This window comes from Mycobacterium sp. P2_H7 (assembly GCF_056403275.1).
Genome location: NZ_JBFUFU010000014.1, coordinates 112463 through 169703, shown reverse-complemented (window position 1 = coordinate 169703; position 57241 = coordinate 112463). Strand labels below are relative to the sequence as shown.

General features: G+C 67.4%; 50 protein-coding genes, 1 pseudogene and 1 riboswitch (2 of these 52 cut by a window edge). Of the genes and pseudogenes, 24 read left to right on the top strand and 27 right to left on the bottom strand.

Features of this window, described 5'->3' with window-relative positions; all coding sequences use genetic code 11:
* A protein-coding gene (locus AC1DY7_RS22235; protein ID WP_477495885.1) for an Ig-like domain-containing protein crosses the window boundary here: on the top strand, nt 1–4997 show its 3' portion. The gene continues 1237 nt to the left of window position 1, outside the view; only the last 4997 of its 6234 coding nucleotides appear in the window; its start codon lies beyond the left edge, outside the window; it ends in the stop codon at nt 4995–4997.
* 61 nt (nt 4998–5058) lie between these two features.
* On the opposite strand, the gene AC1DY7_RS22230 is transcribed toward AC1DY7_RS22235, so the two are convergent.
* The 3 genes from AC1DY7_RS22230 to AC1DY7_RS22220 form a co-directional block, all read right to left on the bottom strand.
* The gene (locus AC1DY7_RS22230; RefSeq protein WP_477495884.1) at nt 5059–6147 is read right to left on the bottom strand and encodes an adenosine deaminase; all 1089 of its coding nucleotides are present in this window, start codon (nt 6145–6147) and stop codon (nt 5059–5061) included.
* A 66-nt stretch (nt 6148–6213) separates the two neighbouring features.
* Nucleotides 6214–7488 carry a thymidine phosphorylase gene (locus AC1DY7_RS22225; protein ID WP_477495883.1) on the bottom strand — a complete coding sequence of 425 codons (1275 nt, stop codon included), beginning with the start codon at nt 7486–7488 and terminating at the stop codon, nt 6214–6216.
* Nucleotides 7489–7558: 70 nt separating this feature from the next.
* Nucleotides 7559–7957: a cytidine deaminase gene (locus AC1DY7_RS22220; RefSeq protein ID WP_477495882.1), complete on the bottom strand. Its 399-nt coding sequence runs from the start codon at nt 7955–7957 to the stop codon at nt 7559–7561.
* 232 nt (nt 7958–8189) lie between these two features.
* On the opposite strand from AC1DY7_RS22220, the gene sdhC reads away from it, so the two are divergent.
* The 6 genes and pseudogenes from sdhC to AC1DY7_RS22190 form a co-directional block, all read left to right on the top strand.
* On the top strand, nt 8190–8615 hold the full coding sequence (gene sdhC, locus AC1DY7_RS22215) for a succinate dehydrogenase, cytochrome b556 subunit (RefSeq protein ID WP_477495881.1): 426 nt from the start codon (nt 8190–8192) through the stop codon (nt 8613–8615).
* A complete protein-coding gene (locus AC1DY7_RS22210; RefSeq protein WP_477495880.1) occupies nt 8612–9094 on the top strand; it encodes a succinate dehydrogenase hydrophobic membrane anchor subunit in 483 nt (160 codons plus the stop codon). The genes sdhC and AC1DY7_RS22210 overlap by 4 nt, the downstream gene beginning before the upstream one ends.
* 27 nt (nt 9095–9121) lie before the next feature.
* Nucleotides 9122–10876, top strand: coding sequence for a succinate dehydrogenase flavoprotein subunit (gene sdhA / locus AC1DY7_RS22205; RefSeq protein ID WP_477495879.1), 1755 nt, complete (start codon nt 9122–9124; stop codon nt 10874–10876).
* Complete coding sequence (locus AC1DY7_RS22200) at nt 10876–11655, top strand: succinate dehydrogenase iron-sulfur subunit (RefSeq protein WP_477495878.1); 780 nt, start codon at nt 10876–10878, stop codon at nt 11653–11655. Before sdhA ends, AC1DY7_RS22200 begins: the two co-directional genes overlap by 1 nt.
* A 101-nt stretch (nt 11656–11756) precedes the next feature.
* Entirely contained in the window at nt 11757–12368 is a 612-nt protein-coding gene (locus tag AC1DY7_RS22195; RefSeq protein ID WP_477495877.1) for a helix-turn-helix domain-containing protein, read from the top strand.
* A pseudogene (locus AC1DY7_RS22190) lies at nt 12293–12973 on the top strand (carboxymuconolactone decarboxylase family protein); the annotation flags it as partial. The gene AC1DY7_RS22195 and the pseudogene AC1DY7_RS22190, both read left to right, overlap by 76 nt.
* A 5-nt stretch (nt 12974–12978) precedes the next feature.
* Here AC1DY7_RS22190 and AC1DY7_RS22185 read toward each other — a convergent pair.
* Nucleotides 12979–13872: a sigma-70 family RNA polymerase sigma factor gene (locus tag AC1DY7_RS22185; RefSeq protein WP_477495876.1), complete on the bottom strand. Its 894-nt coding sequence runs from the start codon at nt 13870–13872 to the stop codon at nt 12979–12981.
* Between the two features lie 203 nt (nt 13873–14075).
* Here AC1DY7_RS22185 and AC1DY7_RS22180 point away from each other — a divergent pair, with 203 nt between their 5' ends.
* The gene (locus tag AC1DY7_RS22180) at nt 14076–15374 is read left to right on the top strand and encodes an NAD-dependent succinate-semialdehyde dehydrogenase (protein WP_477495875.1); all 1299 of its coding nucleotides are present in this window, start codon (nt 14076–14078) and stop codon (nt 15372–15374) included.
* Between the two features lie 18 nt (nt 15375–15392).
* On the opposite strand, the gene AC1DY7_RS22175 is transcribed toward AC1DY7_RS22180, so the two are convergent.
* Nucleotides 15393–16886 carry a gamma-aminobutyraldehyde dehydrogenase gene (locus AC1DY7_RS22175; RefSeq protein WP_477495874.1) on the bottom strand — a complete coding sequence of 498 codons (1494 nt, stop codon included), beginning with the start codon at nt 16884–16886 and terminating at the stop codon, nt 15393–15395.
* A 106-nt stretch (nt 16887–16992) separates the two neighbouring features.
* Between AC1DY7_RS22175 and AC1DY7_RS22170 the strand changes: the two genes are divergently transcribed.
* The 4 genes from AC1DY7_RS22170 to AC1DY7_RS22155 all read left to right on the top strand — a co-directional run bounded on the left by AC1DY7_RS22170 (nt 16993) and on the right by AC1DY7_RS22155 (nt 21331).
* Complete coding sequence (locus AC1DY7_RS22170; protein ID WP_477495873.1) at nt 16993–17523, top strand: Lrp/AsnC family transcriptional regulator; 531 nt, start codon at nt 16993–16995, stop codon at nt 17521–17523.
* Entirely contained in the window at nt 17520–18905 is a 1386-nt protein-coding gene (locus AC1DY7_RS22165; RefSeq protein WP_477495872.1) for an aspartate aminotransferase family protein, read from the top strand. The genes AC1DY7_RS22170 and AC1DY7_RS22165 overlap by 4 nt, the downstream gene beginning before the upstream one ends.
* A 69-nt stretch (nt 18906–18974) precedes the next feature.
* Nucleotides 18975–20030, top strand: coding sequence for an SMP-30/gluconolactonase/LRE family protein (locus AC1DY7_RS22160; protein WP_477495871.1), 1056 nt, complete (start codon nt 18975–18977; stop codon nt 20028–20030).
* Between the two features lie 68 nt (nt 20031–20098).
* Nucleotides 20099–21331 carry a D-alanyl-D-alanine carboxypeptidase family protein gene (locus AC1DY7_RS22155; protein WP_477495870.1) on the top strand — a complete coding sequence of 411 codons (1233 nt, stop codon included), beginning with the start codon at nt 20099–20101 and terminating at the stop codon, nt 21329–21331.
* Here the strand turns inward: AC1DY7_RS22155 and AC1DY7_RS22150 are convergent.
* From AC1DY7_RS22150 to AC1DY7_RS22135, 4 genes are read right to left on the bottom strand one after another with little or no spacing between them, the layout of a single operon-like run.
* Entirely contained in the window at nt 21322–22146 is an 825-nt protein-coding gene (locus tag AC1DY7_RS22150; RefSeq protein WP_477495869.1) for a nitronate monooxygenase, read from the bottom strand. The genes AC1DY7_RS22155 and AC1DY7_RS22150 overlap by 10 nt on opposite strands.
* Entirely contained in the window at nt 22146–23168 is a 1023-nt protein-coding gene (yhjD, locus tag AC1DY7_RS22145) for an inner membrane protein YhjD (protein ID WP_477495868.1), read from the bottom strand. The genes AC1DY7_RS22150 and yhjD overlap by 1 nt, the downstream gene beginning before the upstream one ends.
* A 20-nt stretch (nt 23169–23188) precedes the next feature.
* Nucleotides 23189–24205, bottom strand: a complete 1017-nt coding sequence (trpS, locus tag AC1DY7_RS22140; protein WP_477495867.1) for a tryptophan--tRNA ligase — start codon at nt 24203–24205, stop codon at nt 23189–23191.
* Between the two features lie 24 nt (nt 24206–24229).
* Nucleotides 24230–24655 (bottom strand): MarR family winged helix-turn-helix transcriptional regulator, encoded by a 426-nt coding sequence (locus AC1DY7_RS22135; RefSeq protein WP_477495866.1) that lies wholly within the window; start codon nt 24653–24655, stop codon nt 24230–24232.
* A 51-nt stretch (nt 24656–24706) separates the two neighbouring features.
* Here AC1DY7_RS22135 and AC1DY7_RS22130 point away from each other — a divergent pair, with 51 nt between their 5' ends.
* Nucleotides 24707–25333 carry a TIGR03086 family metal-binding protein gene (locus AC1DY7_RS22130; RefSeq protein WP_477495865.1) on the top strand — a complete coding sequence of 209 codons (627 nt, stop codon included), beginning with the start codon at nt 24707–24709 and terminating at the stop codon, nt 25331–25333.
* Here AC1DY7_RS22130 and AC1DY7_RS22125 read toward each other — a convergent pair.
* Nucleotides 25303–26100 carry an exodeoxyribonuclease III gene (locus AC1DY7_RS22125; protein ID WP_477495864.1) on the bottom strand — a complete coding sequence of 266 codons (798 nt, stop codon included), beginning with the start codon at nt 26098–26100 and terminating at the stop codon, nt 25303–25305. The genes AC1DY7_RS22130 and AC1DY7_RS22125 overlap by 31 nt on opposite strands.
* Nucleotides 26101–26200: 100 nt before the next feature.
* Here AC1DY7_RS22125 and AC1DY7_RS22120 point away from each other — a divergent pair, with 100 nt between their 5' ends.
* Nucleotides 26201–27040, top strand: coding sequence for an alpha/beta fold hydrolase (locus AC1DY7_RS22120; protein WP_477495863.1), 840 nt, complete (start codon nt 26201–26203; stop codon nt 27038–27040).
* A gap of 81 nt (nt 27041–27121) precedes the next feature.
* On the opposite strand, the gene AC1DY7_RS22115 is transcribed toward AC1DY7_RS22120, so the two are convergent.
* Nucleotides 27122–29341, bottom strand: a complete 2220-nt coding sequence (locus AC1DY7_RS22115; protein ID WP_477495862.1) for an NADP-dependent isocitrate dehydrogenase — start codon at nt 29339–29341, stop codon at nt 27122–27124.
* Between the two features lie 329 nt (nt 29342–29670).
* A riboswitch (SAM riboswitch) is annotated at nt 29671–29787 on the top strand.
* 42 nt (nt 29788–29829) lie between these two features.
* On the opposite strand from AC1DY7_RS22115, the gene AC1DY7_RS22110 reads away from it, so the two are divergent.
* From AC1DY7_RS22110 to AC1DY7_RS22100, 3 genes are read left to right on the top strand one after another with little or no spacing between them, the layout of a single operon-like run.
* Nucleotides 29830–31173: a bifunctional o-acetylhomoserine/o-acetylserine sulfhydrylase gene (locus tag AC1DY7_RS22110; protein WP_477495861.1), complete on the top strand. Its 1344-nt coding sequence runs from the start codon at nt 29830–29832 to the stop codon at nt 31171–31173.
* Complete coding sequence (metX, locus tag AC1DY7_RS22105) at nt 31170–32282, top strand: homoserine O-acetyltransferase MetX (RefSeq protein WP_477495860.1); 1113 nt, start codon at nt 31170–31172, stop codon at nt 32280–32282. The genes AC1DY7_RS22110 and metX overlap by 4 nt, the downstream gene beginning before the upstream one ends.
* The gene (locus tag AC1DY7_RS22100) at nt 32279–33010 is read left to right on the top strand and encodes a class I SAM-dependent methyltransferase (protein ID WP_477495859.1); all 732 of its coding nucleotides are present in this window, start codon (nt 32279–32281) and stop codon (nt 33008–33010) included. The genes metX and AC1DY7_RS22100 overlap by 4 nt, the downstream gene beginning before the upstream one ends.
* On the opposite strand, the gene AC1DY7_RS22095 is transcribed toward AC1DY7_RS22100, so the two are convergent.
* The 4 genes from AC1DY7_RS22095 to AC1DY7_RS22080 form a co-directional block, all read right to left on the bottom strand.
* Nucleotides 32974–34506: an FAD-dependent monooxygenase gene (locus AC1DY7_RS22095; RefSeq protein WP_477495858.1), complete on the bottom strand. Its 1533-nt coding sequence runs from the start codon at nt 34504–34506 to the stop codon at nt 32974–32976. The two genes, AC1DY7_RS22100 and AC1DY7_RS22095, sit on opposite strands and share 37 nt — an antisense overlap.
* Complete coding sequence (locus tag AC1DY7_RS22090) at nt 34499–35107, bottom strand: TetR/AcrR family transcriptional regulator (protein WP_477495857.1); 609 nt, start codon at nt 35105–35107, stop codon at nt 34499–34501. Before AC1DY7_RS22090 ends, AC1DY7_RS22095 begins: the two co-directional genes overlap by 8 nt.
* A gap of 57 nt (nt 35108–35164) precedes the next feature.
* Complete coding sequence (locus tag AC1DY7_RS22085; protein ID WP_477495856.1) at nt 35165–35458, bottom strand: DUF3017 domain-containing protein; 294 nt, start codon at nt 35456–35458, stop codon at nt 35165–35167.
* A gap of 92 nt (nt 35459–35550) precedes the next feature.
* Complete coding sequence (locus AC1DY7_RS22080) at nt 35551–36396, bottom strand: bifunctional methylenetetrahydrofolate dehydrogenase/methenyltetrahydrofolate cyclohydrolase (RefSeq protein ID WP_477495855.1); 846 nt, start codon at nt 36394–36396, stop codon at nt 35551–35553.
* A gap of 38 nt (nt 36397–36434) precedes the next feature.
* Between AC1DY7_RS22080 and AC1DY7_RS22075 the strand changes: the two genes are divergently transcribed.
* Together AC1DY7_RS22075 and AC1DY7_RS22070 are read left to right on the top strand one after the other, a co-directional pair.
* Nucleotides 36435–37637: an NADH:flavin oxidoreductase gene (locus AC1DY7_RS22075; protein WP_477495854.1), complete on the top strand. Its 1203-nt coding sequence runs from the start codon at nt 36435–36437 to the stop codon at nt 37635–37637.
* A gap of 77 nt (nt 37638–37714) precedes the next feature.
* Nucleotides 37715–40315 carry an FHA domain-containing protein gene (locus AC1DY7_RS22070; protein WP_477495853.1) on the top strand — a complete coding sequence of 867 codons (2601 nt, stop codon included), beginning with the start codon at nt 37715–37717 and terminating at the stop codon, nt 40313–40315.
* A gap of 55 nt (nt 40316–40370) precedes the next feature.
* Here AC1DY7_RS22070 and AC1DY7_RS22065 read toward each other — a convergent pair whose 3' ends face one another.
* The 5 genes from AC1DY7_RS22065 to AC1DY7_RS22045 are packed head-to-tail and all read right to left on the bottom strand — an operon-like array spanning nt 40371 to nt 44827.
* A complete protein-coding gene (locus AC1DY7_RS22065; RefSeq protein WP_477495852.1) occupies nt 40371–40934 on the bottom strand; it encodes a pentapeptide repeat-containing protein in 564 nt (187 codons plus the stop codon).
* A complete protein-coding gene (locus AC1DY7_RS22060) occupies nt 40931–41500 on the bottom strand; it encodes a GTP-binding protein (protein ID WP_477495851.1) in 570 nt (189 codons plus the stop codon). The genes AC1DY7_RS22065 and AC1DY7_RS22060 overlap by 4 nt, the downstream gene beginning before the upstream one ends.
* The gene (locus AC1DY7_RS22055; protein WP_477495850.1) at nt 41481–41852 is read right to left on the bottom strand and encodes a DUF742 domain-containing protein; all 372 of its coding nucleotides are present in this window, start codon (nt 41850–41852) and stop codon (nt 41481–41483) included. Before AC1DY7_RS22055 ends, AC1DY7_RS22060 begins: the two co-directional genes overlap by 20 nt.
* A gap of 9 nt (nt 41853–41861) precedes the next feature.
* The gene (locus AC1DY7_RS22050; RefSeq protein WP_477495849.1) at nt 41862–42299 is read right to left on the bottom strand and encodes a roadblock/LC7 domain-containing protein; all 438 of its coding nucleotides are present in this window, start codon (nt 42297–42299) and stop codon (nt 41862–41864) included.
* Complete coding sequence (locus AC1DY7_RS22045) at nt 42296–44827, bottom strand: HAMP domain-containing sensor histidine kinase (RefSeq protein ID WP_477495848.1); 2532 nt, start codon at nt 44825–44827, stop codon at nt 42296–42298. The genes AC1DY7_RS22050 and AC1DY7_RS22045 overlap by 4 nt, the downstream gene beginning before the upstream one ends.
* A 168-nt stretch (nt 44828–44995) precedes the next feature.
* Between AC1DY7_RS22045 and AC1DY7_RS22040 the strand changes: the two genes are divergently transcribed.
* Nucleotides 44996–45460, top strand: coding sequence for a tRNA (cytidine(34)-2'-O)-methyltransferase (locus tag AC1DY7_RS22040; RefSeq protein WP_477495847.1), 465 nt, complete (start codon nt 44996–44998; stop codon nt 45458–45460).
* Nucleotides 45461–45466: 6 nt separating this feature from the next.
* Here AC1DY7_RS22040 and AC1DY7_RS22035 read toward each other — a convergent pair whose 3' ends face one another.
* Complete coding sequence (locus AC1DY7_RS22035) at nt 45467–46108, bottom strand: nitroreductase family protein (protein WP_477495846.1); 642 nt, start codon at nt 46106–46108, stop codon at nt 45467–45469.
* Between the two features lie 23 nt (nt 46109–46131).
* Between AC1DY7_RS22035 and AC1DY7_RS22030 the strand changes: the two genes are divergently transcribed.
* On the top strand, nt 46132–46545 hold the full coding sequence (locus tag AC1DY7_RS22030; RefSeq protein WP_477495845.1) for a TIGR03667 family PPOX class F420-dependent oxidoreductase: 414 nt from the start codon (nt 46132–46134) through the stop codon (nt 46543–46545).
* A gap of 43 nt (nt 46546–46588) precedes the next feature.
* On the opposite strand, the gene AC1DY7_RS22025 is transcribed toward AC1DY7_RS22030, so the two are convergent.
* The 3 genes from AC1DY7_RS22025 to AC1DY7_RS22015 all read right to left on the bottom strand — a co-directional run bounded on the left by AC1DY7_RS22025 (nt 46589) and on the right by AC1DY7_RS22015 (nt 51244).
* Nucleotides 46589–46813, bottom strand: a complete 225-nt coding sequence (locus AC1DY7_RS22025; protein WP_477495844.1) for a hypothetical protein — start codon at nt 46811–46813, stop codon at nt 46589–46591.
* Between the two features lie 274 nt (nt 46814–47087).
* Entirely contained in the window at nt 47088–50363 is a 3276-nt protein-coding gene (locus AC1DY7_RS22020; RefSeq protein WP_477495843.1) for an error-prone DNA polymerase, read from the bottom strand.
* A gap of 35 nt (nt 50364–50398) precedes the next feature.
* Nucleotides 50399–51244: a helix-turn-helix transcriptional regulator gene (locus AC1DY7_RS22015; protein ID WP_477495842.1), complete on the bottom strand. Its 846-nt coding sequence runs from the start codon at nt 51242–51244 to the stop codon at nt 50399–50401.
* 85 nt (nt 51245–51329) lie between these two features.
* On the opposite strand from AC1DY7_RS22015, the gene AC1DY7_RS22010 reads away from it, so the two are divergent.
* Entirely contained in the window at nt 51330–52097 is a 768-nt protein-coding gene (locus AC1DY7_RS22010) for an SDR family NAD(P)-dependent oxidoreductase (protein ID WP_477495841.1), read from the top strand.
* Here AC1DY7_RS22010 and AC1DY7_RS22005 read toward each other — a convergent pair.
* Both AC1DY7_RS22005 and AC1DY7_RS22000 read right to left on the bottom strand, forming a co-directional pair.
* Nucleotides 52094–52963 (bottom strand): universal stress protein, encoded by an 870-nt coding sequence (locus AC1DY7_RS22005; RefSeq protein ID WP_477495840.1) that lies wholly within the window; start codon nt 52961–52963, stop codon nt 52094–52096. The genes AC1DY7_RS22010 and AC1DY7_RS22005 overlap by 4 nt on opposite strands.
* 57 nt (nt 52964–53020) lie before the next feature.
* A complete protein-coding gene (locus AC1DY7_RS22000; RefSeq protein WP_477495839.1) occupies nt 53021–53890 on the bottom strand; it encodes a MaoC family dehydratase in 870 nt (289 codons plus the stop codon).
* Nucleotides 53891–53983: 93 nt separating this feature from the next.
* Between AC1DY7_RS22000 and AC1DY7_RS21995 the strand changes: the two genes are divergently transcribed.
* Nucleotides 53984–55996, top strand: coding sequence for an SDR family oxidoreductase (locus AC1DY7_RS21995; protein ID WP_477495838.1), 2013 nt, complete (start codon nt 53984–53986; stop codon nt 55994–55996).
* 24 nt (nt 55997–56020) lie between these two features.
* Nucleotides 56021–57070, top strand: a complete 1050-nt coding sequence (locus AC1DY7_RS21990) for a nucleoside hydrolase (protein ID WP_477495837.1) — start codon at nt 56021–56023, stop codon at nt 57068–57070.
* Between the two features lie 19 nt (nt 57071–57089).
* Here AC1DY7_RS21990 and AC1DY7_RS21985 read toward each other — a convergent pair whose 3' ends face one another.
* Nucleotides 57090–57241, bottom strand: the 3' portion of a protein-coding gene (locus AC1DY7_RS21985) for a DNA polymerase Y family protein (protein WP_477495922.1). 1396 nt of this gene lie beyond the right edge of the window; only the last 152 of its 1548 coding nucleotides appear in the window; its start codon lies off the right edge, out of view; its stop codon occupies nt 57090–57092.

Sequence of the window (57241 nt, the reverse complement as noted above, 5' to 3'; positions counted from 1 at the left end):
ATGACGCGCTCTACAACGCCGACGGCACCGTTTTGGCCGTGGCCCGCACCGACGGCACGCTCGCGCTCTTCGACGCGACGGCCGGATACGGGCCGGCCGCCACGGTGACCTACGCGCAGGGCCGCCCGTTCGTGCCGCAGTTGGCGCTATCCCCTGACGGCATGCAGATGTACGTCACCGATGAACCCGACGGCATCGGTGGGGCCACCGGGCATCTGGCGATCGTGTCCCTGGTGCCGGTCAACGCCGTTCCCGTCAAGGGTGCGCCCACGGTCAACGCCACCACCGGTGCCGGTGTCGTCACCGGCTCGATCGGCGTCTCCGACCCGGATAACGACAAGCTCACCTACGTGCCAGCGAAACCCGGCAAGGGGTCCGTTTCGATCAACTCGGACGGCATCTTCACCTACACCCCGACGGTGGCCGCCCGGCACGCCGCAGCAAAGATCGGCGCCTCCGGCAGCGACAAGACCGACACGTTCACCGTCTCGGTCTCCGATGGCCGCCGAGGCTTCGTCAGTCAGGTCGTCACGGTCGACATCCTCGGCGTCAATCAGCAGCCAACGGCGAAATACGGTTCTCCCAAACCGAATTCATCGACGGGTGTGGTCAAGGGTGCAGTCACCGCGACCGATAAGGACAAGGACGCGCTGGCGTATTCGGTCGTCGGGACCAGCGCCAAGGGTGGCACCGTCACCATCGACGCCAAGGGCAAGTACACCTACACCCCCACCCTGGCCGCACGTCACGCCGCGGCCAAAACGGGCGCCCCCGCAACCGACAAGACCGACACCTTCACAGTCACCGTCAGCGACGACCACGGTGCACCCGTGCCGATCACGGTCAACGTGAAGGTCAGTCCCCTCAAAATCGCCGCAACGGTGGCGCACGTCAACCTCAACAACGGCCTGGTCATCGGCGCTGTCACGACTGCTGATCCTGGCGTATTCACTTACACCCCAACCGCTTCCAAAAAGGGAACGTTGACCATCGGGCCAGACGGGAGCTTCACCTACACGCCGAACGCGGCCGCACGCACCGCCGCGTCGGCTCCCAACGCGAAGGCGACGACCAAGTCCGACAGCTTCACCATCACCCTCAAAGACGTCGCGGGCAAGAAGACCACCGTCAAACTCGCCGTCCCTGTCGCCCCGCTCGGGCATGTCAACGTCGCCCCCGGCGATGGGGGTTTCTCGGTGACCCAGGTGAATACCACCACCGGGGCCGTGAGCGGTACGGTCACGGTGATTGACCCCGAACGCGACGTCATCACCTACACCGGGCCGGCGACCACCACCAAGGGTACGGTGAGCGTCACCGCCCAGGGCGCCTTCACCTATACCCCAGGCGAAGCCGCCCGCCACGCCGCGGCCGCTACCGGCGCAACCGATGCGGACACCCACGACACCTTCACCGTCAACGCCGACGACGGATACGGCGGCACGGTTGCGGTGTCGGTGTCCGTACCGGTGACCCCGTCGGCCAACAACGCGCCGACGAATGCCGGATACACTGCAGGCCAACCTGGTTCGAATGGTGTAGTTACCGGGAGCGTGACGGCTTCCGATCCCGATAACGACATCTTGACCTACTCTGGCAGCGGGGCGACCCTCAAGGGCTCGGTTACGGTCAACGCCAACGGCACCTTCACCTACACCCCCAGCACCACCGCCCGCCACAACGCCTCGGCCGCCAACGCCACCACCGACAAACAGGACACCTTCACCGTCACCATCAACGACGGACACGGCGGTGTGATCACCAAAGATGTCAGCGTCACTGTATCGGCAGCAAACGAGAAGCCCACCAATGCGGCCTACGCTGCAGGACAACCCAATTCATCCGGCGTGATCACGGGAACTGTCACCGCCGCCGATGCCGATAACGACATCCTGACCTACAGCGGAACCGGGATGACCCCCAAGGGGTCGGTCACCGTCAACTCCAACGGCACCTTCACCTACACGCCCACCACCGCCGCCCGCCACAACGTCTCGGCCACCAACGCCACCGCCGCCGACAAGCAAGACACCTTCACCGTCACCATCAACGACGGACACGGCGGTGTGATCACCAAGGATGTCCAAGTCAACATCCTGGCGTCGCCCAATGCGGCACCCACAAACGCCACCTTTACGGTGGGACAACCAAACTCGAGCAGCGGCGCCATCTCTGGAACCGTGACGGCGCAAGATGCGGAGGGTGACGCCCTCACGTACAGCGGCAGTGCCACCACTTCGAAAGGATCAGTGACCGTCAACGCCGACGGCACGTTCAGCTACGCACCGTCCGTGACGGCACGACACATCGCATCGGCCACCACCGCCACCAGCGCGGACAAGCAAGATGCATTCACCGTCACCATCAACGACGGACACGGTGGCGTCATCACCAAACAGGTCTCGGTCACCGTGTCGGCTTCGCCCAATGCCTCTCCCAGCAATGCCACTTTCACTGCGGGACAGCCAAACTCATCCAATGGCATCGTACAGGGCACAGTCAGCGCGACCGATCCCGAGAGCGACGCTCTCACCTACAGCGGAACCACCACCACGTCCATGGGCAGTGTCACGGTCAACCCCAACGGCACGTTCAGCTACAAACCCACCGCCACGGCGATGCACAACGCCTCGGCCACCAACGCCGCCACCACCGGCGCCGACAAAGACACCTTCACCGTTACCATCAACGACGGCCACGGCGGCATCATCACCAAAGACGTAACGGTCACGGTGCTCCCAAAGAACACCGATCCGACAGCGAGCCCGCTGACCACGAACTTCTCCAACGGAGTTCTCAATGGGGTGGTCAATGCTTTCGACGCCGACGGCGACGCAGTCACCTTCGGATACACAGTGGGGCCGACGAAGGGATCGTTGAACTTCGTCAGCGGCGGAAACACGTTCACCTATACCGCTATGCCGGCAGCTCGGGACGCCTCGGCCGCCACCGCTGGGGCCGACTACGACACGTTTACGCTGCGATTCAGCGATGGCCACGGCGGTCAGGTCACCAAGGTGGTCACGGTTGAGGTGATGCCGACGGGCGTGATCGCCGATCTCCCACAGACCGGATCCACGCGGAGCACGGTACTCAGCCCGAACGGACGGCGAGCGATCGTCGCGAACACCAACGGGTACGGCACACAGCTCACTGTGGTGAACACCGACGACGGCTCAGTGGTCGGTGCTCAGATGACGATCCCAGGCAGCACCATATTGAACGTCGCGTACAGCGAAGACGGCTCCCGCGCTGCGCTTGTCACCTTCGACGGCACCAATCAAACCAACTACTACCGGGTCACGGTCGTCAACACCGTGACTGGCACCGTCACCACGGGAGGGTCAGCTTCGATGGCGTCCAGCCCGACGGTGACATTCACCGACGGCAACCGCGTTGTCGCGACCGGCCACCTCAACGCGTACGAAAGTTCCACCAGCGAAACCCAATACGCGCTCATTACCGATAGCGTCACCACATCGACATTCAATATATTCGGCTACCGTTACGGAACCGACGTCACGTTCAGCGCTTCGGGCGCCCGCGCCGTCGTCGCAGGAAGCCGTACCGATGGGCCTGACGGAAGTTACCGCACGCAGGTGAAAGTCATTGATATGTCGACGGGCGCGGTGCTCAGCAGCGGAATCGTGAATGATTCCGCCGGGCAAACGGCGATGTTCAACGCGAGCGCAACCCGCGTCATCATCGGCAGCGTGAAGTATTCGACCAGCACGACACCGTACATGTCGACCATCACCGTACTCAACGCCGACTCCGGCGCCACCCTGGGGACACAGACCATCACCGGCTTCCTCCGGGGAATCGCCCTCAGCCCAGACGGCAGCCGCGCGGCCATGTCGGCAGACAGCTCCGTCAGCAGCCCCGACCCCAACGCTGTCACTCGCGTCGTGATCCTCAACACCACTACGGGCAATATGGTCACCAGCGCACCGTTGACCCTGTCGGGGACCAATCTGGGTGTCCCCCAGTTCAATCAGGACGGCAGCCGATTAGTGGTGGCTACCGATCCATCGGGGTCGTGGACCACCCAGATCACAGTTTTCAACGCAGCGACAGGTGCGGTCGTGGGTGGACAGACGATCGCCGGCCGCGCATTCGGTACCGGCGTGGTGGTGAGCCCGGACCGCACCCGTGCTTATCAGATCGTCTACACCGGCACCTATGTGTCCGGTCAGTTCGTCGGAAGCACCTGGGTGTCGGTGATCAACACCACCACGGGGGCGTTGCTCGGCAGCAGTGCGCATTTCGTCGGCGTTCCCGAGTTCTACAGGGACGCAGAGTTCAGTCCCGATGGCTCACGCATCCTGGTACGCACCGAGTCCACCAACATCGATGCGTCGAACACCTTTACCCTCGTGGATAGGGTCGCCGTGCTGGATAGCAATGGCAATCTGCTGAACAACAACTACCTCTTCGATCTGACGAATACCTCGGGATGGATCAACGCCGTGGACTTCTCCCCCGACGGCAGCCGCGCCATCATCAGCGCGACTCGCTCCAATATCGGGTCGAGCACCAATTACACAACCAAGGTTGCCGTCATCAATCTGACCACCGGCGCACTCCTGGGCACACCGTTCAGTGTGGGAGGTGGACCCCAACGTGCAAGTGCCAGCTTCGGTCCGGATGGCCTCGGGGGCATTGTGACGATGGGGACAGTCACCGTATCGGGCACCACGATCACGCGAGTGGCGGTCATCAATACCGTGACCGGCAGCGTCACGGTTCAAGCGGTGCTCGGAAACATCCTCGATGCACACATGAGCTCCAATGGCAATGCGGCCGTGGTGACTTCGTCCACCTACAATTCGGCGACTCAGGTGACCACGACGCAGATCACCATCGTCAACACCGCCACCGGAGCGACCACCGTCAAGACGCTGGAAGGTATCGGTCCGGCATCGGTGAACTTCGCCGGGAACACGCTGCGCGCTGCGGTGCCGACAGCCAGCGGAATGCGGGTATACAACCTGTAGCCGCACGGCGGTGTGTGGAAACTTCGGTAATCCGCCCAACGCCAACCTAATTCACAGTCCGTCAGCCAATCAGCACCGCGTACCGCGGTTTGATCACCCCGTCGATGAGCGCCAGCCGCTCATCGAACGGCAGGAACGACGACTTCATGGCGTTGATGGTGAACCGCTCCAGGTCGCTCCAGCCGTAGCCGAATGCCTCGACCAGCCGCAGCATCTCCTGGCTCATGGTGGTGTCGCTCATCAACCGGTTGTCGGTGTTCACGGTGACCCGGAACCGCAGGCGGGCCAACAGGTCGAACGGATGCTCGGCGATGCTGTTCACCGCGCCGGTCTGCACGTTGGAGCTGGGGCACAGTTCCAGCGGAATTCGCTTGTCCCGCAGGATCGCTGCCTGACTGCCCAGCTGTGCCTTCCCGTCGGCGCCCACCGTGATGTCGTCGACGATGCGCACCCCGTGGCCCAGCCGGTCCGCGCCGCAGAAGGCGAGTGCCTCGTGAATCGACGGCAGGCCGAACGCCTCGCCGGCGTGAATGGTGAAGCGCGCGTTGTTGCCTCGCATGTACTCGAAGGCGTCCAGGTGCCGGCTGGGCGGATACCCGGCCTCGGCCCCGGCGATGTCGAAGCCGACCACCCCCCGATCGCGGAAACGGATCGCCAGCTCGGCGATCTCGCGGGACCGGGCCGCGTGCCGCATGGCGGTGACCAAGCATCGCACCACGATGGTGCGGCCTGCGCTGGCGGCGGCCTTCTCGCCGTCGGCGAATCCGTCGAGCACCGCCTCGACCACGGCGTCCAGCGACAGCCCACGGTCGATGTGCAGCTCCGGCGCGAAGCGCACCTCGGCGTAGACGACGTTGTCCTCGGCGAGGTCCTCGACGGCCTCGTAGGCCACCCGGTGCAGCGCCTCCGGCGTCTGCATGACACCGACGGTATGGGCGAACGGCTCCAGGTAGCGCACCAGCGACCCGCTGTGCGCGGCGGTACGGAAGAACGTCGCGAGTTCGTCGACGTCAGAGGCCGGCAGGTCGTCGTACCCGAATTGGCCGGCCAGTTCCAGGACCGTGGCGGGGCGTAGCCCGCCGTCGAGATGGTCGTGCAACAGCGCCTTGGGTGCCTGCTTGATCAGTTCGAGGGTCAGCGGCGTGCTCATCTGTCCATCTTGCTCGCGTCGGCGGCATCCGGCAGGTCAGTTCACCAGCGCGTCGCCGGACCGCCACTAATCGATGCGGTCGATGATCAGCGGCCCGAGGTCGGGCGCCGTGTCGCCGACGATCCAGCCCCCGTCGAGTTCGCCCAGCGCCGTGGGCAGCCGCTCCGGGGTGTCGGTGTACAGCGTGAACAGCGTCTCGCCGGCGGCGACGGGTTCGCCGGGGCGGCGGTGGATACGCACCCCGGCGCCCAACTGCACCGGGTGCCCCGGTGCGGTCCGGCCCGCCCCCAGCCGCCAGGCGGCCATCGCCACGGCCATGGCGTCGATGTCACCCATCACACCGCCCGTCGACGCGGTGACGGTCTCGGTGTGCGCCCCGATGGGCAGCGGGACGCTCAGGTCACCGCCTTGGGCCGCGATCAGGCGGCGGAACCGGTCCATCGCCGTCCCGTCGCGCAGCGTCTGCGCCGGGTCCACCCCGTCGACTCCCGCAGCGTCGAGCATCGCGACAGCCAGTGCGAGCGTCAGCTCGACCACGTCGGCCGGACCGCCGCCGGCCAGGACCTCCAGCGACTCGGCGACCTCCACCGCGTTGCCGACGGTGTAACCGAGCGGACGGTTCATGTCGGTGAGCAGTGCACGGGTCGGCACCCCGTAGGAATTGCCGAGTGCCACCATCGTCGCGGCGAGCTCGCGGGATTCGGCTTCGGTCTTGAGGAAGGCACCACGACCGGCCTTGACGTCGAGCACCAGCGAACGCGCCCCTTCGGCCAGCTTCTTGCTCATCACCGAACTGGCAATCAGCGGCAGGGATTCCGTGGTGGCCGTGACGTCGCGCAACGCATAGATCTTGCGATCGGCCGGGGCGAGGTCGCCGGCTGCGAAGATCGCCGCACCGACGTCGGAAAGCTGCTGCCGGATGCGCTCTTTGGACAGTTCCGGGGTGAATCCCGCGATCGCCTCGAGTTTGTCGAGGGTGCCTCCGGTGTGGCCGAGTCCGCGGCCGGCCGCCTGCGGAACCGCTGCGCCACAAGCCAGTACCACCGGTACCAGTGGGATGGTGATCTTGTCCCCGACCCCGCCCGTCGAATGTTTGTCCACCAGAGGCAGACCCAGATCCGCGAAATCGAAGCGGTCCCCCGAGTCCACCATGGCTGCGGTCCAGCGGGTGATCTCGCCGGGTGTCATGCCCCGCAAGAAGATCGCCATCAGCAGTGCCGACATCTGTTCGTCGGCGACGCGGCCGTGGGTGTAGCCGTCGATCACCCAGTCGATGGCCTCGTCGGTGAGGATCCCGCCGTCGCGCTTGGCCCGGATCACCGAGGGTGCATCAAAGCTCATGCTCGCCACCCACTCGCTCCGGTCCTCGCTCGTGCCTCGCTGCGATCCTCACTCCCGCGCGGCTTCGGGCTCATGATCGCTCCAAATCCGCAGGTCCGAAGGCATCCGGAAGCAGTTCGGCGAGTCGGCGCGGGCCGGCTGGATGGTCGATCAGCAACTCGGGTCCACCGTGCTCGAGGAGCACCTGGCGGCACCGTCCACACGGCATCAGCGCCGCTCCGTCGGCGGCCACGCAACTGAGCGCGACCAGCCGTCCGCCACCGGAAGAAAACAGGACGCAGACCACAGCGCACTCCGCACAGAGACCCAGGCCATATGAGACATTCTCCACATTGCAACCGCGGATGATTCTGCCGTCGTCGACCAGCGCGGCAGCCCCGACCGGGAATCCCGAATACGGTGCGTACGCGCTCTTTGAAGCTTCGATTGCATTGTCCTGCAACAGCTTCCAATCAATTTCCACGCTCATGACACACTCCGCTGAACATGATCTGAATGCATTCCGAAGACCCGGCTTTCAGGGGCGGATTCCGATGTAGGTAACCCTAACTTTGTGGTAGAACGGCCACTTCGGGCTCCACGCTAGTTCTAAGTGGGCTCCATTTGGGTTTAGAGTCGCCCCGAGGTTTGGGGACGAATTACAGCCTTGTCCCCAGGCGTCCACCGATGGCGTTGGAGATGTCCGAAATGAGACCGCGAATATGACCCAGACGGCTGCGGATTCCGATACACCGGCACCGCGTTCCAAACCGGCACGTCGCCGCACCCTGTACCGCGGCGACCCAGGCATGTGGTCCTGGGTACTGCACCGGATCACGGGTGCCACCATTTTCTTCTTCTTGTTCGTCCACGTGCTCGACACCGCGCTGGTGCGGGTCAGCCCGGAGGCCTACAACGAAGTCATCGAGACCTACAAGACACCGATCGTCGGTCTCATGGAGGTCGGACTGGTCGCGGCGGTGCTCTACCACGCGCTCAACGGCATCCGCGTCATCCTCATCGACTTCTGGCAGCACGGTCCGCGCTACCAGCGACTGATGCTGTGGGTCATTGCCGGAATCTGGTTGGCCGTGATGATTCCCTCGCTGGGCGTCCTCGGCATGCACATGGCGGAGCGTTTCCTATGAGCCCGAGCACCGAGAACCCGTTCGACCACGTGAGCGAGCGCGGCGGACCGGCCCCGGTCATGCAGCGCAACTACGACCGGCCCGCCGGTCTGGACAATCCGCGCTCCCCGCGCCGTCCGGGCGGTATGCCCAACTTCGAGAAGTACGCCTGGCTGTTCATGCGCTTCTCGGGGATCGTGCTGGTCTTCCTGGCACTGGGCCACCTGTTCGTCATGCTGATGTGGCAGAACGGCGTGTACCGGATCGACTTCAACTACGTGGCACAGCGCTGGGCCTCGCCGTTCTGGCAGACCTGGGACCTGCTGCTGCTGTGGCTGGCCCAGCTGCACGGCGGCAACGGGATGCGCACCATCATCTCCGACTACGCACGCAAAGATTCCACCAAATTCTGGCTGAACACCCTGCTGGCGCTGTCGATTCTCTTCACGCTGGTGCTGGGTACCTACGTGCTGCTGACGTTCGACGCGAACATCGCCTGATCTTCTACATCGTGGAGCACTGAGAACATGATTGTTGAACACCGCTACGACGTCGTGATCGTCGGTGCCGGCGGCGCCGGTATGCGTGCCGCCGTCGAGGCCGGCCCCCGCGCCCGCACCGCCGTGCTGACCAAGCTGTACCCGACCCGCAGCCACACCGGCGCGGCCCAGGGCGGCATGTGCGCAGCCCTGGCCAACGTCGAGGACGACAACTGGGAGTGGCACACCTTCGACACCGTCAAGGGCGGCGACTACCTCGCCGACCAGGACGCCGTCGAAATCATGTGCAAAGAGGCCATCGACGCGGTCTATGACCTTGAGAAGATGGGGATGCCGTTCAACCGCACCCCCGAAGGCCGGATCGACCAGCGCCGGTTCGGCGGGCACACCCGCGACCACGGCAAGGCACCGGTGCGCCGCGCCTGCTACGCCGCCGACCGCACCGGCCACATGATCCTGCAGACGCTGTACCAAAACTGCGTCAAGCACGACGTCGAGTTCTTCAACGAGTTCTACGCACTCGACATCACCCTCACCGAGACCCCCGGCGGTCCCGTCGCCACCGGCGTCGTCGCCTACGAGCTGGCCACCGGTGACATCCACATCTTCCACGCCAAGGCGATCGTCTTCGCCACCGGCGGGTCGGGCCGGATGTACAAGACGACCTCCAATGCGCACACGTTGACGGGCGATGGACTCGGCATCATCTTCCGCAAGGGACTTCCCCTGGAGGACATGGAGTTTCACCAGTTCCACCCGACCGGTCTGGCGGGGCTGGGCATCCTGATCTCCGAAGCCGTGCGTGGCGAGGGCGGACGACTGCTCAACGGCGAGGGCGAGCGCTTCATGGAGCGCTACGCACCTACGATCGTCGACTTGGCCCCCCGTGACATCGTCGCCCGGTCGATGGTGCTCGAGGTGCTCGAAGGCCGCGGCGCCGGGCCGAACAAGGACTACGTCTACATCGACGTCCGCCACCTCGGTGCCGACGTCCTGGAGGCCAAGCTCCCCGACATCACCGAGTTCGCCCGCACCTACCTGGGCGTGGATCCGGTCACCGAACTGGTGCCGGTGTACCCGACCTGCCACTACGTCATGGGCGGTATCCCGACCAACGTCAACGGCCAGGTGCTGCGCAACAACACCACCGTCGTCCCGGGTCTGTACGCCGCCGGCGAATGCGCATGCGTGTCGGTTCACGGCTCCAACCGGCTGGGCACCAACTCGCTGCTGGACATCAACGTGTTCGGTCGCCGCGCCGGCATCGCCGCCGCGGAGTACGCCAACAACCACGGCCACGTCGACATGCCGGAGAACCCCGCCGACATGGTGGTCGGCTGGGTCGGGGACATCCTGTCCGAGCACGGCAACGAGCGGGTCGCCGACATCCGGGTCGCCCTGCAGCAGTCGATGGACAACAACGCCGCCGTGTTCCGCACCGAGGAGACACTGAAGCAGGCGCTGACCGACATCCATGCACTCAAGGAGCGCTACGCGCGAATCACGGTGCAGGACAAGGGCAAGCGCTACAACAGCGACCTGCTGGAGGCCATCGAGCTCGGCTTCCTGCTCGAGCTGGCCGAGGTCACCGTGGTGGGCGCGCTCAACCGCAAGGAATCGCGCGGCGGCCACGCTCGCGAGGACTACCCCAACCGTGACGACACCAACTACATGCGGCACACCATGGCCTACAAAGAAGGCACCGACCTGCTGTCCGACATCCGGCTGGACTACAAGCCGGTGGTGCAGACCCGTTACGAGCCGATGGAACGGAAGTACTGATGACCGCCGTCATTGAACCCGAGACCACGGGTCCCGACCTGCCGCCCGTGCCCGAAGGCGCTGTGATGGTGACGCTGAAGATCGCCCGGTTCAACCCGGATGATCCCGACGGCACCGGTTTCCAGAGCTTCCGAGTCCCCTGCCTGCCGTCCGATCGACTGCTCAACCTGCTGCACTACGTCAAGTGGTACCTGGACGGCACGCTGACCTTCCGCCGATCCTGCGCCCACGGCGTGTGCGGCTCGGACGCCATGCGCATCAACGGGGTCAACCGGTTGGCGTGCAAGGTGTTGATGCGGGATCTGCTACCCAAGAAGGCATCCAAGCCACTGACCATCACGATCGAGCCGATCCGTGGCCTGCCGGTCGAGAAGGATCTCGTCGTCGACATGGAGCCGTTCTTCGACGCGTTCCGTGCGGTGAAGCCGTTCCTGGTGACCACCGGCAATCAGCCGACGCGGGAACGCATCCAGAGCCAGACCGACCGTGCCCGCTACGACGACACCACCAAGTGCATCCTGTGCGCCTGCTGCACCACCAGTTGCCCGGTGTTCTGGAACGAAGGCTCGTACTTCGGGCCGGCGGCGATCGTCAACGCGCATCGGTTCATCTTCGACAGCCGCGACGAGGCCGCCGCCGAGCGTCTCGACATCCTCAACGACGTCGACGGGGTGTGGCGCTGCCGTACCACCTTCAACTGCACCGACGCCTGCCCCCGTGGCATCCAGGTGACTCAGGCGATCCAAGAGGTCAAGCGCGCCTTGATGTTCGCGCGGTAGTTCTTCTCTCTGCAGCCCAACGTGAGCTTGTGCGCGAAAACCCGATCGGGTCTCGCTCACAAGCTCACGTTCGTTTGGCCGCAGTCTGGCTAAACTCCCTCATGCCACACAGTCGATCCGCCCAGGACAGGCGGGCCGCCGACGTCGACTCCAAGATGCACCGGCTCGGACCCAAACTGCGCGCGGTCCGCACCGAGCGCGGCCTCACCCTGGACGCCGTCGCCAAAGAAGCGGGGCTGACCAAGGGCTTCCTCAGCCTCGTCGAACGCGACCAGACCACGGTGTCGGTCCCGAACCTGTTGCGGATCTGCGACATCCTCGGCGTGTCGGTGGGTTCGCTGTTCGACTTCCCCGACTCGACGATGGTCCGCAGTGGACAGGGCGCCCCGATGCAGATGGGCGGCAGCGGTATTCGCGAATACCTGCTCACCCCCGCGACCGAGAAGCACGTCCAGGTGATGCGGACCATCCTGGCTCCCGGCGGCGGTTCCGGCGGTACCTACACCCTCGATGCCGACACGACCGTCGCCGTCGTGATCCGGGGCAGTCTGCGCCTGGTGATCGATGATCTCGAGCTGGTACTGGGTGCCGGCGACTGCTACACCTTTTCGCCGCAGTCCGCCCACTCCTGGGAGAACGCAGACCCCACCGAGTGCGAAGTGATCTGGTCCATCGCTCCGCCGCTGGCCACCACCTCCTCGGCTCGCACGTAGGGCTGTCACACTTCGGTGGGCCGTCTCGTCTGACTGATATGACGACGAGAATCGCTCCGCTGCCCCCGAAACAAGCCGGCCTGTTCACCCGGTTTATGTACCGCTACGCCAAGCGGCAGTTCGGCGAGGTGCCCGAACCCTTCACCGTGGCCGCCCATCACCCGCGCCTGCTGGTGGCCAATGCGATGCACGAGATGCTGCTGCAGAGCGGGTCCAAGAAGCTGCCGCCCAGCGTCCGTGAGCTGGCGGTGTTCTGGACCGCGCGCACCGTCGGCTGCTCGTGGTGTGTGGACTTCGGTTCCATGCTCATGCGACTGGACAACTTGGACGTGGACCGCCTCAAGGCCATCGACGACTACGCGGCCTCGCCGGCGTTCAACGACGACGAGCGGGCCGCCATCGCCTACGCCGACGCCATGACCACCGATCCGCATACCGTCACCGACGAGCAGGTGGCCGACCTGCGCGCCCGGTTCGGCGATGCGGGCGTGATCGAGCTGACCTATCAGATCGGCGTGGAGAACATGCGGGCTCGCATGTATTCGGCGCTGGGCATCACCGAGCAGGGCTTCAATTCGGGCGACGCGTGCCGGGTGCCGTGGGCTGAGCGTCAGGCGCGCAACGGCGACGCCGTGAACTTGTCCGGATTGGCGATATCCCATACCGCGCAGACCAATCCATCGCGCACCGTCATCACCGTGACGCGTGGCAGCAGCTCGGGATATCCGTCGGCCGCGGGCAGCCCGGGCGTGTAGCTGCCGAGGTCACCGTTGATCAGCGCCAGCTGCGTCGCCGAAAGCCAGTTCGGCCCATAGCGTTTGGCCAAGCCGAAGAGGAACCGCGCGACTTTGTCCGGCCCCACGATGACCCGCGCCGCGGTGGGAGCGCGCCGATTCGAGTCGCCGGTGAAGGTGACGTCGGGATGCAGCAGCGCGACCACGGCCGCCATGTCGCCGGAGGCCATGGCCGCCATCAGGTTGCCGACCGTCTCGTCGTGCGACGAGTCCGGCGCCGGCGCGGACGCCACCGCACGGCGGGCACGCGACGCCAACTGCCGGGCCGCCGCGGGCTCGACACCCAGGACGTCGGCGATCTCACCGAACGGGACCGCGAACCCGTCGTGCAGCACGAAGGCGACCCGTTGATCCGGAGTCAGTTGCTCCAGGACGACCATCGCGGCGAACCGGGCGTCGTCGGCCGCCACCACCGCGGACAACGGATCGGCGGCGCCGAACCCGGTGACCACCGGCTCGGGCAACCATTCCCCGACATAGGTCTCACGCCGGTGCGCGGCCGAACGCAGGCGGTCCAGCCCCAGCCTGCTCACCACCGTGGTCAGCCAGGCCCGCAGATCGGCGATGTCGGTACCGGCGTTGTGCCAGCGCAGCCACGAGTCCTGGACGATGTCCTCGGCGTCGGCATAGGTACCGGTCAGCCGGTAGGCGACGGCCAGCAGGTGCGGTCGCAACGCCTCGAATTCGTCGGCCCGCTGCGCGGTGGTCACGGATGTCGACTGTAGTCGGCAGCCGGCTGCGCCTCAGCCGAGACGGAAACTCATTTCGTTGTTGACAAGCACCTCAACCACTGAAACCGTATTCTTCGGTCCTGAAATTTGAGCAATCGGTGCGGACAACCAAGTGACAAAGGGAAACCAGCCCTTCCCGACTTCGGGCAGTATGGAGTTCCCGACAAAAGGAGTGAGTGAAGATGAGCACGACGCAGTACGCGGTCGTCGATCCCTCGACCGGCAAGTTGGTGAAGGAATACCCCACCGCCACCGACGCCCAGATCGAGGCGGCCGTGGCGTCGGCCGCGAAGGCACACCGCGAGTGGTCGCGCGCCAGCACCGTCGCCGAACGGGCCGCGCTGATCCGGCGGGTGGCCGAGCTGCACGAGGAGCGCAAGGACGAACTGGCGCGCATCATCCAGCGCGAGATGGGCAAGCCGATGGACCAGTCGGTGGGCGAGGTCGAGTTCAGCGCCGCGATCTATCAGTACTACGCGGACAACGCCGAGAAGTTCCTCGCCGACGAGCCCATCACCCTGTTGGAGGGCGACGGCTCGGCACTCATCCGGCGCAGCTCGGTGGGCGTGCTGCTCGGCATCATGCCGTGGAACTACCCCTACTACCAGGTGGCGCGGTTCGCCGGCCCGAACCTGACGCTGGGCAACACGATCGTGCTGAAGCACGCACCGCAGTGCCCGGAGTCGGCTGCGGCGCTCCAGCAGATCTTCCTCGACGCCGGCTACCCCGAAGGCGCGTACGTCAACGTCTACGCCACCAATGAGCAGATCGCCGATGCCATCGCCGACCCACGCGTGCAAGGGGTTTCGCTGACCGGCTCGGAGCGCGCCGGTGCCGCCGTCGCCGAGATCGCGGGCCGCAACCTCAAGAAGGTCGTGCTCGAGCTGGGCGGTTCGGATCCGTTCATCGTTCTCAGTTCTGACGACCTCGACGCCACCGTGGACGCGGCGATCGACGGCCGCTTCGAGAACACCGGCCAGGCCTGCAACGCCGCCAAGCGCATCATCGTCGCCGACGCCGTCTACGACGACTTCCTGACCAAGTTCACCGAGAAGGTGCTCGCGAAGGCCGACGGGCTTGCTCCGCTGTCGTCGGTCGCCGCGGCCGAACGGCTCGAGGGCCAAGTGCAGCAGGCCGTCGAAGCGGGCGCGCAGCTGGTCAGCGAAGGCCAGCGCAACGGCGCGTTCTTCCCGCCGGGTGTGCTGACCGGGCTGCCGGTGGATTATCGCGAGGAACTGTTCGGTCCCGTCGCATCGGTCTACAAGGTGGCCGACGAGCAAGCGGCCGTCGAGCTGGCCAACGACACCCCGTTCGGTCTGGGCTCCTACGTCTACACCACCGACGATGAGCAGGCCAAGCGCGTCGCCGACAAGATCGAGGCCGGCATGGTGTTCGTCAATGCCGTTGGCGCAGAAGGCGTGGAGCTGCCGTTCGGTGGCGTGAAGCGGTCCGGCTGTCTCGGCCGTGATGATTACGGCTGAGACTCCACAAATCGCGCCTTAGCGCTTGGTGAAGATGGTTCGGTGCCAGTCCTTCTCGGCGGCACCGGTGATGTCGCTCATCACGTGCTTGATGGTGAGGTACTCCTCGAAGGAGTAGGCACTCATGTCCTTGCCGAACCCCGACGCACCGACACCACCGTGCGGCATCTCCGAGATGATCGGGATGTGGTCGTTGATCCACACGCAGCCGGCCTTGATCTCCCGGGACGCCCGCTGCGCGCGGTACACGTCCCGCGTCCACGCCGAGGCCGCCAATCCGTAGTCGGTGTCATTGGCCTGACGCAGCGCGTCATCGTCATCGGTGAAGGACCGCACCGCCAGCACCGGCCCGAAGATCTCGTCGCGCCAGACTTCCGACGACTCAGCGACGTCGGCGATCAGCGTGGGCCGGTAGAACGAGCCCGGCAGATCGGGGATGACACCGCCGGTGACGACGCGACCACCCTCACCGGGCGCCCGCGACACCATCGCAGCGACCTTCGAACGGTGTGCGGCGGTGATCAGCGGACCCAGATCGGTGTCGGGGTCGTGCGGGTCGCCGACGACGATCTTGCTCATCACCTCGCCGACCCCGGCGACGAAGTCGTCGTAGAGATCGCGCGCCACGATCGCGCGGGTGGCCGCCGTGCAGTCCTGTCCGGTGTTGATCAGCGACCCGGCGACCGCACCCTGGATCGCCGCGTCGAGGTCCGCGTCGTCGAACACGACGAAGGGCGCCTTCCCGCCGAGTTCCAGCTGGGTGCGGTGCCCGTGCAGGGCCGCGGCCGCCATCACCTTGCGGCCCACTGCGGTGGACCCGGTGAACGTCACCACGTCGACGTCGCGGTGCCCGGCCAGTGCGGTTCCGACGTCGGCACCCGAGCCGGTGACGACGTTGAGCACACCGGCGGGCAGACCGGCCTCGGTGGCGATGCGGGCGAGCGTGAGGGTGGTCAGCGGGGTGATCTCGGCCGGCTTGATGACGACGGCGCAGCCCGCGGCCAGTGCGGGGATGACTTTCCACACCGCCATCTGCAGCGGATAGTTCCACGGCGTGATGGTGGCGACGACTCCCACGGCCTCCCGGCGGATGCTCGAGGTGTGATCGGCCGAGTACTCGGCGCTCGCCTTGCCCTCCAAATGCCGTGCCGCACCGGCGAAGAACGCCACATTGTCGACACTGCCCGGAACGTCGAACTCGGTGGCCAGACGCACCGGCTTACCGCACTGGGCCACTTCTTCGGCGATGAACGTCGCGGCGTTGGCCTCCATCAGTTCGGCGAGCTTGGCCAGCACGCCGGCCCGCTCGACAGGCGCGGCCTTGGCCCAGCCGGGCTGTGCGGCGCGGGCGGCGGCGACGGCGGCGTCCACGTCGGCAGGAGTGGCCAGCGCGTATGTCGACACCACGTCCCCGGTGGCCGGACTGACCACCGCGAACGGCTGACCCCCCGTCTTCACCGCCCGGCCGTTGATCCAGCTACCAGCGACAACAGGGGCTTCAGTGATGGTCACGAAGGACCACGCTACCCGAGGTCTGCTGCGCATTCCACCGGTTGAAGACACGTAAAACGCGCGATTTCATGGAAATGGTTGCTTCAAACTACGGATTCCGTGCACAATGAAGGTCATGTCGAACCCAGATTCACAGCCCGGCGGCTCCGCCGTCTCCCTGCGAATCAACCACTCCCGGCCCGGTGCGGCGTTCCAACTCGACGAACTGTCGAAGTCGATCATCGAAAAGCTGCAGCAGGACGGGCGTAGGTCGTACGCGGGCATCGGTAAGGCCGTGGGCCTGTCCGAAGCGGCGGTGCGGCAGCGCGTCCAGCGCATGGTCGACGCGGGTGTCATGCAGATCGTCGCCGTCACCGACCCCATGCAGCTGGGCTTCGCACGCCAGGCGATGATCGGCATCCGCTGCACCGGAGACACCACCAAGGTCGCCGAAAAGCTTTCTGCCATCGAATCTGTCGACTATGTGGTGCTCACCGCGGGCACGTTCGACGCAATCGTCGAGGTCGTGTGTGAGGACGACGCCGACCTGCTCGACCTACTCAACACCAAAATCCGTGCCGTACCAGGGGTGATATCGACCGAGACTCTCGTTTATCTCAAACTCGTCAAACAGCAATACAACTGGGGCACGCGATGACAACAACTGATGTAGCACAATCACTCTCAACCGATCTGGCCGCCAAGGCCAAACGGCACCTGTGGGGGCATTTCGCCCGCCACGGCGCCGACATCACCCCGCCGATCATCACCCGCGGCGAGGGCGTCACCATCTACGACGACCAGGGCAAGAGTTATATCGACGGACTGTCGGGCCTGTTCGTCGTCCAGGTCGGCCACGGTCGTGAGGAACTCGCCGCAGCAGCGGCGCGCCAGGCCGAGCAGCTGGCCTTCTTCCCGCTGTGGTCCTACGCCACCCCGGTGGCGATCGAGCTGGCCGAGCGGCTGGCCAATTACGCGCCGGGTGACCTCAACCGGGTCTTCTTCACCACCGGTGGTGGTGAAGCGGTGGAGAGCGCCTGGAAACTGGCCAAGCAGTACTTCAAGCTGACCGGTAAACCCGGTAAGCACAAGGTGGTTTCGCGTTCGATCGCCTACCACGGCACCCCGCAGGGCGCGCTGGCCATCACCGGCATCCCCGCGTTCAAGGCTCCGTTCGAACCGCTCACGCCGGGCGGTTTCCGCGCGCCGAACACCAACTTCTACCGCGCGCCGGAGGCGTACGCGCACGACGAGAAGGCGTTCGGACGGTACTGCGCCGACCGCATCGCCGAGGCCATCGAGTTCGAAGGCCCGGACACGGTGTGCGCGGTCTTCCTGGAGCCGGTGCAGAACGCCGGCGGCTGCTTCCCGCCGCCGCCCGGATATTTCGAGCGGGTCCGCGAGATCTGCGACGAATACGACGTGCTGCTGGTGTCCGACGAGGTGATCTGCGCCTACGGCCGCATCGGTTCGATGTTCGCCTGCGACGACTTCGGCTACGTTCCTGACATCATCACCAGCGCAAAGGGTTTGACGTCGGGCTACTCACCGCTGGGCGCGATGATCGCCAGCGATCGGCTGTTCGAGCCGTTCAACGACGGCAAGACGGTGTTCGGGCACGGCTACACCTTCGGTGGGCACGCGGTCTCGTCCGCCGTGGCGCTGGCCAACCTCGACATCTTCGAACGCGAGGGCATCAACGCCCACGTCAAGGAGCAGGCGCCGGTGTTCAAGGCCACCCTGGAGAAGCTCTACGACCTGCCCATCGTCGGCGACGTCCGCGGTGAGGGTTTCTTCTACGGCATCGAACTCGTCAAAGACAAGGCCACCAAGGAGACGTTCAACGACGAAGAGTCCGAGCGGTTGCTGCGCGGCTTCCTCACGCCCGCGCTGTGGGAGGCCGGTCTGTACTGCCGCGCCGACGACCGTGGCGACCCAGTGGTGCAGTTGGCTCCCCCGCTGATTAGTGGGCAGAAGGAGTTCGACGCGATCTACGACATCCTGCACGGGGTGCTCAGCGAGGCCGGGCGCCTGCTGTAGGTCATCGACGTTCAGCGGCCGGGCGGGAAACCGCCCGGCCGTTGTCATCTCCGGACTAGCGTCGATCCCGTGCCTGCCGCATCAGCCAAACCCGCGATCCACCCCGTCCGCTGGCAGCCGCCGCCGGTCGATCCGCTGCCCGAATTCCCGCTTCCCGAGCTCACCATCGTGCCCGTTCCCGGGCACGCGCCCGAGGATGTCGTCGTCGACGCGGCCGGTGCCCTGTGGACCGGGCTGGACGACGGCCGGATCGTGCGCCTTGCCCCGGACCTGATCCCCCGGTCGCTGCGCTCTCCCCCGCAAGCGGGAGGTACCCCCAGCCCGCCGGAACCGACGGTCGTCGCCGACACCGGCGGCCGCCCGCTCGGACTGCACGTCGCCCGCGACGGCCGGCTGCTGATCTGCGACAGTCACCGTGGGCTGCTGGCGCTGGACCCCGCCAACGGCGAGCTGACCACGCTGACCAGTACGGCCGCCGGCCACACCCTGAAATTCTGCTCCAACGTCACCGAAACAGACGACGGCACAATCTATTTCACCGAGTCGACCAGCGACTACCACTACGAGTGGTTCAAGGCTGCCGTCCTGGACGCCCGCGGCACCGGCGGCCTGTACCGGCTGGACCCCGGCGGCACCGTCACCACTTTGGTCTCAGGGCTGTACTTCGCCAACGGCCTCACCCTGACCACCGACGGCTCCGCGCTGGTGTTCGCCGAGACGCAGGGCCGCAGGCTGTCGAAATACTGGCTGACCGGTCCGCAGGCCGGCACGGTCACCGCGCTTGCCCAGCACCTGCCCGGGATGCCGGACAATATCTCCACCGGCAGTGACGGCCGGATCTGGGTGGCACTGGTCTGCCCGGTCAACGCGTCGGCCGAGTGGCTGGCGCCGCGCGCCCCGGCGCTTCGCCAACTGGTGTGGCGACTGCCCGAGGCGCTGCAGCCCAAGCTGCCGTCGGAGGTGTGGGCGGTGGCCTTCGACCCGGACTCCGGCGCAGCGGTCGCAGGCCTGCGTGGAACCGACCCGCGGTTCGGTCAGGTCACCGGACTGGTCGAGCGCGACGGCCGCCTCTGGCTGAGCACCATCGGCTCGAACGCGCTTGCGCACTGCGCCCTACCCGAGTAACGCAAACCCCACCAGTCACAGCGCGCTTCCCCGCCATCGGCGCCCTCGTCACCTAATCTGGCCACACGATGGCGACCACGAAGACCACGCTCCACCGCGCTGCAGCCCTGGCTGCGGCGCTTTTCCTGGCTGCAGGACCGGCTCTGGCCCACGCCGAGCCAGGTCCGCCCGACCCGTGCCCCTTCAAGGTGAGCACCCCGCCCGCGGTCGACTCCTCCGAGGTCCCCAAGGCGGGCGACCCGCCGGCACCGCTGCCGGTGCCGGCCACCCCGTTGGGTGGTGACGCCATGGGCAACTGTGGGGTCGTCGTCGCGCCGGACACCCCACCGCTGCCCAATGACGTCTCCGCCGAGGCCTGGGTGGTGGCCGACCTGGACACCGGCGACATCATCGCCACCAAGGACCCGCACGGCCGGCACCGCCCCGCCAGCATCATCAAGGTGCTGATCGCCATGCAGGCGATCAACGAACTGCCGCTGAACCGTCAGGTCGTCGGCACCTCGGACGACGCCGCCGCCGAGGGCACCCGCGTCGGCGTCGACGAGGGCGGCCGTTACACCGTCAACGACCTGCTGCACGGTCTGCTGATGCACTCCGGCAATGACGCCGCGCACGCGCTGGCGGTTCAGGTCGGAGGCATGGATACGGCGCTGCAGAAGATCAACACGCTGGCCAACAAGCTGGGCGGCCGGGACACCCGCGCCGCCACCCCGTCCGGGCTGGACGGTCCGGGCATGAGCACGTCGGCGTACGACATCGCGCTGTTCTACCGCTACGCGTTCCAGAACGACACCTTCACCCGCGTCGTCGGCACCGAGAAGTACCCGTTCCCCGGGTACCCGGCCCGCCCCGGCGAGGACAACGACCATCCCGGCTACGACCTGGAGAACGACGTCAAACTGCTCTACAACTACCCCGGCGCGCTCGGTGGCAAGACCGGGTACACCGACGACGCCGGGCAGACCTTCGTCGGCGCAGCCAACCGGGACGGGCGGCGCCTGGTCGCGGTGCTGCTGCGCGGCACCCGCGAACCGATCGCGCCGTGGGAGCAGGCCGCGCATCTGCTGGACTACGGCTTCGCCACCGCACCGGGCACCAAGGTCGGCAAGCTGATCGAACCCGATCCCTCGTTGCTACCCAAGGCCAAATCGGACACTCCGGATGCGACCGCCGTGGCGGCCACCGCCCTGGCGCCCGCCGACGCCGTACCGGTGCGGGTCGGGGTGGGCCTGGTCGGCGGGATCATCGTGTTCGCACTGATCATGGTCGCCAGGTCGATGAATCGCCGCCCTCAGAGCTGAGCCGTCAGCCGGGACACCACCTCTGCCGCACCGAGTTCCGCCCGCACCTCACCGATTCCTCGACCGGCGTTGACCGCCGAGCCGCGCAGCACACGCTCGGGAATGGTTGCCGGCCAACGATATCCGGCGGCGAGATCGAATTCGCGGGTCAGTTCGGTCTCGGTGCCGGCCAGCAACTCGGCCCGGGCAGGCCGCGGCGTCAGCGCCTCGTGGCACACCGTGAACGCGGTGCCCACCCACACCCCCGCGGCCCCGGCCCCGAGTGCTGCGGCCACCGCCGGCGCCGAGCCGATGCCACCGGCCGCCAGCACCGGAACTTCCACGGCCGCAAGGACTTCTGGGAGGAGCATCCGCAATTCCAGGATCGGTTCGCCGTGGCCTCCGCCCTCGGCCCCACGGGCCACCAGTACGTCCACCCCCGCGGCCGCCGCACGCCGCGCCGCCGTCGGGTGCGCCACCTGGGTACAGACGCGGACACCGGTCGCGTGGGCGTCGGCCACCCACGACCAGTCGTCGCCGAAACTCACCGACAGCAGCGTCGGGCGCGCCGCGACCGCGATCTCGAAGAGCTCCGGCCGATCGGACATCACCCAGTGCACCAGCCCGATACCGAACGGACCGTCCCAGCCGCCCAATTCGGCCAGCTCCCGGCGCAGCGCGTCTGGGGTGGCAGCACTGCCCATCCCGATCATGCCCAGCCCACCGGCCCGCGACACCGCCGCGGCCAGCCGCCCGCCGGCCACACCACCCATCGGCGCATTGACGATCGGTACCCGGATACCGACCTGACCGGTCCAGTCGGCAGATGCGCTCATCAACGCCGAAACAGCCGCCAAACGCCCAGTGCTCCAATCGCTCCCGCCGCGAACGCGGCCGCGGCACCGGACACGCCGACCCCCTCGCGCACCTGTACCCGGGGGGCAATGGCCACCGGCCCGGGTGGCTCGACCGGCGTCAGCATCATGCTCTCGACGGACGTGGCCGCCCATGCGGTGGCGAACAGCACCAGGCGGGCAGTCACGTAGGCGAACACCATCAGGCCGAGAACAGGACCGAAGGTGGCGCCCGCCGGGCCATGCATCACCGAGCCCAGATAGATGGAGCCGACCTGCTTGAAAAGCTCGAACCCGACCGCCGCCAACAATCCGCCTTGCACGGAGCTACCGAAGGCAACCGGTTCGCGCGGCAGCCGGGCGATCATCCAGGTAAACAGCAGCCAGGTCACCAGCGCGGAGAGCAGCCATGAGACCACCGGCAGCACCACGGTCAGCCCCGGAACGTCATGCAAGCCGAGCCAATTCAGCACGCGCGTCATCACCGACTCGTTGGCCAGCGCGGTGAGGCCGATGGTGAGCACCATCGCCACGAACACCGATAGCAATGCCACCAGGTCCGACAGTTTGGTGCGGACGAAGCCGTCCGGTTCGGCGCGCTGCTCCCACATCTGGCTGAGTGCCTCGCGCAGGTTGGACATCCAGCCCAGGCCCGCCCACGCGGCGGTGGCGAGTCCGATGACTCCGACGGTTCCGCGGGAGGAGATCGCGGAGTCCATCAATTGCACCAGCTGCGTGCCGAAGTCGCCGGTCACGGTTTCCTTGATCCGCTGTTCGACATCTTCCATCAGCTGCGGCCGGTTGGCCAGCACGAAGCCGCCGGCAGCGAACCCGACCATCAGCAGCGGAAACAGCGCGAACACCGTGAAATACGTGATACCCGCGGCGTAGAAGTCGCCCTTGCGATCGTTGTAGCGCTCCTGGGCGCGCATCACACGGTCGAACCACGCGAACTTCACGCGCAGTCGCTCCAGTACACCCGGTTTGTCGTCCGGCTCCGCCATCGAGTCTTCTCCCCGGGGTGTCAGCGCGTCGGTCGCAGGAATCCCACCTTGTCATATACCCGCTGCAGCGTCTTTTCAGCCACTTCCCCCGCGCGCCGTGCGCCGGCAGCCAGCACGGCTTCGAGCTCGGCCGGATCGGCCAGCAGCTCGTCGACGCGATTCTTGATCGGCGTGACGAATTCCACTACGGCATCGGCTGTTTCGGACTTCAGATCACCGTAGCCACGCCCGGCGTAACCCTCGACGAGCTTGTCGATGTCGGTTCCCGTCACCGCCGACTGGATGGTCAGCAGGTTGGAGATGCCGGGCTTGTGCTCCCGATCGAACCGGATCTCACGTTCACTGTCGGTGACCGCCGACCGAATCTTCTTCGCAGTCTTCTTGGGATCATCGAGCAGATTGATCAGGCCGGCATCGGTGGCCGCCGACTTGCTCATCTTCGCGCTCGGATCCTGCAGGTCGTAGATCTTGGCGGTCGCCTTGGGAATGACGGCCTCCGGGATGACGAAGGTGCCCGGGAACCGGCTGTTGATGCGTTCGGCCACATCACGCGCGAGTTCCAGATGCTGACGCTGATCCTCGCCGACGGGCACCACGGCGGTGTCGTACAGCAGGACGTCGGCGGCCATCAACACCGGGTAGGTGAACAACCCGACGGTGGTCGAATCGGTGCCCTGCTTCTGGGACTTGTCCTTGAACTGCGTCATCCGGGAGGCCTGACCGAATCCGGTGAAGCATCCCAACACCCAGGCCAGTTCGGCGTGCGCGGGGACATGGCTCTGCACGAACACCGTCGCCTCGGCGGGATCCACCCCCAGCGCCAGATACTGCGCCGCCGTGGCCAGTGTGCGCTTGCGCAGCACCTCGGGCTCCTGCGCGACGGTGATGGCGTGCAGGTCGACGACGCAGAAATAGGCGTCATAGTCGTGCTGCAGGCTCACCCACTGATTGACCGCCCCGAGCGCGTTGCCGAGGTGCAGGGAGTCAGAGGTGGGCTGCGCGCCGGAGAAGACGACGTGCTTGGCTGGAGTGCTCATGATTCCTAGATTTTCGCACTGCCGTCATCCGAATTCCGCGCGGGTCAGCTGGGCGAGCACCCGCAGGAACGTGCGCCGGTCCGCCGCGTCCAGTTCGCCGAGCCACCTGTCCTCCCCCCGCTGGATGTCGGCCTGGGTGGCGTCCTTGACCCGCCGGCCTGCCGCGGTGATGGCCAGCAGCCGCACCCGGCGGTCGTCGGGATCGGCGTGGCGTTCGATGTAGCCGCGCTGCTGCAGCTCGTCAAGGGTCGGGATGATCCTGGACTTGTCCGCGCCGATCGCCTCGGCAAGGGCGGCCTGCGTACGCACGGGCGAGCCGTCGAGGGCGTTGAGCACCACGTAACCCCACATCGAGATGCCGTGCGCGGCCAGCACGGGTTCCTCGGCAGCCATGGTGTCGCGCAGCAGCGGCGCGAGCATTGCCGCCAGATCCGGACGCCGGGCCACCATCCGGTTATCGTAAGCGTTGCCATATCGTATGTGCTTGCATACGATATGCATATGCCTACGAATCCTGACCTCCGCTCCGTTCACCGCACCGCCGTGCTGGCCACCATCCCGGCGGCGTACTCAATCCGGCCCGACGATCTGCGTCGGCCCACGCCGTGCGCCGGCTGGGACCTGGTCGACCTGCTCGCACACATGACGGCGCAGCACCGCGGATTCGCCGCCGCGGCACGCGGCAACGGCGCCGACCCGTCCGTCTGGGACGTCGCGGCCGTACGCGACGCGGTGGCGCACTTCCCTGCCGACACCTACATCGAGGCCGCCGACGATGTGCTCGCGGCGTTCGCCGCCGACGGCGCCCTGACACAGCAGTTCGCGTTGCCCGACTTCGGCCCTGGCGCAACATTTCCCGGCGACATCGCCATCGGGTTCCACCTCGTCGACTACGTCGTGCACGGCTGGGACGTCGCCGCCGCCCTGCGCCTGGAGTACTCACTTCCCGACGATGTCATCGCCGCGACACTGCCACTGGCGCTGGCGATCCCGGACGGCGATTTCCGCGACGCGCCCGACGTGCCCTTCGGGCGGGCCCACAATGGCTCAGCGACAAACGATCTCGATCAGCTGCTACGCCACCTGGGCCGGGATCCTCAGTGGAATTCCACGGTCACCGGAGCATGATCGGACCACCGCAGCGCGTACAGGTCGGCCCGCTCGACGCGGGCGGACACGGCCCGCTCGGCAAGGTCCGGGTTCGCCAAGTGGTAGTCGATGCGCCAGCCCGCGTCGTTGTCGAAAGCCTTTCCGCGCCATGACCACCAGCTGTACGGGCCCGCGACATCCGGGTGCAGCCGGCGCACCACGTCGACCCAGCCGGTCGCCATCAGATCCGTCAGCCACTGCCGCTCGCTGGGCAGGAAACCCGCCTTCTTGACGTTGTTCTTCCAGGCCTTGATGTCGTTCTCGGTGTGGGCGATGTTCCAGTCGCCGCACAGCACGGCGTCGCGACCGTCGAGCAGCATCGCCGCCATCCGCGCCTCGACGGTCGCCATGAATCGTTCCTTTTCCAGCTGCCGGTCGGTTTCCGCCTCGCCGGTGGGCAGATAGACGCTGGCGACGGTCGCGCCTTCGGTGTCCACTTCGATATACCGGCCGTGTGCGGCGAACTCGTCGGACTCCAGCACCCGCACCGCAGTGAACGGCGTCCGGGACAGCACGGCAACACCGTTGCGGCCCTTCACGTGTGGCTCCGCGGATGCCAGGTGCCACTCGTCGGCCAGCGCGGGCGCCAGGGCGTCGCGAAGCTGCTCGTCGTCGGCTCGTGTCTCCTGCAGGCAGACGATGTCGGCGCTGGACGCCTTCAGCCAGGGCAGCAGCCCGAGGTTTTCGGCGGAGCGTTCCTTGACGGCGGCCCGGATGCCGTTGACGTTGACGGTGGTGACGATCACGCCAGCACAGTAATGGAGGGCTCCGACAGCTGTGTCGATCCCTACGCTCCAGCCCGCCGGTTATTGCGGTACCGCCGGTATCGCTTTAGGGTCGGGCGCTATGAGCGAACGCGCACCGATCCACTCCGGGTCGGGAGAGCCCATCCTGATGTTGCACCCCTTCCTGTGCTCGCAGAACGTATGGCGGACGGTAGCCGGTCAACTCGCCGACACCGGGCGCTTCGAGGTGCTGGCGCCCACCATGCTCGGCCACCACGGCGGCAGGCCGGCACACAGCTGGCTGCTCGAGACATCCGCCCTGGTCGACGACGTCGAGCGCCGGATGGACGAAATCGGCTGGCGCACCGCGCACATCGTCGGGAACTCACTGGGCGGATGGGTGGCCTTCGAACTGGAGCGCCGCGGCCGGGCCCGCACCCTGACCGGTATCGCGCCCGCCGGCGGGTGGAGCCAGCATTCCTTCACCAAGTACGAGACGGTGCTCAAGTTCATCCTCGGCGGACCTGCACTGGTGGCGGCGCGACTGCTCGGCCCGCGCATCCTCGACGTGCCGTTGGGCACCCGGATCGCGACCCTGCCCGTCAGCGGACCCGCCGACGGACCGAGCCGCGCCGACCTGGAATTACTCGCCGAGGACGCCACACACTGCACCGCCTACATCCAGCTTCTGGTGAAGACGCTGCGCCTGCCGGGCCTGTTGGAGCTGGCCGATGTCGGCGTGCCGACACACCTCGTGTTGTGCGAGAAGGACCGGGTGTTCCCGACGCCACGCGGCAACCGCTACTTCGTCGATCAGCTGCCGCGCGATGCCAGGGTGACCCGGCTGCCCCGCTACGGCCACATCCCGATGCTCGAAGCGCCGGGCCACGTCACCGAGTTGATCGCCGACTTCGTCGACGCGCACACCGAGCCCGAGAGGGCGGCGCCGCCGGCCGGATGAACTCGCGCCGAGACTACGGTTTCTCGCGCGAATTCACCCGAATCGCATCACAAACCGTAGTTTTGACGCCTAGCCCTGGCCCTAGCTCTTGGCGGCTTCCAGCGCGGCATTGAACGTCTTCGAGGGACGCATCACCGCGGCGGTCTTCTCCGGATCCGGGTAGTAGTAGCCGCCGATGTCGGCGTGCCCACCCTGCACCTCGTTGAGTTCGGCGACGATGGCGTCCTCGTTCTCCGCGAGAGTCTTGGCCAACGGGGCGAAGTGCGCGGCGAGGTCCTTGTCCGAGGTCTGCTCGGCCAGCTCCTGCGCCCAGAACAGGGACAGGTAGAACTGGCTGCCGCGGTTGTCCAGCTCGCCGGCCTTGCGCGACGGAGACTTGTTCTGGTCCAACAGCTTTCCGACAGCCGCATCGAGCGTGTCGGCAAGCAGCTTGGCCTTCGCGTTGTCGGTCTTGTTGCCCAGATCCTCCAGGCTGGCGCCGATGGCGAGGTACTCACCGAGGGAGTCCCACCGCAGGTGGTTCTCCTCGACCAACTGGCTGACGTGCTTGGGCGCCGAACCACCGGCTCCGGTCTCGTAGAGGCCACCACCGGCCATCAGCGGAACGATGGACAGCATCTTGGCGCTGGTGCCCAGTTCCAGGATCGGGAACAGGTCGGTCAGGTAGTCGCGCAGGATGTTGCCGGTTGCGGCGATGGTGTCCTGGCCGCGGATGACGCGCTCCAGCGTGTATCGCATGGCCCAGACCTGCGGCAGGATCGTGATGTCGAGGCCCTCGGTGTCCTCGTCCTTGAGGTAGGCCTTCACCTTCTTGCGGAGCTCGTTCTCGTGCGGACGCTCGTCGTCGAGCCAGAACACCGTGGTCATGCCGGACAACCGGGCCCGGTTGACGGCCAGCTTGACCCAGTCCCGGATGGCGGCGTCCTTGACGATCGGCATGCGCCAGATGTCGCCCTCTTCGACGTCCCACGAGAGCAGCACCTCGCCGGTGTCGATGTCGACGATGTCGGCGACGCCGTCCTCGGCGATCTCGAAGGTCTTGTCGTGGCTGCCGTACTCTTCGGCCTTCTGCGCCATCAGGCCCACGTTCGGGACGGTGCCCATGGTGGTCGGGTCGAAGTTCCCGTGCGTCTTACAGAAGTTGATCATCTCCTGGTAGATGCGGGAGAACGTCGACTCCGGGTTGACGGCCTTGGTGTCCTTGGTGCGTCCGTCGGCGCCGTACATCTTGCCGCCGAGGCGGATCATGGCCGGCATCGACGCATCGACGATGACGTCCGACGGCGAGTGGAAGTTGGAGATGCCCTTCGCCGAGTCGACCATCGCCAGCTCCGGCCGGTGCTCGTGGCAGGCGTGCAGGTCGGCGATGATCTCCTCGCGCTGCGACGCCGGCAGGCTCTCGATCTTCGCGTACAGATCCGAGAGGCCGTTGTTGACGTTGACGCCGAGCTCGTCGAACAGCGCGCCGTGCTTGGCGAACGCGTCCTTGTAGAAGACCTTCACCGCGTGCCCGAACACGATCGGGTGCGACACCTTCATCATCGTCGCCTTGACGTGCAGCGAGAACATGACGCCCGTCTTGTAGGCGTCCTCGATCTGCTCTTCGTAGAACTCGACGAGCGCCTTCTTGCTCATGTACATGCTGTCGATGACGTCGCCCGCGTCGAGCTTGACCTCGGGCTTGAGGACCTTCGGCTCCCCTCCCGTCGGCGTCAGCACCATCTTCACGCGGCGGTCCTTGTCCACGGTCAGCGACTTCTCGCCGTGGTAGAAGTCGCCGGTGCTCATGGTCGCGACGTGGGTGCGCGAGGCCTGCGACCACTTGCCCATGCTGTGCGGGTGCTTGCGGGCGTATTCCTTGACGGCATTGGGGGCGCGGCGGTCAGAGTTGCCCTCACGCAGCACCGGGTTGACCGCGCTGCCGAGGATCTTGGAGTAGCGCTCCTTGGTCTTGGCGTCACCCGGGTAATCCGGCAGGGCGTAGCCCTTGTCCTGCAGTTCCTTGATGGCCGCCAGCAGCTGGGGCACCGACGCGCTGATGTTGGGCAGCTTGATGATGTTGGCGCTGGCGTCCTGGGTCAGCTCACCGAGGGCGGCCAGGTTGTCGGACACCTTCTGCTCATCGGTCAGGTAGTCGCCGAATTCGGCCAGGATGCGCGCTGCGACGGAGATGTCGCTCGTCTTCACGTCGATACCGGCGGCGTCGGCGAAGGTGCGGATCACCGGAAGGAAGGCATACGTGGCCAGAAGCGGCGCTTCATCGGTCAGCGTGTAGATGATGGTCGGCTGCTGGGCGCTCATGGTTGTTCTTCCGGCCTCACTGTCGGTATCAGATATACGGCGTGCGACACGGGCCCCAAAAGCGACGTGCCCCTTGGTGTTGGGCGCCTTTTCCTTTGGCGTGTCACTGTCTTCTCGGGCCTACCAGGTTCTGGCGAGCCTCGACGGCAACACTACAAGGGCCGTGGCGGCCATGACGGGCCAACCTTCGCTACTGACCAGTAGCTTTTCGCCCGCCCCCAGCTGAGGCCTTTGCCCCATGTCAGCGGGTGCGCGGTGGGACACGCTCACAGAAGGCTCCCGACAAACCAGGTGGCCTACGGCCGATGTCGTGAGCTAGGCTTCGTATCGGTCATGAGTGCCAGCATCAGCCCCGGCTTGCTGGCCGGCAACCCTCCAACCGCGGTGGGGTGCTCCGGGTGAAGACCAGGTTGAGCAGTCGATAGGGCTGCCGGCAAGCGCGGGTCCGTACTGACGGGCCCCCAGACACAGTTGGAGGTTCGTTCGCCGTGAGCACACCAGAAGACCTGAGCGACAACTGGTCGTTCGAGACCAAGCAGGTGCACGCCGGCCAGTCCCCGGACTCCGCCACCAACGCGCGGGCCCTGCCGATCTACCAGACCACGTCCTACACCTTCGACAGCACCGATCACGCGGCCGCGCTGTTCGGGCTGGCCGAGCCCGGCAACATCTACACCCGGATCGGGAACCCGACCACCGACGTCATCGAACAGCGCGTCGCCGCGCTGGAGGGTGGCGTCGCCGCGCTGTTCCTGTCCTCCGGGCAGGCGGCCGCGACGTTCGCAATCCTGAACCTGGCCGCCGCGGGCGACCACATCGTGTCCTCCCCCAGGCTCTACGGCGGTACCTACAACCTGTTCCACTACACGCTGCCCAAGCTGGGCATCGACGTCAGCTTCGTCGAGGACCCGGACGACCTGGACTCCTGGCGGGCGGCCGTGCGGCCGAACACCAAGGCCGTCTTCGCCGAGACCATCTCCAACCCACAGATCGACGTGCTGGACATCCCCGGTGTCTCGGGCGTCGCCCATGACAACGGCGTGCCGCTGATCGTCGACAACACCATCGCCACCCCGTACCTGATCCAGCCGATCGCCCACGGTGCCGACATCGTCGTGCATTCGGCCACCAAATATCTGGGCGGGCACGGCTCGGCCATCGCCGGCGTCATCGTCGACGGCGGGAAGTTCGACTGGGCCGCCTCCGGACGCTTTCCGGGCTTCACCGAGCCGGATCCGAGCTATCACGGGGTGGTGTTCGCCGAGCTCGGCGCACCCGCTTACGCGCTCAAGGCCCGGGTGCAGCTGCTGCGCGATCTGGGCAGCGCCCTGTCGCCGTTCAATGCCTTCCTCATCGCGCAGGGACTGGAAACGCTGAGCCTGCGGGTGGAACGGCACGTGTCCAACGCGCTGCAGGTGGCCGAGTTCCTTGCCGGGCATCCCGACGTCACCTCGGTGAACTACGCGGGCCTGCCCACGTCACCGTGGTACGAACTGGGCCGCCGGATCGCCCCGAAGGGCACCGGCGCGGTGCTGGCCTTCGAGCTGGCCGGCGAGGGTCAGACGGGCGTCGAAAAAGGAAAGGCCTTCGTCGACGCATTGACGCTGCACAGCCACGTCGCCAATATCGGTGATGTGCGTTCACTGGTCATTCACCCGGCGTCGACCACGCATCAGCAGCTGAGCTCGCAGGAGCAGCTGTCCACCGGCGTCACGCCCGGCCTGGTGCGGCTCGCGGTCGGCATCGAGGGAATCGACGACATCCTGGCCGATCTGGAGCAGGGATTCGCCGCGGCTCGCCTGGTGAGCGCCAACACTGCGGCGGCAGTGTGACCGTGTCAGATACCCGCCCCGCTGTTTCTCTGCCGGCCGAAGGCGAAACCGGTCTCGTCGCCATCGGTTCGTTGACGCTGGAGAACGGCGCGGTGCTCGATGACGTGACCATCGCCGTGCAGCGCTGGGGCGAGCTGTCCCCGGAGCGCGACAACGTCGTGATGGTGCTGCACGCACTGACCGGCGACTCCCACGTCACCGGTGCGGCAGGTCCGGGGCATCCGACCCCGGGCTGGTGGGACGGCGTGGCCGGCCCGGGTGCACCCATCGACACCGACCGGTGGTGCGCCATCTCCACCAACGTGCTCGGCGGCTGCCGCGGCTCCACGGGCCCGAGTTCGCTGGCCCGCGACGGCCGGCCCTGGGGTTCGCGCTTCCCCGCCATCACGATCCGCGACCAGGTGAACGCCGACCTGGCGGCCCTGGCCGCACTCGGTATCACCCGGGTGGCCGCGGTGATCGGTGGCTCGATGGGCGGGGCCCGCGCGCTGGAGTGGATCGTCGGTCACCCCGACACGGTGCGCACCGCACTGGTGCTGGCCGTCGGCGCCCGCGCCACCGCCGACCAGATCGGCACGCAGAGCAGCCAGGTCGCGGCCATAACGGCCGATCCCGACTGGCAGGGCGGCGACTACCACGGCACCGGACGGGTCCCGAGCGCCGGGATGGAGATCGCCCGGCGGTTCGCGCACCTGACGTATCGCGGTGAGGCCGAACTGGATTCGCGGTTCCGCAACGACACGCAGAGTGACGACGACCCGCGGTTCGCCATCCAGAGCTATCTGGAGTACCAGGGCGAGAAGCTGGTGTCGCGATTCGACGCCGGCACCTATGTGGCGTTGTCCGACGCGCTGTCCAGCCACGACGTCGGTCGCGGCCGCGGCGGGGTGCCCGCGGCGCTGGAGTCCTGCCAGGTGCCGGTGATCGTCGGCGGCATCACCTCCGATCGCCTGTATCCCATTCGCCTGCAACAGGAGTTGGCCGATCTGCTGCCCGGCTGCGCGGGACTCAACGTCGTCGATTCCATCTACGGCCATGACGGGTTCCTGGTCGAGACGGACTCGGTGGGCGCCCTGATCCGGCAGACACTGAAGCTCGCGTCGCAGTGACCGAGTCCGCGCGGCCCCGGTCACTGTCCTTCGGGGAGGAAGCCGCGGCCTACGAACGCGGGCGACCGTCGTATCCGCCGGAGGCCATCGACTGGCTGCTGCCGCCGGGTGCACACACCGTGCTGGACCTCGGCGCGGGCACCGGCAAGCTGACGGTCCGACTCGCCGAACGGGGCCTCGACGTGATCGCCGTGGACCCGATCCAGGAGATGCTGGAGGTGCTCAGCGCCTCGCTGCCGGACACCCCGGCACTGCTGGGGACGGCCGAGGAGATTCCGCTGCCCGACGACAGCGTCGATTCGGTGCTGGTGGCTCAGGCCTGGCACTGGTTCGACGCCGAGCGTGCGGTGCGGGAGATCGCCCGGGTGCTGCGTCCCGGCGGTCGCCTCGGCCTGGTGTGGAACACCCGTGACGAGCGGATGGGCTGGGTCAAGGATCTGGGCCGGATCATCGGCCACGAGGACCATGCGCTCGAGCAACAGGTGAGCCTGCCCGAGCCGTTCGCCGTCGTCGAGCGCGCGCTTTTCGAGTGGACCAGTTACCTGACCCCGCAGGCGCTCATCGACCTGGTGGCCTCGCGAAGTTACTGCATCACCTCACCCACCGAGGTGCGCACACGCACCCTGGACCAGGTGCGCGAACTCCTGAAAACCCATCCGGCGCTGGCGAATACGACCGGTTTGGCGTTGCCCTATGTGACGGTGGGCATCCGGGCGACGCTGGGCTGAGCGCACCAGCGCGTCAGGGCGGCCGCCAGTCCCTGGGCGGCCTCATCATCGGCGGCGTCCGTGGCCCAGGCCACGTAGCCGTCGGGCCGGATGAGCAGTGCCGCAGGCGCTTCCGGACAGCTGCCGGTCACCACGTCGACCCGGTCCGGCAATTCCGGGGTGGTCAGCGCCCCGCCGGACAGATCCAGCAGCACCGGGCGGGCGTCGTGCAGCAGGTCGGCGACGCGCCTGCCGTCGTCGAGCGTGATGTCAGGGACGAGCCGGCCTGCCCACGGATGATCGTCGCCGACGTCATAGCGGACGTCCGAGCCGGCCAGCAGGTGCGCGAGATGTTCGGTGACCTCGGGCTGACGCGCCAGCTCGCCGAAAAGTGTTCGCAGCGCGCCGACTTCGGGCCCGGGCGCCGCGAGGGCCAACTGGGCCATGGAGTGCATCATCACCCGCTCCCCCACCGGGTAGCGCTCGCTGTGATAGGTGTCCAGCAGCTCCTCGGGCGCCCGTCCCGCCAGGACGTCGGCCAGTTTCCAGCCGAGGTTGACGGCGTCCTGCAGGCCCAGGTTCAGTCCGGGACCACCCATCGGCGAGTGCACGTGCGCCGCATCGCCGAGCAGCAGGACCCGTCCGACGCGGTAGAGCTCGGCCTGGCGCGAGTTGAGGCCGTCGAGCCTGCGCAGCGCATGCGCCCCAACCTTTCTCGGCGCTTCCAGCGGAACGTCCACGCCGACGATGCGCCGCAGACTCTCGCGCACCTCGTCCAGCGATATCGGCCCGTCCTGACTGCCGACCGCGCGGCCGTATTCGATGGTGCCGATCAGCGGCCGGTCCGGCTCGAGCGGGAAGACAACGATGCTCCCGTTCTCGAATCGGCTGTTGCCGAAGGGAAGCAGGCCGAATCCCGGCAGGTCGTAGCCGCGGCCCGGGACGAGCAGTTCCTCGGGGATGTACACATGCGCGAGCCGGCTGACGACATCCGAGGTGTGCCCCGGGAAGCCGACACCGAGGTTCTTGCGCACCATGCTGCGACCGCCGTCGGCCCCCACCAAGTAGTCGGCGGTCAGTTCGGAGGACTCCTGGGCTGCCCGCACTGTCACGCGCACCTCGTGCTCGGCCGCCGCGAAGCCCACCACTTCGTGCCCCCACCGGATGTCCACCCCGAGGTCGCGGGCCCGCTTTTCCAGCAGCCGGACCAACCGGGGCTGCTGCAGCAGCAGCGCGTACATCGGATTGTCGTGCAGCCCTAGGAAACTCAACGGCAGGCCGGCAAACATCCAGCCGTAGGCGGGCCGGGGCGGCCCGTCGTCGCCACCGAAGGCGTGGTACAGACCCCGCATGTCGAGCTGTCGGATCACCTGTCCGACAAGACCATTGGCCTTGGGTTCGGCGCTCGGTCCGGGCAGTTTGTCCAGCACCACCGGGCGGATACCGCCCAGCGCGAGCTCGCAGGCCAGCATCAGTCCGTTCGGTCCGGCCCCGACGATCACCACCTGCTCAGCCATGGCGCGTCAGCCCGTCCGCGACGGCGGCGAAACCCTGGCGTAGCAGATCCGGGAAGGCCACCGGTGGATCGGCTTTGGTGTAGGCGTCCGCGGCGGCGTCACCGACGGCGTGCACGACGCCGGCGACCAGTCGCGGGTACATGTCGCGGTCCGGGTCGGTGCCGGTGCGTTCGGCGATCACCGCGATCCATTCTTCGATCAGCGCACGCCCTACCGCGCCGCGGATCTCCTGACTCATCAACAACTTTCGCACCTCGACGAGTTCCTCGCGGGTGGGCAGGCCGTCTTCGGCGCCCACTTCGGCGAAGTCCTGCTCCAGTGGGATGAGGACCGACTCGGTGATCGCCGTCCACAGCGGTTCGGCTGCCGGGCGGTCCCGTAGCTCGGCGATGCTGCGCCGCAGACGTTCGGTCTGCCGATAGGCCAGCGCCTCGTACTTGCCGGTGAAGTAGTTGTTGAAGGTGCGCAGTGAGACACCGGCCACCCGGGCAATGTCCTCCCGGGTCACGTTCTCGACACCGTGCTGGAAGGTCAGCGCCAATGCGGCATCGCTGAGGGCCTTGCGGGTGTCGGCTTTCTTCCGTTCACGCAATCCGGACATGACAGCCACGCTAAGCGATTTTTGCCTAGCGTGCAATATTGCCCGACGAGCAATGTTCTAGCTGGTGCCCAGCGGGTCGATGGTCCAGGCGATGTACAGCACGATCGCACTCACCGTGGCCGTGGTGGCCACGTCGATCACCTTGGACCGCACCACCAACAGCCCCGCCCGGTCCTCGGTGAGGGCCAGGCGCAGCGCCGCGGCCACGCCCACCCCGATCGCGATCACCAATGCGCCACGGCGCCAGTAACCGGCCACCACCAGCACGAAGGCCAGCACGAAGATCGACCCGACGGCCAGGATGGGCCACTGCCCACCGAAGACCTTGCGGGCGAATTCCTTGGGGGTCAACGCGGTTCTCTGCTCTTCGCGCAAGCGCTCATCGGTCTTCTCCGCTCTTCGCGCAAGCGCTCATCGGTCTTCTCTGCTCTTCGCGCAAGCGCTCATCGGTCTTCCGCGCGTTCCACCACATTGGTCAACAGGAATGCCCGCGTCAGCGGGCCGACACCGCCCGGATTCGGCGAGACGAAGCCGGCCACATCCCAGACGTCGGGGGCCACGTCACCGGTGAGCTTGCCGTCGACCCGGCTCACCCCGACGTCGACGACGGCGGCTCCGGGCTTCACCATGTCGGCAGTGACCATGTAGGGCACGCCCACCGCGGCGACGATGATGTCGGCCTGACGGGTCAGCTCGGGAAGGTCGCGCGTTCCGGTGTGGCACAACGTCACCGTGGCGTTCTCGGAGCGACGGGTCAGCAGCAGGCCCAGCGGGCGGCCCACCGTGACTCCGCGGCCGATCACCACGACGTGCGCGCCGGCGATCGGGACGTCGAACCGCCGGAGCAGGTGCACGATGCCGCGAGGAGTGCAGGGCAACGGCGCTTCTTTACCGAGTACCAGCCGGCCCAGGTTGGTCGGATGCAGACCGTCGGCGTCCTTGTCCGGGTCGACCCGCTCCAGCGCCGCGTTCTCATCGAGATGCTTGGGCAGAGGCAGCTGCACGATGTACCCGGTGCACTCCGGGTTGGCGTTCAGCTCGTCGATGGTGGCGTCGAGCTCGGCCTGGCTGATATCGGCGGGCAGGTCCCGCCGGATCGAATTGATCCCCACCTTGGCGCAGTCGGCATGCTTGCCGCGCACATAGGCCTGCGAACCCGGGTCCTCGCCGACCAGGATCGTGCCCAGGCCGGGCGTCTGGCCCGCTGCAGTCAACTTCGCGACGCGCTCCTTGAGATCGACGAAGATCTCGTCGCGCGTGGCCTTGCCGTCCAACGTAATCGCACCCACGGGTGCCATTCTGTCAGGCGCCATGGCAGGCTCCGACTATGAACAGTCCGCAGAATATGTCCACCGACGTGTTCGGCGAGGCCAAGCTCGGTCCGGTGACCCTGCGTAACCGCATCATCAAGGCCGCCACCTTCGAGGCCGCCACACCCGATGCCCTGGTCACCGACGATTTGATCAACTATCACCGACTGCCCGCGGCCGGCGGCGTCGGGATGACGACGGTGGCCTATTGCGCGGTGTCACCCGGCGGCCGAACCGACGGCTGGCAGCTGTGGATGCGTCCGGAAGCCGTGCCGGGCCTGCGTCGGCTGACCGACGCCATCCACGCCGAGGGCGCCGCGATCAGTGCGCAGATCGGCCACGCGGGCCCGGTGGCCAACGCCCGCACCAACAAGGCCCAGGCGCTGGCGCCGGTGCGGTTCTTCAACCCGTTGTCCATGCGCTTCGCGAAGAAGGCCACGAAGGACGACATCCGCGACGTGATGGCCGCCCACGCCAACGCCGCGCGCCTGGCGGTCGATGCGGGGTTCGACGCGGTCGAGGTACACCTGGGCCACAACTACCTGGCCAGCTCGTTCCTGAGCCCGCTGCTCAACCGCAGGGCCGACGAATTCGGCGGCTCGCTGGAGAACCGCGCCAAGGTGGCCCGCGGCGTGGTGCGTGCGGTCCGTGATGCCGTCGGGAACCAGATCGCGGTGACGGCGAAGCTGAACATGAGCGACGGGGTGCGCGGCGGGATCAACACCGAGGAATCGGTGCAGACGGCGAAATGGCTGGAAGAAGACGGCGGGCTGGACGCGATCGAGCTGACCGCGGGCAGTTCGCTGGTCAACCCGATGTATCTGTTTCGCGGCGACGCCCCGATCAAGGAGTTCGCCGGCGCCTTCAAGCCGCCGATCAGCTGGGGCATGCGGATGACGGGCCACAAGTTCCTGCGCCAGTACCCGTACCGGGAGGCCTACCTGCTGCGCGAGGCCAAGCTGTTCCGCGCAGAACTGAAGCTGCCTCTGATCCTGCTCGGCGGCATCACCAACCGCGAGACCATGGACATGGCGATGGCCGAGGGCTTCGACTTCGTCGCGATGGGACGCGCGCTGCTGGCCGAACCCGGCCTGATCAACCGGATCAAGGCCGACGGCGACACCCGGTCCATCTGCACCCATTGCAACCTGTGCATGCCGACCATCTACAGCCACACCCACTGCGTGGTGACAGGCGCCCCCGACGCCCTGGTGCACTGACTTTCGGCGGCGCCGAGACCGAACCGGCATCTGCGCGGACTCATGCGACGACGCCGCTACCGATAGAGTTGGAAACGATGAGCCGACCCGCCGCGCCCGCCCTGTCCGTTCGCTACGACGGGTCCGCACGGACCTTCTCCGCTGGCAACGATGTCGTCGTCGGCCGTGACCTGCGCGCCGACGTCCGGATCGCCCACCCCCTGATCTCCCGCGCACACCTGGTGCTCCGGTTCGACCAGGGCCGATGGATGGCGATCGACAACGGTTCGCTGAACGGGATGTACGTCAACGGCCAGCGCGTCCCCACCATCGACATCGTCGACGGCCAGCGCCTCAACATCGGCAATCCCGACGGTCCGCTGCTGACCTTCGAGGTGGGCCGCCACCAAGGCTCCGCGGGCACCCCGCCGCAGACCGCCTCCATCCCCGTCACCCAGCGGCAGAGCACCGCGTGGCCGACGCAGCCGCCGTCGTCCAGCCCGTGGCCGACGGCCGGGCCGCCGATGTCACGGCCGCAGCCGCAGTACCCGCCCGCCCCCGGAGTTCCGGCTCCGCCGGCCTACCCGACGGGGCCGCATTACCCGTCTGCCCCGCAGCCGCAGTACCCGTCGGGATATCAGCAGTCGGTACCTGCCGCCCCACCGACGACCATCGGGCCGACCGCGGTCCCCCGGCCCGCACCCAGTGGCGGCGGCGGCGACAACATCGGCACGACGATGCTCAAGATCCTGCGCCCGGGACGCGCCCCCGAGGTCCCCGCCGGCGGGATCAAGATCGGTCGCGCCACCGACAACGACATCGTCATCCCCGACGTACTGGCCTCGCGCCACCACGCCACCCTGGTGCCCGTCGGGGGCGGCACCGAGATCCACGACAACCGCAGCATCAACGGCACCTTCGTCAACGGCCAGCGCGTCGATGAGGCGACGCTTCGCGACGGCGACGTCGTCACCATCGGTAACGTCGACCTGGTCTTCGCCGGCGGCACCCTGGCCCGGCGCACCGAGACCGAGGCCGACACCCGCACCGGCGGCCTGGAGGTCCGCGGCCTCACCTGGACCATCGAGGGCAACAAGACCCTGCTGGACAACATCTCGATCGACGCCCGGCCCGGCACGCTGACCGCCGTGATCGGCCCGTCCGGCGCCGGCAAGTCGACCTTCGCCAAGCAGGTCGCCGGGTATACCCACCCGACCAGCGGCACCGTCACCTTCGAGGGCCACGACATCCACGCCGAGTACGCCTCGCTGCGGTCCCGGATCGGCATGGTCCCGCAGGACGACGTGGTGCACGGCCAGCTGACCGTCAAGCAGGCGCTGATGTACGCCGCCGAGCTGCGACTGCCGCCGGACACCACCAAGGAAGACCGCGAGCAGGTCGTCATGCAGGTCCTCGAAGAACTCGAGATGACCAAGCACCTGGAGACCCGCGTCGACAAGCTGTCCGGCGGCCAGCGCAAGCGTGCGTCGGTGGCGCTGGAACTGCTGACCGGCCCGTCGTTGCTCATCCTCGACGAGCCCACGTCCGGGCTGGACCCCGCGCTGGACCGTCAGGTGATGTCGATGCTGCGCAGCCTGGCCGACGCCGGCCGCGTCGTGCTGGTCGTCACGCACTCGCTGACCTACCTGGACGTGTGCGATCAGGTGCTGCTGCTGGCCCCCGGCGGCAAGATGGCCTTCGCCGGGCCGCCGAGCCAGATCGGCGCGCAGCTTGGCACCACCAACTGGGCCGACATCTTCAGCAACGTCGCGGGCAACCCGGAGGAGGCGCAGCGCGCCTACCTGGCCCGCAGTGCGCCGACACCCCCCGCGCCGCCCTCGGAGACACCGGGTGATCTGGGCAAGCCCGCGAAAACCAGTCTGCTGCGCCAGTTCTCGACGATCGCGCGTCGCCAGATGCGGTTGATCATCTCCGACCGCGGCTACTTCGCGTTCCTGGCAATGCTGCCGTTCATCATGGGTGTGCTGTCGCTGTCGGTGCCCGGCGACGTCGGCTTCGGCATCCCCAACCCGATGGGTGACGCGCCCAACGAGCCGGGCCAGATGCTGGTGCTGCTCAACGTCGGCGCCATCTTCATGGGCACCGCGCTGACCGTCCGCGACCTGATCGGTGAGCGCGCCATCTTCCGTCGCGAGCAGGCCGTCGGGTTGTCGACGACGGCCTATCTGCTGGCCAAGGTGTGCATCTACGCGGCGTTCGCGATCATCCAATCCGCGATCGTCACGACCATCGCGGTACTGGGCAAGGGTGGCCCCACGCAGGGTTCGGTGTCGTTCCTGCCGCCGACCGCCGAGCTGTACCTGGTGATGGCGGCGACCACCGTCGCCTCGGCGATGCTCGGCCTGCTGCTCTCGGCACTGGCGAAGTCCAGTGAGCAGATCATGCCGCTGCTGGTGGTCGCCGTGATGAGCCAGCTGGTGTTCTCCGGCGGCATGATCCCGGTGACCGATCGTCTGGTGCTCGACCAGCTGTCCTGGTTCACCCCTGCGCGCTGGGGTTATGCGGCGTCGGCGTCCACGGTGGACATCACCCATCTGGTGCCCGGACCGTTGACGCCCAAGGATGCCCATTGGGAGCACACCGCGTCGGCGTGGTGGTTCGACATGGGCATGCTGGCGTTGCTCAGCGTGGGCTATCTGAGCTTCGTACGCTTCAAGATTCGCCTCAAAGCGGGCTAGATCTCAGCGATTTGTGGAGCCGCAGCCGTAACCATTACGGGTGCGCCTCCGCAAATCACTCGCCGTTGATGTCCAGCCCGTGGGCCGCAGCGTAGGCCAGGCCCTGCGCGATGTCGATGCGGGCGCCGCGCACCTTGGCCGTGGTCCAGAACGTCGGGTCCACCCGGGCGCCGCGCAGGTCGGCCTGCTCGAATTTCGCGTCCTGTACCCGCACTCCGGTCATGTCGGCCTGCCGCAGCACTGCCTTACGCAGATCGGCACCGACCAGGCTGGCCTCGCGCAGCCTCGACCCGGACAGGTCGATCCCCCGCAGATCGCAGCCACCGAGAACGGCCAAGGTCAGGTCCACCTCCGTCATGACGACCGGCCGCAACCGGGCGTCGGTGAACACCGAACCCAGCAGGCTGCAGTTGAGGAAGGTGCTGTGCCACAACGTGGCGCGGCGGAAGTTGCAGTTGCGGAACGCCGAGCCGGTATGCACGGACTCGGTGAGGTCGGTCCCGCTGAAGTCACATTCGTCGAAGACGGTGCGCTGGGTGCGGATCCGGCTCAGGTCCTCGCCGCGGAAGTCGTGCCCGGTGAACTCGCGGTCCACCCACACCTGTTCGGGTTCGGTCATGCAGGCAACGCGGCCAGCGCGTATTCGGTGACGGCGATCAGCGCGTCCCGCGCCGAATTCCGGTCCCTGGCATCGACCGCGACGATCGGGATGCCCTCGGACAGCGCAAGCGCCTCGCGGATCGCCGGCGCCGGATGCCGCGCGCCCCCGTCGAATTCGTTGACGGCGATGATGAACGGCAACTTGCGGGCCTCGAAGAAATCCACCGCGGCGAAACTGTCTTGCAGTCTGCGTACGTCGACCAGGATCACCGCACCGATGGCCCCGCGCACCAGGTCGTCCCACATGAACCAGAACCGCCGCTGTCCCGGCGTGCCGAACAGGTACAGCACCAGATCCTGGGCCAGGGTGATGCGGCCGAAGTCCATGGCCACCGTCGTGGTGCTCTTGTGCGGGGTGGCCGCCAACTCGTCCAGGCCGGCCGATGCGTCGGTCACCAGTGCTTCGGTGCGCAGCGGCATGATCTCCGAGACCGCGCCGACGAAAGTGGTCTTGCCCGCGCCGAAACCGCCGGAGATGACGATCTTGGTGGAGGTCGTGGTGCTCCTAGAGCGCCCGTAGGCCACGCAATGTCCTTCCGATCAGTTCACGTCGTTCGTCGGTGGAGGCGGCATCGCCGAGCGTCGAATACACCCTGACATAACCCTGGGTGACCAGATCTCCGATCAGGACACGCGCCACACCGAGCGGCAACGATAGACGAGCCGCGATCTCCGCGACCGATGGACTATCCCTGCCGAGTTCCAGTATCCGCGCCCGAACGTCATTCCCCGGCCACCGCGGCGCCGGACCGAGGTCGCGTGTCCGGATCGGCGCCTCCCACGGGAGGTCGACGGAGGGTTCGGTACGGCCGGCAGTCAGCGTGTAGGGCCGGACGAGGCTCGCTTCAGGGGACTCCGATTCCCACTCGTCCGTCACGGCCGCGACTCACAGGTGCTGGCGTGATCGCCGTGCCGACTGCACGACGGTGCCGACCCGCTCGACGAGAAGGGCCATCTCGTAGCCGATCTGGCCGATATCGCAGGAGCGGGTGGCCAGGGTGGCCAGATTCGAACCGTCGCCCACCCGCATCAGCAGCAGGTAACCGTTCTCCATCTCCACGATCGACTGCATGACGTGGCCGCCCTCGAACAGCTGGGCCGCGCCCGCGGACAGGCTCGCCAGCCCGGACGCCACCGCCGCCAATTGGTCGGCGCGCTCGATCGGCATGTGCTCGCTGGCCGCCATCAGCAGGCCGTCCGCGGACACGAGTACGGCGTGCGACACCCCGGACACCTCCCGCGCGAACTTGGACACCAGCCAGTCGAGTGACTCGCGCTGAGATGAACCCCCGGTCGCTCCGCTCCTGCCCGCTGTGGCACTCATTCGAATCCTTCGGTGTCGCGGGCATGGGACCGGCCCGCGCGTACACCCCCGAAGTGACTGCTCAGGCTGGCCCGCACCGCGGCGGGGTCCGGCAGTGGTCCGGTGTCGAACTCGTGGTCGGCGGGGTCAGATGCTATCTGGTCGGCCCCGGCGCCGGTACCGGGCACCAGGCGCGCTCCCGGTTGACGCATCGGCAGACCTTCCGGGGTGTGTTCGGCCACCGGGGTGTCCTCGGCTGCGGCCGCCGCCGACCAACCGTTGTCCCACACAGACTTCCAGTCCAGGTCCGTGCTGGCCCCCAGATCGGTCGGATCGACGAGCCATTCGGACAGCATCTTCTGGTAGATCGCATCCTCGGGTCCGGTCGCCGGATCACTGCGTGCCGGGGGCGGGGCGGGCGGATCATCACGCACCTGCGCACGCGCGGCGAAGAACGACGAGGTGTCGGCAGGTTTCTCGACACGGCGGACCTCGGCTTCCACCCGTTCGCCGGCAACCCAGGTGGATCCTGGATTACGTTGCGGCAGAAGAGAATTCGATGTGTCCACGGGAACTTCCGGCTCGGGCTGGGCGGCGGGCCGTTCCACGACCGGCGGCACGATGGACGTCACCGGGACCGGCGCGAAATCGGCGAACCGGGTCGTGGCGAACTCTCCGACGAGCAACCCTTCCGGGACGTACACGCCGGCCGTCGTACCCGACGCCGGATCCCCGGCCTCGGTGCTGCGCAACCGCACCACCAGTCCATGGGTGGCGGCCAGGCGCCCGGTCACGAACAACCCCATGTGACGGGCGGTGTACGGATTGACCTCGCCGCCCGACTGCAGACGGGTGTTGGCGACGCGCAGGTCGGCCTCCGTCATGCCCAGGCCCTCGTCGGCGACCTCGATGATCAGCGCCCCGTCCCGGGCGTACACGGCGGACACCCGAACCGAGGTGCTCGGCGGCGAATAGCGCAGGGCGTTGTCCAGCAATTCGGCCAGGACATGGACCAGGTCGGCGGCGACCGCACCACTGATCTCACTGTCCGGCACCGAACCGGTGACCACCCGGGTGTAATCCTCGACCTCCGAGGCCGCAGCGTGGACGACGGCCGCGAGCGCCACCGCGTCGGACTGCTCGCGGGACACCCGCGTCCCCGACAGGACCAGCAGGTTCGCTCCGTTGCGGCGCATCCGCGCGGCCAGATGGTCCAGCCGGAACAGGCTCTCGAGCCGTTTCGGGTCGGCCTCGTCGCGTTCCAAGGTGTCGATCAAGGTGAGCTGCTGATCCACCAGCGACCGATTGCGCCGCGACAGCGTCTCGAACATGTCGCTGACCTGTAGTTGCAGCCGGGCTTGCTCGCCTGCCAACAGAACGGCTTGTTCGTGCAGTTCGTCGACCGCGTGGGCGACCTGGCCTATCTCCTCGGTGGTGTGCACGGGCAGCGGGCGGATGGGGCCGGGGTCGCCGCCGGCGCGAACCTGCTCCAGTTCCCGGGACAGGTCCTTGTGGGCGACCTGCAGCGCGCCGTCGCGCAACCGGCGCAGCGGGCGGACCAGTGAACGCGCCACCAGTGCCACCGCGGCCAGGGCGACCAATATTGCGCCGACGACGAGGATCGCATCCCGGATCGCGGTGCTGCGCTGCGCTGCGGCCTGACTCTCCACGGCCGCGGTCACCGATGCGGAGGTGTCGGCGATGATCTTGCCCGCGATCTCATTGGTGACCTGGATCGACTGGGCCAGGTCCGGGTTGTTCGCCAGGAGCGCGGCCGGGTCGGACATCATGCCCATCCGGCGGACCATCTGTTCCTGCAGTTTCTGTGCCTCCGCCGATCCGACGCCGAGCACCTGACTCATCCCGAACAGCGTCGAAGGCTCGGTACCGGCGAGGGTGACCATCGAGGTCCGCAGTTCGGGCTCGGGCAGGTCGGCGCCGCCGTTGACCAACAACTGCTGCATCATCATCTGGCCGCGCGCCCCGACCGCGCGGGACAGGCCCAGCGTCTCGGCGCGGATCTTCTCGTCCTCGACCCGCACCGAACCGTTGATCGCGTCCTCGGCGGTCAGCAGGATGGGAGCGTAGGTGGTGATCCGGTCCCGCAAGCCGATGCTGTTGGACGTCACCCCGTTCAGCAGCTGTTGGCCGCCCTGCAGGATCGTGTCGACGCCCTTGCCGACGTCGGGTACCGCGTCGGTGTCGGACAGCTTGTCCGCCAGCGTCTTACGGCTGGAGTCGAACGCGCTGAGCGCCGGTTGCACGTCGGCGCCGGTCGAGTTGGCCAGCAGAGCAGAGTCCAGCGCAGCCATGTAGCCGGTGATCGCGGGCACCAACTCGGCACGGTCGGCGGCGCGGCGCAGTTCGGTCGCGGCGCTGAATCCGGAATAGATGCGCAGGCCGCCGAGCGCGCCTGCGAGCAGGAGCGGAACCAGGGCAATGGCAAGCACTTTCCAGCCGACGGGCCAGTTGCTCAGCGCCCAGCGCGACGGCCGCCCGGCGGGTTGTACCCCGTCATGCGTTGTGGCGTGGGTGAATTCGTCGCTCATCGGCTTCCTGCTGCATTTGCCCACACTGGGGCCGGCGTGGCACGCCTGTCGCAATTTTTTGAGTATGACAGCCGTATGCAGCGCTTTCCACAGTTCACAGGTAACGCGCACAGTTCGTGACCGAGATGTTGCGCGGTTGTGTGATAACGCGGATGACATCATCGTCGGATGTTCCGCGTGCTGTTCTACTCGCCCCGGATCGCGCCGAACACCGGGAACGCGATCCGGATGGTGGCCGCGACGGGGTGCGAGCTACACCTCGTCGAACCGCTCGGTTTCGATCTGTCCGAACCCAAACTGCGGCGGGCCGGCCTGGACTACCACGATCTGGCTTCGGTCACGGTGCACGCGGACCTGGCGTCGGCGTGGGCCGCGCTGATGCCGGCGTCGGTGTACGCCTTCACCGCGCACGCCGACACGTCCTTCGCCGAGGTGTCGTATCAGCCCGGTGACGTCCTGATGTTCGGTCCCGAACCGACCGGTCTGGACGCCGAGACGCTGGCCGATCCGCACATCACCGACCGGGTCCGGATTCCCATGCTGGCCGGCCGACGATCGCTGAACCTGTCCAACGCGGCCGCGGTGGCAGCGTACGAGGCGTGGCGCCAGCAGGGTTTCGACGGCGCGGTGTAGCTCAGCTCACCAGGTGTCGAAGTGCGCGAACTGCTCGGCGGGCAGCCGCTTGGCCTTCTTGAACTCGGTGCCCTTGGTGTAGGCGATCGGGAACAGGCCGGCCTGGGCGTACTTGTCGAACGGGATACCGAGCACCTCGGCGGCCTGCTTCTCACCGTCGCCGAGCAGGTGCAGCGTGGTCCACGCCGACCCCAGCCCGCGGTTGCGGAGCGCCAGCATGAAGCTCCACACGGCGGGCAGCAGCGACCCCCAGTAGGAGGCGCTCATCCCGGCCGGCGCGCCGTCGGGACGACCCTCCAGACACGGGATCAACAGCACCGGCGCCTTCTCCATGTTTTCGTTGAGAAAGCTCGCCGAGGACCGCACCGCATCGATCTGCTCGTCGCGCGCGTCACCGAACGAGTCCTTGGGCGATGCCAGGTACGGCGTGGCGTTGGTGCGGTAGATATCGGCGATGGCCTTCTTCTTCGCCTCGTCTTCGACGAAAACCCATTGCCAGCCTTGCGCATTCGAACCTGTGGGCGCCTGCAATGCCAGATCCAGGCATTCCAGCAGCACCTCATGCGACACCGGTTTGTCGAAATCTAGGCGCTTGCGCACCGAGCGAGTGGTGGTGAGGACTTCATCCGCGGACAGGTTGAGTGTCATACCGCGAGACTACATTCGCGTGCATGAGCGCCGAACTGACAAATGAGACCGCGGACCGCCTGAAGACCGATGATTACGGCTGGTTGACCACCGTCGCAAAATCCGGGCAGCCCGTGCCCAAACTGGTGTGGTTCTACTTCGACGGGTCCGACATCGTCATCTACACGACGCCCACCGCGGCCAAGGTGCGCCACGTCCGCAACCACCCGCAGGTGAGCCTGAACCTCGACTCCGACGGCCACGGTGGCGGGATCGTCGTGATCGGCGGCGCTGCGCGGATCGACGCCGAAGGGGTGGACGGCCGCGAGGACGCACCGTACTGGGCCAAGTACGAGGCGGCGGCCGCTCAGTTCGGTCTGACCGACGCGATGTCCGGGTACAGCACGCGGATCAAGATCGCCGTCGACAAGGTGTGGACGACCCCGACCGAGGGCTGAGACGCCGACAGCCCCCGCCATCGGCGAGGGCTCTCGGTGGTGATCAGCGGTTCTGCAGGTTGGCGATGCGGGCCGGGCCGTGGTTGTTGTGCCAGCCGGGCTTGGCGGTCGGTGCCGGGTGCGCCTTGACCTCGGGGCTGTAGGAGTAGCCCGGGCCGACGGGGGTCTGAGTGGCCGCGGCGGCGGTGCCGGCCAGGCCGAGTGCTCCGGCGCCGATGATGCCGGCGGTGCAGACGCTGAGGCCCAGGTTGCGGAAGGTGAAGTTCATTTCTGTAATCCTTTGTGTGAGTGGCTTTCTCCGTTGAGATAAGAATGCCCGGATTCACGTGGGCGATCTGTCGGGTGACCGGTGGATGCACCGGATGAAGTCGTTGTCCCCCGATCAGGGGAAGCGGTGTGCGTTGACTCGGCGGTGGTGGCGCAGAAGTGCGAGTAACCACCGCCCTGAACGACGAGTCAACGCGCGAGCGTGCACACGGAGTGCGATGGGGCGCGAAAGGGCGATCTGAGTGCACGCTCGGCGGCCGAGTGAATCCGCGAACTCAGCGGAAATCGCGGGACCGCGACGCGACCCGCAGATCCACCGGCGCCATCCGGTCGGCCACCACCGTGACCGCCCCGCTGGCGTTCTGCACGATGCCCCGAATGATCAGCGCCGACGCCGTCTGCGCCAGCTTGCGATGCCGCGACCACACTCCCGGCGAGCACAGCACATTGACCATGCCGGTCTCGTCCTCCAGGTTCATGAACGTCACCCCCTGCGCCGTCGCGGGACGCTGCCGGTGGGTCACCGCACCAGCCACCAGGACGCGCGTCCCGTCGGGCACGTCGAGCAGTCGGCCCGCGGGGACCACGCCCAGCTCGTCGAAGTTCTCCCGCAGGAATTGGGTGGGATAGTGCTCCGGCGAGACACCGGTGGCCCACACGTCGGCCGCGGTGAGTTCCAAGTCCGTCATCCCGGGCAACGACGGGATGTGTGAGGACGCACCCACCCCGGGGAGCCGATCCGGACGTTGGGTCGCGGCCGCTCCGGCCGACCACAGCGCTTCGCGGCGGCTGATCCCGAAGCAGCCCAACGCGCCGGCGGTCGCCATCGCCTCGGTCTGCGGCACCGAAAGTTGCACCCGTGCGGTCAGATCCAGCAGGGTGGCGAACGGGCCGTGAGCCTCTCGCTCGTCGACGATGTGCTGGGCCGGCCCGTCACCGATGTGGCGGACGGCGCCGAGCCCGAGCCGCACATCAAGGCCCTCGTTCTCACAGGTGGCGTGTGCGAGGCTGGCATTGATGTCAGGGCCGTGCACCTGCACACCGTGCCTGCGGGCATCGGCGACCAACGATTGTGGTGAATAGAACCCCATCGGCTGGGCCCGCAGCAGCGCCGCGCAGAACACCGCGGGATGGTGCAGCTTGAACCACGACGAATAGAACACCAGCGAGGCGAAGCTCAGCGAATGGCTTTCCGGGAAACCGAAATTGGCGAAGGCCTCCATCTTGTCGTAGATGCGGTCGGCGACGTCCCCCTCGATGCCGTGCTTCTCACGCATGCCGTCATAGAACCGGCTGCGCAGCCGGCGCATCCGCTCGGTGGAACGCTTGGAACCCATCGCCCGGCGCAACTGGTCGGCCTCGGCGGCGCTGAATCCGGCGCAGTCGACCGCCAGCTGCATCAGCTGTTCCTGGAACAGGGGCACTCCCAACGTCCTTCTCAGCGCCGACTCCATGGACGGGTGATCACACGTCGGCTCTTCCTCCCCGTTGCGCCGCCGGATGTAGGGGTGCACCGATCCACCCTGAATGGGGCCGGGCCGGATCAGCGCCACCTCGACCACCAGGTCGTAGAACTCGCGTGGCTTCAGACGCGGCAGGGTCGCCATCTGAGCCCTGGACTCCACCTGGAACACCCCGACCGAATCGGCCCGCTGCAGCATCTCGTACACCGCGGCCTCGGAGAGGTCCAGTTGCGCCAGGTCGACGACGATGCCTTTGTGTTCGGCCGTCAGGTCGATGGCGTAATGCAGTGCCGAGAGCATGCCGAGCCCCAGCATGTCGAACTTCACCAAACCGATTGCCGCACAGTCATCTTTGTCCCACTGCAGGACACTGCGGTTTTCCATCCTGGCCCATTCCACCGGGCAGACATCGGCGATCGGGCGATCGCAGATCACCATGCCGCCGGAGTGGATACCCATGTGCCGGGGCAGATTGGAGATCTGGGTGGCCAGGTCCACCACCTGCTCGGGGATGTCCTCGACGTCCGGCGAGTCGGCCAGCCCGTTCCACCGGCTGATCTGCTTGCTCCACGCGTCCTGCTGACCCTGCGAGAAGCCCAACGCACGCGCCATATCCCGGACCGCGCTACGGCCTCGATAGGTGATGACGTTGGCGACCTGCGCAGCGTAGTCCCGCCCGTAGCGCTCATAGACGTACTGGATGGCGTTCTCGCGCAGGTCCGATTCGATGTCGATATCGATGTCGGGTGGGCCGTCCCGCGCCGGGGACAGGAACCGTTCGAACAACAACTCGTTTCGGACAGGGTCGACATTGGTGACCTTGAGCGCGTAGCAGACCGCCGAATTCGCCGCCGATCCCCTGCCCTGACACAGGATGCCGTTCTCCCGGCAGAACCGGGTGATGTCATGCACCACAAGGAAATAACCAGGGAAGTTCAGCTGTTCGATGATCGTCAGTTCGTGCTCGAGCTGCGCGTACGCCTTGGCCGCCCGCCCCGGTGGCCCGTAACGCTCAGCGGCACCGGTCCCGACGAGGTGGCGCAGCCAACTGATCTCGGTGTGTCCGGGCGGGACATCGAACGGGGGCAGCCGGGGCGCGATCAGACTGAGCCCGAAGGCGCACTGCTCTCCGAGATCGGCTGCCGCCGAGACGATTCCCGGACCGAACAGCTGAGCCATCTCGTCTCCGGAGCGCAGATGTGATCCGCCCAGCGGGGCCAGCCAGCCCGCCGCGGAGTCCAGTGAGTTGCGCGCCCGGATGGCAGCCATGGCCATGGCCAGCCGCCCACGGGACGGTTCGGCGAAGTGCGCGCCCGTGGTCGCCACCACCCCCAGCCCGAATCGCGGGGCCAGTTCGGCCAGCACGGCATTGCGCTCGTCGTCGCGCGGATGGCCGTGATGGGACAGCTCGATGCTGACCCGGTCCGCACCGAAGCGATCCACCAGATCGGCCAACGCCCGGGCGGCAGCCTCCGGGCCTCCGGACGACAAAGCTTGCCGCACATGGCCTTTGCGGCAGCCGGTGAGAACATGCCAGTGCCCGCCCGCGGCCTCGGTGAGCGCGTCGAAGTCATACCGCGGCTTGCCCTTCTCCCCGCCGGCCAGATGCGCCGCGGCGAGTTCGCGGGACAGGCGCCGGTACCCTTCCGGCCCGCGCGCCAGCACCAGCAGGTGCGGACCGGGCGGATCGGGATCTTCGGTACGGGGGACGTTGCCCAGTGAGAGTTCGGCCCCGAACACCGTGGCCACATCGAGCTCGCGGGCGGCTTCGGCGAACCGCACCACCCCGTAGAGACCGTCGTGATCGGTCAGCGCAATGGCCCGCAGGTTCAGCCGGGCAGCCTCCTCGACCAATTCCTCCGGCGTGCTGGCCCCGTCCAGGAAGCTGTACGCGGAATGGCTGTGCAGCTCCGCGTAGGGGACGCTGGATCCGCTGCGTTCGATATCCGCCGCACGGTAGGCACCGCGCTTGCGGGACCAGGCCGGGCTGTCCCCACCGTCGCCGGGCGGGGGCTCGATGCGGCGGCTCCGGCCGGCCAGCACCCGCTCCATCTCCGACCAGGTCGGCGGTCCGTTGTGCCACCCCATCCCGTCAGTGTATCGAACAAGTGTTCGATGGGCTATCAGCCCGGCAGATCCAACCGCTGGGTACCCACCACCGAGAGCAGCCGCATCGCCTCCTCCGCCCGCCCGCCCGGCTCCGGGGCGTAAATGATCACCCGCTGATCCCGGTCGGCGATGTCGAGCACATCGCAGGTGACCGCGACCGGACCGACCATCGGGTGGGCGAACGTGCGGCACAGTTTCGGTCGCGTCAGCACATCGCGGGACTCCCAGATTCGCGCGAACTCGACACTGCCGGAGCATAGTTCGGCGATCAACTCGACCGTATCCAGGTCGTCGGGATACCGAGCCGCCGTGGTACGCAGATGCTGGGCGGCTGTCCTGGCGAAGTCATCGGAGTCGGACACCCCGTACAACCGTCCGTCGTCGGGCCGCAGAAACGCCCGCCGCAACAGATTGCGGTCTCTGCGCGACAGCGCGGAGAAATCCTCCATCAGGGCGCAGGCCAGCTCGTTCCAGGCGAGCACCTCGTAGGTCGCGGACACGACGATCGCCGCGGACTGCGGCAGCCACTGGATCAGATCCAGGATGCTCTGCCGGACCAGGCGCGGCGGACCGAGCGGTGCCGGCGGCTCGACGCCCGCCAACCGGTGCAGGTACCCCAATTCGGCATCGGAGAGCCGAAGCGCCCGGCCCAGACCCGCGAGCACCTCCGGGGAGGGATGCGGGGCGCGCGCCTGTTCCAGCCGGGTGTAGTACTCGGTCGAGATGAACGCCAGATGGGCCACCTCGTCGCGCCGCAGACCCGGGGTTCGCCTGCGGGTTCCCGCGGCAAGCCCGACGTCGGCCGGGCCGATCCGTTCCCGCCTGCTGCGCAGGAAGTCACCGAACTCACGCTTGTCCACGGCTCCATTCTCCGCACCCTGCCGGCGGTAGCCAGGTATCGGTGATACCTGGATCCGAACCCGGACTCCACGCAGGCTCGCTGACATGACGAAAACTGGCCTGCTGGCCGACAAGGTCGCGTTCATCTCCGGCGCCGGACGCGGCATCGGCGCAGCAGCGGCGCGATTGTTCGCCGACGAGGGCGCCCGCGTCCTGCTCGCCGCCCGCACCGAAAGTGAACTCAAGGCCGTCACCGAGGACATCAGATCGGCGGGTGGCACGGCCGAGTACGTCCTGTGCGACTTGGCCGACGGTGACAGCATCCGGGCGGCGGTACACCGCCCCGTCGAACTGTGGGGCCGGCTCGACGTCGCCTTCAACAATGCCGCGACACTGATTCCGCCCGGTCCGCTCGACGTGGTGACCGAGGCCGACCTCGACCACACCTACACCGTCAACCTCAAAGGGGTGTGGCTGTCGGTGGCCGCCGAGATCGCCGCCATCCGGGCGACCGCCAAGACGGGTGCCATCGTCAACACGTCCAGTATCGGTGGGCTGCACAGCAACCCGGAGCTGCCGGCCTACGGTGCGGTGAAGCGTGCCGTCAACAGCCTCACCGAGTCGGCTGCGGTCACCTACGGCCCGGAAGGCATCCGGGTCAACGCGATCGCGCCGGGCCCGACGCTGACGGAGATGATCGCGCAGTGGGAGGACGCCAGCCCCGGTGTGCTCGCGCAGTTGATCGCCGACACTCCGCTGCGGCGCGCGGGGCGCCCGGACGAAATCGCCCAAGCCGCAGCGTGGTTGCTCAGCGACCGGGCGTCCTTCGTGACCGGGGCGACCCTGCGCGTCGACGGCGGAACGTGGGTCTAGTTCTCGGGTTGTGGTGTCCTCGGGACAACGACGATGGGGACTTCGACGACGCGCAGTATCTTGGCGGCGGTCGAGCCGAGGAACAGCCGGCGCGGCGCGGCCAATCGGCTGGAGCCGACCATGATGAGATCGCCGTCCCGCCACGGCAGTTTGTTCACGGCGTCTTCGACCGTTCCGCCGTCGGTCACCGTCGCGGTCACCGGAAATCCCTGCGGCAGCGATTCTTTGGCGGCGTCGAGTACCCGGCGAGCGTGGGCCAGTGCGTGTTCGCGCACCGCGTCGGGGTCGCTGCGCAACGCGCCGAACACCGGGTCCAGCGCCACCAGGGAGACCAGTCGCAGCGGGGTGCCCGCCGCCCGGCTGGCTGCCACCGCCGTGTCCAGTAGCCGGTCGGCGCCGGCCCGCTCGCCGAATGCACAGGTCACCTCATGGACCCGCTCGACGCCGGAGAGCCGAATTCCCCTGGGCGCCACGGCCACCGGGACAGGTGCCGAGTGCAGCAGTTCGTTGACCACCGAACCCAGCGACAGGCTGCCGGCGAAGCCACCGCCGGCGCCGCCCACCACGATGGCCGCGGCGTCCAGCCGCAGCGCCTCGTCGATCAGTCCGCCGGCAAAGGAATCACCGAAACTCACGTGAGGGTTGACGACGACACCGGCGGGCACCGTGGCCTGCGCGTCGGCGAGCCACGCCAGTGCCTGCCGGGCCAACACCGCCTCATAACCATCGGCATTCACCATCGCCGCGTCCGGCGGCAGCACCACGCACAGCTCGAGATCCGCACCCAGCGTGCGCGCCAGCCGGACTCCGAGCGCCAGCGCATCGGCACCGCCGGGGGTGGCCAGGTATCCGACAACCAGTCTCATTGCGCCATCTTGTCAACGAGCCGGGACACGCACCGGCGCTTCGCGGTTTTCTCCTTCTCAGGCCGAGTATTCGGCCGCCCCGTCGTCGAGCACCACCCGGGCTCCGGAGCCGTCGGGGGCGGCGGCCTCGGTGCGGAACACCGCGTGCCCGTCCCCGGTGCGCCAGATCGAGGTGGTCAACGTCTCGCCAGGAAAGACCGGCGAGCTGAAACGCGACGCCACGGCATGCACCTTTGTCGCGTCGCCACCGCCGAGTTCGGCGACCAGCGCCCGGCCCGCCACCCCGTACGTGCACAGCCCGTGCAGGATCGGCTTCGGAAAGCCGGCCAGCGTCTGCGCGAACCACGGGTCGCTGTGCAGCGGGTTGCGATCGCCGGACAGCCGGTACAGCAGCGCCTGGTCCTCCCGCGTCGGCAGCGCCACCGTCGCATCGGGGGCACGGTCGGGGAACTCGGGGGCGACCGGACGCTGCCCGGGCTGCCCACCGAACCCGCCTTCGCCCCGAATCACCACGGTGGTCAGGGTTTCCACGACGACGTCGCCGGTGTCGGGGTCGGTGCCGAAGCCCTTGAGCATCACCACCGCGTTCTTGCCCTCACCCTTGTCCTGGATGTCGGCGACCTCGGAGTGCACGCGCAGGCGCCCCGCCGGCGCCAGCGGCTTGCGCACCCGGATCTCTTGGGAGCCGTGCAGCAGCATGCCGAAATTGAAGCTGCCGATCTTCAATGCCGCCGCGAACGGGGAGCATGCGATGATCGCGAAGGTCGGAAGGACCTGCTGTTCGATGTCGTGACTGTTCTCGGTGGTGAAGGCGAGGTCGTCGAGGCCGGCGCCCACGCCGAGTGCGTAGAGCAGGGTGTCGCGGTCGGTCCAGGTGAAGTCCTGGGGTTCGGTGGTGGCGCCGACGGCGCTCGGATCGATCGGCATGGCGGTCTCCCTTTTTCGTCGGGCGAGGCGGTGTGACGAGCTCGAGTCCGAACGCTAGTTGACGTCCGCCGCCCGGAGGACGAGCATGACCCCATGAATTATGTCGTTACCGGCGGTACCGGGTTTATCGGCCGCCGAATCGTAACTCGACTACTGCGCGACCGCGACGACGCACAGGTGTGGGTGCTGGTCCGGCGGGGATCGCTCGGCCGTTTCGAGCAACTCGCGCAGACCTGGGGCCCACGGGCAAAACCACTGGTGGGCGACCTCGCCGCTCCAGGTCTGGGCCTCAGCGATGACGCGCTCGCCCCACTCGGCGACGTCGATCACGTGGTGCACTGTGCGGCGATCTACGACATCACCGCCCCCGAATCGCAGCAGCGCGCCGCCAACGTCGAGGGCACCGGCGCCGTCGTCGATCTGACCCGGCGCCTGGGTGCCACCCTGCACCACGTGTCCTCGATCGCGGTCGCCGGCAGCTACCCGGGCGTGTACACCGAAGACGATTTCGACGTCGCCCAGGATCTTCCGACGCCGTATCACCAGACCAAGTTCGAGGCCGAACAACTGGTCCGCGCCAGTGGACTGCCGCACCGGATCTACCGGCCCGCGGTGGTCGTGGGCGACTCCCGCACCGGGGAGATGGACAAGGTCGACGGTCCGTACTACTTCTTCGGGCTTCTCGCCAAGCTGGCGGTGCTGCCCAGCTTCACCCCGATGGTGCTGCCCGACACCGGCCGCACCAACATCGTCCCGGTGGACTTTGTCGTGGATGCGACGGTCGCGCTGATGCACAGCCCCGGCCGTGATGGCCAGACGTTCCACCTCACCGCCCCGAAAACCATTGGGTTACGCGGTATCTACCGGGGTATCGCCAAAGAAGCCGGTCTGCCGGCCCTACGCGGATCGCTCCCCACCGCGGCGGTCACCCCGGTGCTCAAGGCGACCGGCCGGGCCAAGGTGCTGCGCAATATGGCGGCCACCCAGTTCGGCATCCCCGCCGAGATCCTCGACGTCGTCGACCTGGCCCCCACCTTCGTCTCGGAGCACACCGAAGAAGCGTTGCGCGGCAGCGGAATCGAAGTCCCCGAGTTCGCCTCCTACGCCCCGAAGCTGTGGCGATACTGGGCCGAGCATCTCGACCCGGACCGGGCGCGGCGGGACAGCCCCGACGGCGCGTTGGTGGGCCGCAACGTCGTCATCACCGGCGCCTCCAGCGGCATCGGACGCGCCTCGGCGGTCGCCGTCGCTCAGCGCGGGGCCACGGTGTTCGCGTTGGCGCGCAACGCCGATGCTCTCGATGACCTGGTTGCCGAGATTCGCACCGCCGGCGGAGAGGCGCACGCGTTCACCTGTGATGTCACCGATTCGTCGTCCGTCGAGCACACCGTCAAGGACATCCTGGGCAGGTTCGGGCACGTCGACTATCTGGTGAACAACGCCGGCCGATCCATCCGTCGCTCGGTGTCGGCGTCCACCGACCGCCTGCACGACTACGAACGGGTGATGGCGGTCAACTACTTCGGCGCGGTCCGGATGGTACTGGCGCTGCTACCTCATTGGCAGGAAAGGCGTTTCGGGCACGTGGTCAACGTGTCCAGCGCCGGCGTACAGGCCAACAGCCCCAAGTACAGCGCCTACCTGCCGACCAAGGCCGCGCTGGACGCGTTCTCCGAAGTGGTCGGCACCGAGACCCTGTCGGACCACATCACGTTCACCAACATCCACATGCCGCTGGTGAGTACCCCGATGATCGCGCCGTCGCGGCGACTGAACCCGATGCCGCCGATCACCGCCGAGCACGCGGCCGCGATGGTGGTTCGCGGCCTGATCGAGAAGCCGGCCCGCATCGACACCCCCGTCGGCACACTGGCCGATCTCGGCACCTACTTCACCCCTCGGCTCTCGCGGCGGGTGTTGCACCAGATCTACCTCGGCTACCCGGATTCCGCGGCCGCGAAGGGCGAAGCGGCACCCGTACCGAGCGCCGAGCCGCCACCCCACCCGCCACGCCATCCCAAGCGTGCGGTTCGCGCCGTGCGCACCGCACGGGTCCCCCGCCCGGTCAAGCGTGCGGTCCGGCTGATTCCGGGTGTGCACTGGTAGCGGACGAGCCTTAGGGTGGGCGACGTGACGGGTGCAACGAGGCAGCCGGTGTTCGCCGATGTGGACACCGGGGTCGACGACGCGATGGCCTTGGCGTACCTGTTCGCCAGCGCGGACGCCGAAGTGGTCGGTATCGCCTCGACGGCGGGCAATGTGCCGGTCAAGCAGGTCTGCGACAACAATCTGGCCCTGCTGGACCTGTGCGGGATGGCCGGTATCGAGGTGTCCAAAGGCGCCGAGGGCCCGCTGAGCATTCCGCTGCGCACCGCCGAGGACACCCACGGCCCCGAGGGGCTGGGTTACGCCCACCTCCAGGCCAGCGGGCAGCCCCTCGCGTCGTATGACGCCGCCGACGCCTGGGTGAGCGCCGCGCACGCATATCCCGGTGAGCTGATCGGATTGGTCACCGGCCCACTCACCAATCTCGCACTGGCACTGCGTAAAGAACCGTCCCTGCCGCGGCTGCTGCGCCGGCTGGTCATCATGGGCGGCGCGTTCGACTACCGCGGCAACACCACCGCCGTCGCGGAATGGAACATCAGTGTCGACCCGGAGGCCGCGGCCGAGGTGTTCGCGGTCTGGGGCGCGGCGTGGGGCCTGCACAAGCCGACCCATCTGCCGATCATCTTGGGGCTCAACCTGACTGAGAACGCCATCATGACCCCGTCGATTCTGGGGCGACTCGCGGTGGCAGCCGGTTCACCGTCGGCCCAGTTGAGCGTGCTCGACAATCGCGGAACCCGGTCCACCGCGAGCAACCCGCTGATCCGGGTGCTCGAGGACGCGATGCGGTTCTACTTCGAGTTCCACTTCGATCAGGGCGAGGGTTACCTGGCCCATCTGCACGATCCGCTGGCCGCCGCCGTGGCGCTGGATCCCGACCTGGTGCGGTACCGGCAGGCCACCGTGGACGTCGAACTGACCGGCACCCTGACCCGCGGGATGACGGTGGCGGACTGGAATGGCCGGTGGGGTCGCGACCTCAACGCGCATGTCGGAGTCGAGGTCGATCCGGCCGCGTTCTTCGACCGATTCATCGCGCGGGTCGGTCCGTTCGCGCAGGGTCTCGCCTGAGACCTTCTGCGCGAGATCACTATTCGTAGACTCCCTCCACATACCAGCGACGCTGCCGGTAACACAGCAGCATGGCCGGGCCCGGTTCGTCCCGGTTACCGAGCAGCACCTGGGCCCGTGCGGTCCGGCCGGCCCGCGGCGACCCCGGATCCCACCACCGTTCGTCAACCG

Bases quoted from the DNA above. Each gene is read 5' to 3' on its own strand.
- AC1DY7_RS22230 (WP_477495884.1), bottom strand. From the start codon at position 6,147: ATGAGCACGCCGCTGACCCTCGAACTGATCAAGCAGGCACCCAAGGCG.
- AC1DY7_RS22225 (WP_477495883.1), bottom strand. From the start codon at position 7,488: ATGAGCTTTGATGCACCCTCGGTGATCCGGGCCAAGCGCGACGGCGGG.
- AC1DY7_RS22220 (WP_477495882.1), bottom strand. From the start codon at position 7,957: ATGAGCGTGGAAATTGATTGGAAGCTGTTGCAGGACAATGCAATCGAA.
- sdhC (WP_477495881.1), top strand. From the start codon at position 8,190: ATGACCCAGACGGCTGCGGATTCCGATACACCGGCACCGCGTTCCAAA.
- AC1DY7_RS22210 (WP_477495880.1), top strand. From the start codon at position 8,612: ATGAGCCCGAGCACCGAGAACCCGTTCGACCACGTGAGCGAGCGCGGC.
- sdhA (WP_477495879.1), top strand. From the start codon at position 9,122: ATGATTGTTGAACACCGCTACGACGTCGTGATCGTCGGTGCCGGCGGC.
- AC1DY7_RS22200 (WP_477495878.1), top strand. From the start codon at position 10,876: ATGACCGCCGTCATTGAACCCGAGACCACGGGTCCCGACCTGCCGCCC.
- AC1DY7_RS22195 (WP_477495877.1), top strand. From the start codon at position 11,757: ATGCCACACAGTCGATCCGCCCAGGACAGGCGGGCCGCCGACGTCGAC.
- AC1DY7_RS22180 (WP_477495875.1), top strand. From the start codon at position 14,076: ATGAGCACGACGCAGTACGCGGTCGTCGATCCCTCGACCGGCAAGTTG.
- AC1DY7_RS22170 (WP_477495873.1), top strand. From the start codon at position 16,993: ATGAAGGTCATGTCGAACCCAGATTCACAGCCCGGCGGCTCCGCCGTC.
- AC1DY7_RS22165 (WP_477495872.1), top strand. From the start codon at position 17,520: ATGACAACAACTGATGTAGCACAATCACTCTCAACCGATCTGGCCGCC.
- AC1DY7_RS22155 (WP_477495870.1), top strand. From the start codon at position 20,099: ATGGCGACCACGAAGACCACGCTCCACCGCGCTGCAGCCCTGGCTGCG.
- AC1DY7_RS22150 (WP_477495869.1), bottom strand. From the start codon at position 22,146: ATGAGCGCATCTGCCGACTGGACCGGTCAGGTCGGTATCCGGGTACCG.
- yhjD (WP_477495868.1), bottom strand. From the start codon at position 23,168: ATGGCGGAGCCGGACGACAAACCGGGTGTACTGGAGCGACTGCGCGTG.
- trpS (WP_477495867.1), bottom strand. From the start codon at position 24,205: ATGAGCACTCCAGCCAAGCACGTCGTCTTCTCCGGCGCGCAGCCCACC.
- AC1DY7_RS22135 (WP_477495866.1), bottom strand. From the start codon at position 24,655: ATGGTGGCCCGGCGTCCGGATCTGGCGGCAATGCTCGCGCCGCTGCTG.
- AC1DY7_RS22130 (WP_477495865.1), top strand. From the start codon at position 24,707: ATGCCTACGAATCCTGACCTCCGCTCCGTTCACCGCACCGCCGTGCTG.
- AC1DY7_RS22120 (WP_477495863.1), top strand. From the start codon at position 26,201: ATGAGCGAACGCGCACCGATCCACTCCGGGTCGGGAGAGCCCATCCTG.
- AC1DY7_RS22115 (WP_477495862.1), bottom strand. From the start codon at position 29,341: ATGAGCGCCCAGCAGCCGACCATCATCTACACGCTGACCGATGAAGCG.
- AC1DY7_RS22095 (WP_477495858.1), bottom strand. From the start codon at position 34,506: ATGGCTGAGCAGGTGGTGATCGTCGGGGCCGGACCGAACGGACTGATG.
- AC1DY7_RS22090 (WP_477495857.1), bottom strand. From the start codon at position 35,107: ATGTCCGGATTGCGTGAACGGAAGAAAGCCGACACCCGCAAGGCCCTC.
- AC1DY7_RS22075 (WP_477495854.1), top strand. From the start codon at position 36,435: ATGAACAGTCCGCAGAATATGTCCACCGACGTGTTCGGCGAGGCCAAG.
- AC1DY7_RS22070 (WP_477495853.1), top strand. From the start codon at position 37,715: ATGAGCCGACCCGCCGCGCCCGCCCTGTCCGTTCGCTACGACGGGTCC.
- AC1DY7_RS22065 (WP_477495852.1), bottom strand. From the start codon at position 40,934: ATGACCGAACCCGAACAGGTGTGGGTGGACCGCGAGTTCACCGGGCAC.
- AC1DY7_RS22050 (WP_477495849.1), bottom strand. From the start codon at position 42,299: ATGAGTGCCACAGCGGGCAGGAGCGGAGCGACCGGGGGTTCATCTCAG.
- AC1DY7_RS22045 (WP_477495848.1), bottom strand. From the start codon at position 44,827: ATGAGCGACGAATTCACCCACGCCACAACGCATGACGGGGTACAACCC.
- AC1DY7_RS22040 (WP_477495847.1), top strand. From the start codon at position 44,996: ATGTTCCGCGTGCTGTTCTACTCGCCCCGGATCGCGCCGAACACCGGG.
- AC1DY7_RS22035 (WP_477495846.1), bottom strand. From the start codon at position 46,108: ATGACACTCAACCTGTCCGCGGATGAAGTCCTCACCACCACTCGCTCG.
- AC1DY7_RS22030 (WP_477495845.1), top strand. From the start codon at position 46,132: ATGAGCGCCGAACTGACAAATGAGACCGCGGACCGCCTGAAGACCGAT.
- AC1DY7_RS22025 (WP_477495844.1), bottom strand. From the start codon at position 46,813: ATGAACTTCACCTTCCGCAACCTGGGCCTCAGCGTCTGCACCGCCGGC.
- AC1DY7_RS22020 (WP_477495843.1), bottom strand. From the start codon at position 50,363: ATGGGGTGGCACAACGGACCGCCGACCTGGTCGGAGATGGAGCGGGTG.
- AC1DY7_RS22010 (WP_477495841.1), top strand. From the start codon at position 51,330: ATGACGAAAACTGGCCTGCTGGCCGACAAGGTCGCGTTCATCTCCGGC.
- AC1DY7_RS22005 (WP_477495840.1), bottom strand. From the start codon at position 52,963: ATGAGACTGGTTGTCGGATACCTGGCCACCCCCGGCGGTGCCGATGCG.
- AC1DY7_RS22000 (WP_477495839.1), bottom strand. From the start codon at position 53,890: ATGCCGATCGATCCGAGCGCCGTCGGCGCCACCACCGAACCCCAGGAC.
- AC1DY7_RS21995 (WP_477495838.1), top strand. From the start codon at position 53,984: ATGAATTATGTCGTTACCGGCGGTACCGGGTTTATCGGCCGCCGAATC.